Source organism: Aquisphaera insulae (genome assembly GCF_011064615.1).
GTDB classification, from domain to species: domain Bacteria; phylum Planctomycetota; class Planctomycetia; order Isosphaerales; family Isosphaeraceae; genus Aquisphaera; species Aquisphaera insulae.
This window is the reverse complement of the sequence record NZ_JAALJH010000026.1, coordinates 1-57671: the sequence shown is the minus strand read 5'-3', so window position 1 is coordinate 57671 and position 57671 is coordinate 1. Positions and strand designations below refer to the sequence as shown.

The following is a 57671-nucleotide window of genomic DNA, read 5'->3' as shown; positions in this document are numbered from 1 at the left end:
GATCCTCTTCTATCGGCGGCTGACCCAGCTCCTGGCCGAGTACGAGCTCGAGCGGACGCCGGCCGAGACCCAGGGGGAGTTCGCCCTCCGCGCCTCTCGATTCCTCGCCGGCCTGGGCGCGGGGGCGCAGGCCATGGCGGCGGTCCCCGGGCGGATCGTCGAGGCCTTCTACCGGGTCCGATTCGGCAGCCGCGAGCTGACCCCCGAGACCCTCACGGAGCTCGAGGGCCAGCTCGACCTGCTCGAGGAGCGGATGCGGCAGTCCGACCGTTCCGCCGGGGCGTAGGCCACGTTGGAGGCCACGCCGCCGGGGCGAGCCCGGGAATCCTGATTCCGTTTCCGTCTTTCAGAAGGGTGTTCGTGGCATGCGAGTGGGACTGGTCGGATTCGCGGGCAGCGGCAAGAGCACGCTCTTTCAACTCCTCACCGGCGCGGTGCCCGACCCGGGCAAGGTGCATTCGGGGCAGGTTGGCGTCGCCGTGCTCAACGACCCGCGGCTGGAGTTCCTGGCCTCGCTCCACAGCCCGAAGAAGATCACCCCGGCCACGGTCGAGTTCCTGGACACGCCCGGCCTGATGCCGGGGAGCCACGGGGACAACCCCCAGCGGCTCGCCCTCATCCGCGAAGGAGACGCGCTGCTGATCGTGCTCAACGGGTTCTCCGGGACCGACCCCGCCGCCGAGCTCGCCGCCTTCCGCGAGGAGATGCTGTTCGCCGACATGAGCGTCGTGACCAACCGCGCGGAGCGGCTGGAGGCGAGCGTCAAGAAGCACCGGCCGGACTGGGAGGTCCAGGAGAAGGAGCTGGCCACCGTGCGGCGGATCCTGGCGGCCCTGGAATCGGGCGAGACGGTCGCCTCCCTGGGGCTCTCCGACGAGGAGAAGAAGCCGCTGCGGTCGTTCGGCCTGCTCACCGACAAGCCCCAGGTCCTGGTCCTGAACGCCCCCCAGGGCGAGGGCGTCCCGGATGCCCTGAAGGCCCAGGCCCCGGACGCCCTGGCGCTCGACGCCAAGCTCGAGCTCGAGCTCGTCCAGCTCGACCCCGCCGAGCGGGAGGTCTTCATGGCCGATCTCGGCGTGACCGAGCTCGGCCGGGCTCGGATCATCCGCGCCGCCTACGATGCGGTGGGGATCATCACGTTCTTCACCGCCGGCGAGCCGGAGGTCCGGGGCTGGAACCTCGAACGCGGCGGGACCGCCGTGGAGGCCGCCGGCAAGATCCACACCGACCTGGCGAAGGGCTTCGTCCGCGCCGAGGTCACCGCCTACGACGAGCTCGTGGCGGCCGGTTCCCTGAAGGAGGCCAAGGCCCGCAAGCTCCAGCGGCTCGAAGGCAAGGAGTACATCGTCAAGGACGGGGACGTCGTCTATTTCCGGAGCGCGCTCTGAGCCCGCGATCCGATCCGGCGAGCCCTTCCCGCCCCGATCAAAGGTCCGGGGTCCGCAGCACGGAACCCGCCTTGAGCGGGCTGCTCCGGTGCGGCAACAGGTCACGATTGGCCCGCCAGAGGACCTCGGCGTGGTCCGTCGAGCCGTAGATCCGCACCGCGACATCGTCGAGCGACTCCCCCTCGGCCGCCGTCGTGAACGCCTGCCGCGGGCCGGTCCCCGACGTCGTCGACCTCGGACCATCGGGCGCGGGCTTCGTCTCGGGCGCGGGCTTCGTCTCGGGCGCGGGCTTCGTCTCGGGCGCGGGCCTCGTCTCGGGCGCGGGCTTCGTCTCGGGGGCGGGCTTCGTCTCGGGCGCGGGCTTCGTTTCGGCCGAGCTGGATACGTCCGAGGCCGGACCTGGTGCCGGTGAAGGATCGGCGTGTTCCGGCGCGACGGACGGAGCCGGGGCGGGGGCAGGCTGGGCGCTCGGCGGCGGCGGCTCGGGGCGAGCCGGGGGCACGGGCTCCGGCTGGGGCTGTTGCGGCCCGTCGATCACGGCAGGGGCCTTCGAATCGGGCCCCGACGACGACGACTGAGTTGCCGGCATCTCACCGGCGGGCCCCGGTCCAGGAGCCTCCACCGGAGGAATGGCCGGGCCGATCGGCGCCGGCTCCCCGCTCGGAGCCGTCGGACGAATCTCGGGGGCGGGGGGCGGAGAGGCGATCGGAGAGACCGGCCTCGCCGCATGGGCCTGCCGCGGCACGGGTTGTTCCTCGGCCTTCTCGCGCTCGTAGAGGAGCACCGAGAAGAAGCCGACGATCAGGACGCTCAGGATCATGCTGGGGATGACCTGACGATTCATGGCGCTTGGCTCGTGGTGGATTCCGCGGTGCGGCTCGTGGAGGCAAGGCTGGGACGAAGGGCATCGGCCACGGGGCTTGCGCCCGGGCGTGCGGACTACCGGTCGTCCTCCACTAGCATCGGCGGGTTGGACGGCGAACTTGAGCGAAGCGCGCGAATTCGCGCCGGGAGCCTTCCACGTGGCTCCGCCCCCGGCCGGGCCGGCCGGCGCGAGGGGCGGAGCCCCGGGGCCTCGGTCAGCGAATCTTGCGAAGGGTCATCAACTGACCGACGTTATCGGACGCGACCATGGCATCCTCGCTGATCGACTGGATCCGCGAGACGACCCCGTGGCCGAGCATGTTGCGATCGTTGGTGGACTGGACCGACGCGGACACGACTCCGCGCCCGTAGCTCCAGATGCCGCTGGACGTCACGACGTCCGGCTCGAACAGCCTCCTCTTGGCGTAGGTGCGGGTGGCCGTGAACGATCCATCGGGGCGGAAGACCATGACGAGATTGCCCTTGCGGTCGGTCATGGACCAGGAGCCGATGAGCATCCCGCGGATCTCCTGCTCGATCCTCGCCTTCTCGTCGATGACCGGTTTGGGGGCGGGCTGGGGGGCGGGCTGAGGCGCCGGGGTGACGGTCGTCTGGCGGGCGCGGACCATCACTCGCGGCTCCGGCTTCGATTCCGGTTCGGAGGCCGCGGATGCGGAGTCCTCCCGCTCGCCGACCATCTTCAGCTTGTAGAGGATCTGGCCGGAACCGTCGGGGGCATCGAACGAGGTGGGCCGGGCATGCTCCTCGACCTTCGCGAGGCAGATGAGGAGGCGGTCCCCCTCGAACTTGTAGATCCCCTTGAGGAGGGTGTCGAACTGGGTGGTGATGTCGATCTGGCTGGGGGATGGGGCCGGGTTGATCCGGTAGGCCCAGAGCCGCTTGGTGTCGCTCTGCGGGGAGACCGACGAGATGCCCCGGACGCCGATCCGGATGACGCCGCCGTCGGCGATCTTCTCGCGGATGAGATCGGCCGAGAGGCTCTGGCCGTCGTCGACGATGGCCTGGACGCGCCACGTGCCGGCGAGGAGCTGGCGATCGCGATCGAGCTCGCTCTGGGTCGGCTTGCGCTCGTCGTTGAGCAGCCGGAAGGCCGCCGAGAACTTGGCCTGCCGGGCCTTCGAGGGGGCGGGAGTATCCGGCTGCAGATCCTCGTTCCTGGCGGGGGCCGCGGGCGATTTCTCCGCCGATGGCGTCGCGGGGGAGGGCCCGTCGGCCACTTGCAGCCGCATGAGCGTCACGAAGTTGCCGCCGGGAGAGACGAAGTCGACCGGCCTGGGCCGGCCTTCCCTCGTGTTATAGCAGACGACCAGGTCGTCTCCCTCGAATTTGTAGATGCCCGTCAGCATGCGATCGTCGGGGGTGATCAGGTCGATGGTGCGGGGGAAGCGGGTGGGATCCACGGTGAACGGGCTCGACTTGACCTCGCCGTTCTCCGGATTGACATGGCTGACCAGACGGTCGGAGACCTCGATCGTCGCGTTCCGGGCGATCTTGCGGCGGATAAGTTCCGGTCCGATCGGGTCGCCGTTGTCCGTCAGGGCGACGATCCGCCATGTCCCGATCAGCATCTGGTGGGCGGAGCGTACTTCGCTCTCCGTCGCCCGCCGGTCTCCGTCGCCGGCGAGCCCCATCCCAAGCACGACGATCCCTGTCAACCACATCGCTCCACCCTCCCGGAGGCAGCACAGATCGAACGTAAAGTCACCTCATCGGACGCTCCCGTTCCGATTCACAGAGCCTTATTCCAGATCGGCATGGAAATGGCAAGGCCAAGCCGCGCCGGATCCTCGCTGAAAGAGCAAGGTGGTCTCCCGCGGGCCTCATGCCGGGGTCTGGGCCTCCAAGAGAAGGGGAATTCCGGCGGCCTCGCCGAAGAAAGGGAGAACCTTGGAGTAGCGGGTTACGAAGATAAGGAGTATTGGGTGGAGGACCGTCCGAAGCCGGCCCCCCCCTGGTTACTTCAATCGGGCTCCCCGGCGGGCTTGTCCCAATCTCGGTCGACGACTAAGATTAGGATGAAGGATCGCCTCGTCCCTCGCGCCGCTCGTCACCTCAAATCAGGAAGCGAACCCTATGCCACGACTCGCATTGCGTCCTCTGGCCCTGATCGCCGCGCTGGCACTCATGGCGGTCGTCGTCGGCGCGCAGGCGCCGGTCCCGACGGACGACGACAAGGAGACCGCAAAAAAAGTCGTCGACCTGCTCGAGCAGGGTCACATGGCCCGGCCGGTCATCGATGATGACATCGCGGTGAAGTGGTGCAACAACTTCCTCAAGGATCTCGACCCCCAGAAGTTCTACTTCCTGAAGGCGGACATCGAGGAGTTCAAGAAGGACGCCAAGGACCTGGACGACCAGATCCGCGAGGGGAATTTCGACTTCGCCAAGCGCGTCTTCGAGCGCTTCCTCAAGCGGAACGACGAGCGCTACCAGACCGTGCTGGAGCTGATCGAGAAGAAGCCCGATTTCGGCGTCGAGGAGTTCCTCAACGACGACCCGGACAAGATCGACTACCCGGTGGACAAGGCCGAGGCCGACGAGCGCTGGCGGAAGAAGATCAAGCTGGACATGCTCCAGCTTCGCGCCGACAAGACCGACGACGCGGAGATCGCCCACAAGCTCAAGGTGCGCTATCACGACCGCAACCGGGTGTTCCACCAGTACGACTCCAATGAGCTGCTGGAGGTCTACCTCTCGAGCCTGACCCGGACCTTCGACCCGCACACCTCGTACCTCAGCGCCAAGAACCTGGAGGACATGCTCAACCAGCAGCTCCACCTCTCGCTGGAGGGGATCGGGGCCTCGCTCCGGTCCGAGGACGGGTACGCGGTCGTCTCCGAGATCGTGCCGGGCATGGCGGCGGACAAGGACGGGCGGCTCCAGCCCGAGGACAAGATCGTCGCCATCCAGAAGGACAACGGCGAGGAGATCGACCTGGTCGAGAAGAAGCTGAGCGACGTGGTCCGCTTCATCCGCGGGCCCCGCGGCACCAAGGTCAAGCTGGTCGTCGTCCCGAATGAAACCAAGGAGCGGAAGGTCTACGAGATCACCCGCGAGAAGGTCGACCTCAAGGAGCAGCACGCCAAGTCGAAGATCCTGCCGATCAAGGCCAACGGCAAGGAGCTGAAGCTCGGCATCATCAACCTGCCCGCCTTCTACGGCAATACGCTGGCGATCCTCCGCGGAGAGCCGAACGCCGTCAGCGCCACGGCCGACTGCCGCAAGATCCTCAATAGCTTCAAGGAACAGGGCGTCGACTGCGTCGTCATGGACCTCCGGGACAACGGCGGCGGCCTGCTGGAAGAGGCCAAGACCCTCTCCGGGCTGTTCATCGACACCGGCCCGGTCGTCCAAGTCAAGGAGATCTTCGGCGTCAAGCCGATCGGCGACGACGACGAGGGGACGGCCTGGGACGGGCCGTTCGTCCTGCTCATCAACAAGTTCTCGGCGAGCGCCTCGGAGATCTTCGCGGGCGTGATCAAGGACTACGACCGCGGCCTGATCATCGGCGACACCAGCACCTTCGGCAAGGGCACGGTCCAGAGCATCGTCCAGATCGGCGACGAGGGTCGCCGCAACCCGCGGGCCAACCACGGCGCGCTCAAGCTCACCATCCAGCAGTTCTACCGGGCCAACGGCGAGAGCACCCAGATCAACGGCGTCTCGCCCCACGTCCACATCCCGTCGGTCCGCGACGTCATGGACTTCGGCGAGGGCAAGATGGACAACGCCATCCGCTTCGACAAGGTCGCCGACCTGCCCCACGACAGCTTCAACAAGACCTCGCCGGAGCTCGTCAGCCTGCTCAACGAGCGGTCCGCCCAGCGCCGCAAGGACGACCCCAAGTTCCAGAAGCAGGACGAGCGGATCAAGCAGTACCTGGAGCGGAAGGCCCGCCACTCCATCGCCCTGAAAGAGGCCCAGTTCAAGGCCGAGTACGCCCCCGAGGACGACGATCCCCAGCACGCGGAGGAAGTGAAGGCGAAGAAGGAGATGAAGAAGAAGAAGTTCGTCGAGCGCGAGATCTGGAACTCGGACTTCTACAACGATGAGGTCGTCCGGGTCATCGGCGACTACCTGACCCTCGGCTCGAAGGTCCTCGCTTCGCTCCCCGTGAAGGCCGCCGCGGCCCACGAATGAGGCTCCGATCCCTCCCGACAATCCCACAGGTCGAACCCCCGAGAGGCCGGACAATCGTCCGGCCTCTTCTTTTTTTGCCTTGCAATCGGACCGGCGACACCCTACGTTGCATGGGTCTGCATGTCTCAAGCGCATCAAAGGTGCGTCGTTCGCGTATCCCGCGGGAGCCTGCTCCGTCCGCCGAGCGGGTGAGCCGCGTCCCGCGCGGCCTCCGGGCGGAGCGGGCTCCAACCGAATCTGCCCCGACGACGCCGAAGCCGAGAATCTGTCCGCCGCTCCGCCCTGAGGCGATATCCCTGATCGGGAACACCGACGAACGGCTTTCTGCTTCCGGGTGCCCGGCGTCACAAGACCGACAGCCCGCCGATCGCCCCGAGAGGATCACCATGGCATCCCCAGATGCTCGCAAGCGTGCCCGACGGGCTCGCCCGAGCCGGTCAGGTTGGCGCCGGTCTCGTCCGGGGGCGATCACGGTCCCGGACCTGGAACGCCTCGAATCGCGGTCGCTGCTCTCGAACCTCCCCCCCGGGACCACGACCGTCGATCCCCCCATCGACGGCGGGCGGCTTGCGGCCGAGACGTGGACCCCGCGGGCCCAGTGGGAATGGACCGGTCAGGCCGGCGGCCTGCCGTTCTGGAGGCTCGCCCCCGGAACCTACCTGGTCGTGCCCGAGTCGACCGCCCCGCACCAGTCGCCGGAGCAGGCGCAGTGGTTCCCGGACGTCCCGCTCGCGGGCGTGGTGGGCTGGCTGGGCAAGTCGGATGGCGAGGATTTCTATCGGCTGACGCTCCAGCACGGGGCCGATCGCCTGGACTTCGGCCTGGTCGGGACCACTCTGGATTCGGCGATTCCCATGCGTCTGAATCTCCTCGATGAGTCGGGGCAACTCCTTGGCTCGTGGTCGACGGGCCCACAAGGTTCGACGCTGCACGCAACCATGAAGGACATCCCCCCCGGTACGACTCTCTACCTTGGCGTGGCGTCGGACGGATCGGTCGGGAATGCCGCCGGGGGTTACAAGCTCTGGGTCAGCAACCCCCTCCGGGTTGCGTCGCCGCCGTCAAACAACCTCTCGATCGCGCTCGGGGCGGCCTCGAGCGTGGCCCCGCTCTTGCCGGGGCTGGCCGTCCCGCTGGCCGCATTGAGTGCGCTCGTTCCGCCACCGTCGGCGACCGGGCCTGTGGTGGCGAGGGCCCTCGAGGCCTCGGCGGGCTCGATGGACATCCGCCTGGCTCCCCTTTCCTCGGGTGTGGTCGCGACGGGCAATGAGGGCCTTGCCTCCTCGCCGGTCCCGATGACCGGTGAAGGTCCCTGGCCCGTGGCCTCGGCGGCCGCGGTATCGGTCTCCCCGCCCCGATCCGAGCCGGGCCCGGGCACGCAACTCGCCCTCGACGCGGAGGCGATTCCGGGCTGGACCGAGGCGGCCGGGACGCTCCCGGAACGCGTCGTCCCGGCCGGCGATTCCGGCGGCTTCCCGCTCCTGGGCGCCGTCAAGCTCGGCGTGAGAGGGATCACGGGCCGCGGTCTCGCTCCCGTCGATCTCGCGCTGGCGGACCCGGCGGACCCGATGGAACGATCGACTCTCTCCAATCCGGCCGAGAGCGAAGTTCGTCGGTCCCGGCCGGGCGGCCAGTCGGGGGCGCCGACGATCTCGGCCTTCTCCTCCTTCGGCCTTGCCACGGCCTGGTCCCTGAATGCCTTGCTGTCGCAGCCCGCCGCCGGATTCGATTGCTTCAAATCCTACTTCGATGCGCGGTCCCGCGAGCGGGGCGACGAGGCCGGCGTGACGTCCGCTCTCCAGGCCGCCACTACCCGCCTGGCGAGCACCATCAGGCGGCTCCGCCGTTCCGGCCTCCTCAGCACGCAGCGGGCATAGTCGCGGACGACCTCGGCCAGCAGCGTCGGATGATCGCCCGCCCAGTCGGCCGCGCGGTCGAGGTCCGCCGCGGCCTCGTCCACTCGCCCCAGCTCGAGCCGCGCCGCGGCCCGGCCCAGGTAGGTTCGCGGATCCTCCGGATCCTCGTCGACCGCCTCGGACCAGGCACGGTCCGATTCCTCGAGTCGAGCGAGTCGGCGCAGCGCCTCCGCCCGGGTCCGCCTCGCCCCGCCCCGCGCCCCGAGGGCAAGGGCGCGGTCCGCGTCGTGGAGAGCCGCCGACGCGCGGCCGCTGTCCAGCTCGAGGAGGGCTCGCATGGTCAGGAACCGCGAGTCGCCGGGAAGCTCGGCCAGGCCCTTCTCGACATCCTCCATCGCCGCGGCCCGCCGGCCCGCCCGGAGCCGGACCCGGCTGCGAACGAGGTGGGATTCGGGCGAGTCCGGCAGGAGACCGACGGCCAGGTCGGCCTCGGCGACCGCGGCGGGATCATCAAGGCGGCTCAGGATCACGGCCCGCGCCCGCCGAATCGGCGCCGGAGAGACGGTCGGCGACCCGCGTTCGGCCAGGGCCGCGAGCGATTCCAGGGCCGCCCTCAGGTCGGTCGCGAGCGGGCGTCCCGAGGTCGGCATGATCCCGAGTTCGTCCGGATCCTGGAGCCAGGTGAGCTCGCCTCCGCGTCCCGCGGCCAGCAGGCTGCGGATCCAGAGTCGCTCGCGCGCGGGGGTTGGGCTCCTGCGGAAGGCCGACGAGGCATCCTCCTCGGCCGCCACGACCTTGCCCAGCGCGATCCGGGCCACGGCCCGACGCGCCAGGAGCTCCGCGGTCCGATCCGGGTCGAGCGTCAGCAGCACCGTCAGGTCGGCCTCGGCCAGACCGGCCTCGCCGGTCCGGATCGCGAGCAGGGCGCGGCTGAGTCGAGCCGGGACGTCCCGAGGATCCTCGTTCAGGAGGGCCTCATACTCGGACCTCGCCAGCGGCAGGTTCCCCGCATCGGCGTCGATCTTGGCCCGGTTCAGGCGTGCCGCGCGGGCGAGGCTGCCCCCCGGATCGGCCGCGATGACCTCCGCATAGGCAGTCCGGGCGCCGGCCTCGTCTCCCAGCGATTGCAGGACCAGGCCGAGCTCCAGCCTCGCGTCCACCATCCGTGCTCCCCGGTGATCGGCGAGCACGATTCGCAAGTCCTCGAGGGCCGTCCGCGAATCGCCCCGGAGGTGGTTCATCAGGGCGAGGTCGTAGCGGGCCCAGGGCGAATCCGGCCGGAGTGCGACGGCGGCCTGATAATGCGCGAGGGCGCGATCGTTCTGGCCGAGCCGGCCCCGATAGTTGCCCAGGTAGAATTGCGACCAGTAGTCGCCGGGGTCCCGTCGGATGGACCGCTCCAGCCAGGCCGCCGCGCCCTCGAGGTCCCCCTCGAGGTCGCAGAGGAGGGCCCACTGGAATTCTCCCCCAGGCGGCCCGTCGCGAGGCCGAGCCGGCGGCTCTGCCGGCCCCCGGAGCTTCCGCTCGCAGGACTCCCGGAGGGCGATCCACGGCGCGGCGGGCTCGGCGAAGGGGGCGGCGCGATCGACGATCTCGATCGCACGCCTCAGGCCCTCCGGGTGGCCGCCGCCATCGCGGGCGAGCGACCAGGCCCAGATGTAGAGGAGGTCATTGGCCTCGCGTCGCAGCCGCGCTCGCCGGTCCGCGTCGAGCAGCCCGACCTCGGGACGGCTCGTCCAGTCGGAGTCGGACAGGACGGAGAACGCGTCGAGCGCGGACCGGACGGCGGCGAAGGACCCGGGGGCCTCGCCCGTGATCCCGAGGAGGGCCAGCCGCCACGCCTCTCCGGACTCGAACAGGCGATCGGCCTTCCTCCGGGCGTCGGCCGCCGCCGCCGCCAGCTCGCGTTCGGTCCGGATCTCCGCGACGCGTGCCGTCGTCGAGGGATCTTCCTCCGCGAGCCGGGCGGCCGAGTCGAACCGGCCGATCGCCAGGTCGAGGTCGCCGCGACGGGCCAGGTCACGCCCCTCCTGGCGGAGGCGGCCCACCTCGGCCTCCATCCGCCAGGATCGCCAACGCGCCCTGAGCGTCCGATCGCCGAGGAATCCGAGCGCGGCGGCCGCCACGAGGGCGACGGCGAGATGGTAGCGACGGCGCCGCAGGCTGCCGGCGAGTCGGCCCGGCAGGGGCTCGCGCGCGAAGCGGAGCGGGAGATCGTCGGCCACGGCCCGAAGGTCGACGGCAAGGTCCGCCGCGCTGGCATACCGCCGCGCAGGGTCGAGCATCAGGCACTTGCGCACGACCGCCTCGAGCGCCGCGGGTATCTCGGCATCTCGATCCCGCGGCACGGGGATGCCCTCGAGCCGGACCTGCGAGACGTGGCTCACCGCCTCGCGGAGCGTGGCCGTGGACGGCGGCAGCGAGAACGGGGTCGGCTGTCGGGCCAGGCAATCCAGGAGCACCATCCCCAGGGAGTAGATGTCCGAGCGGTGGTCCCCCTCGTGGCCCCCGGTGCCGTCGAGGATGGCCAGCCGCTCCGGCGACATGTAGGCGAGCGTCCCACCCAGGCCCTCCCCCTCCGCCGCGCCCGCCGGCAGCCGCTCCTGGGCCAGGTTGAAGTCCAGCAGCATGGGCAGGCCGTCCGCGGTGACGAGCACGTTCGAGGGCTTGATGTCGTGATGGAGGACGCCCCGGTCGTGGGCATGCTGGAGCGCCTCCGCGAGCCGGGCGACCCACGACGCGACCGTCCGGGCGTAGGTCCTGCGCTCGAGCGGGCGGCGGACCGCCGCGCGGGCCGCCTCGTCCGCCCCCGACGGCTCCAGCCGATCCAGGAGCCCGTGCAGGTCGCGGCCCGAACGCACGCCGCCGATCGCCGGATCGGCCAGGATCCGGAGCAGCGTCGTCCGGCCGAGGAACGGCATGCAGAGCAGATGCAGGCCGGTCTCCCGGTCGCTCCGATACGAGTAGACCGGGACGATGTGGGTGTGCTGGAGGCGGGCCAGCGTCTGCGGCTCTCGGGAACCGCATCGCGTCACCTTGAGCGCGACGGGCCGGTCCGCGAGGTGCTTCTCCTCGGCCAGGTAGACCCGGCCGAAGGCGCCGCGACCGAGCTCCTGCACGAGCCGGTAGCCGCCGATCGTCTCGCCGGCCTCGGGGAAGGAAGGGGCGGTCGGGCCGAGGCCATGGGCCGCGAAGATCGAGCTGTTGCCGACGAGCCGGTGGACCTCCATCACGTCCAGGAACGGGGCCGAGACCTCCGGGAACCGCGCCACGAACTCGTCGGCCGTCGGCGACTCGCCGGCATCCTCGCGGAGGCAGAACTCCTCGTACATCAGCGTGACCAGCGAGTCCTCGTCCAGGTCCGCGATCCGAGTTCGATACCATTCCGGCGGACGATGCTCGGGCGTCCTCCAGCGGAGGCTCATGTCCGTCCTCAGGAGCGCCAGGCGGACCTCACGCTGATCCGGCGGGACGCTCGCGAGGTAGGCGCAGAGATCCGGGCGCGCCGACCGCGACGCGCCCCACTCGTCGCGAAACCGGCGGACCACGCCGGGCATCCCCGCGGAGGAATCGCCGGACCCGTCGGGGCGGAAGTGGACGGTGCTCATGTCCATGGCGTCAGTCAGCCCTCGTCCCGCAGCCGATGCCGCAGCTCCTCGAGGATCCGCTGCACGGTCCGCTCACTCATGCCCAGCCGCTTGCCGATCTCCGCGCAGGTGTATCCGGCCGCCTTCAGCTCGATCACCTCGCGTCGCTGGACCGGCAGGTGATCCCGGAGCTTCTCGAGCGTCTCCTTCGCCCGCGCCGTCTGGCTCGGGGTCTCCGGGTCGACGAGGGCCGGGTCGTCGAGGCCGACCTGATCCACGTTCCGTTCGCGGCGAATGTCCTGCTTCAGGGTCGCGGCGTGACGGTACTCGTCGACGACCTTGTTCCGGGCCGCCCAGGCCAGGAAGGCGATCAGGTTCTGCTCCCCCACGATATCATTCTCGCCGGCACGGATCCGCCGGAAGAAGCTCTTCCACACGCTCTGGAGGAAGTCCATCGAATCGAAGCGGAGCCGCAGGAGGCGGGGCAGCTTCCGGCGGACCACCATGCGGACCTTCGACTCGTATCGAGCCAGCAGCTCGCGGGCGGCATCTTCGTCCCCGAGGCGGATGCGATTCAGGAGGCTCCGGATGTCCCTGGAACCTCCCCCGGCCTGAAAGTCCATCGGAGCGACGGTCATGAATTGGCTCTCCGGGTTCTCCCCCGAAACGAGATCACCGTCCGTGTCCGACCCGGACAGGATTTTTGGATCCGACCCCAGAAAAAAACGCCGATCTGCCGCCTCGACCGCTCCGGTCGCCAGCCAACCGGGGCACCACGAGGCGTTTCGATGGGCCCTCGATCTCCGGAGGGTGCGATCGTCGCGGCTTCTCAGCCCTGCTCGCCCTGACCGCGGACTCCCCGGACGAGGAAGCCGGTGTAAGAGCAGAAGAAACGGCCCTCGGCGCCGGCGGCACGAAGTCCGTCCGACCATCGCATCGCGTCCTCACGACGGATACGCCCGGACTCGGCCAGGCGTTCGACGGTCGCGAAGAAGCAGTAGAGCCTGTCGGCCACGGCCAGGTCGCGAAGCACCAGGGTCCTGGGAAAGGCCTCCACGTCGCCGAGGCCCGCCTGCAAGCAGTACGAGACGAGCTGGCGGCCGATCCAGCCCGAGGGGAAGCGGTCGCACCACGCGTTGAGGACCGTGCGGGTCAGGGGGCGGTCGGCCGAATCGACGGTCAGGGTTTCCCAGTCGTTGTCATACGCGACCAGCACGCCGCCGGGCCGAAGGACGCGGGCCATCTCGCGGATTGCGGGCGCCGGATCGGCGACATGCTGGAGCACGCGATCGACGCGGCAGGCGTCGAAGGACATGTCGTCGAAGGGCAGACTGGCCGCGTCGGCCACCTCGAACGAGAGTCCGTCGACCTCGCCATGCCGCCCCCGTGCCGCCTCCACCATCGCCCGGCTGCCGTCGACGCCGACCAGCGTCCCGCCCGGCGCCACCAGCCTTGCCATCGCCGCGGCGTCCTCGCCCAGGCCGCAGCCGACATCGAGGATCCGCCGTCCCGGCGCGGCACCGAGCAGGCCGTAGCTCTGCCGCTTGCACTCGGCGAAGAACGGGATCGAGTTCACCAGCTCCAGGCAGCCGGTGAACACCTCGAGATCCGCGGCCCGGTCCACGTCCCGAAAGCCCGAGGCAAGGTCGTCGCTCATCGTCGCGGCTCCATGATTCGCCCCGGTGCCCGCGGCCTGCGCCGCCATCTCGACCACTATCCGAGATTTCCGCGCGATCCGCTACCGCGGCGGGAACCGCGGCCCGTCGCCCATCGACGACCCAGAGATCTTGCCGGCGAGAAGCGTCCGGACCATCACGGCCGGCGTCGACGTCGGCCCGTTCGCAGCGATCCGAGCCGGGTCGATCCCGCACGACATCCTCGCATCACCCGGACGGAGGCGACATCCCGAGGCCGGCCGCCTTCTTCGTTCGGCGAATCGAGGGAATTCCGCGGTGCCATGAGCCGGGAATGGGTGACTTACCTGGAAGCCTGCGGGCCAGACGTCTCCCGATCGGACGACCCATACCCCGATCGTTGACGGCCCGAGAGGCCCGTCGCATACTTGCGGGGCTCGAACGAATCGCCTCCGCGTCGTCCCAGGTCCTGGAGGTTCGCATGACCAGCCGTCGAGAGTTCCTGAGAGGTTCCGCGGCCTGCGGCGCAGGCCTGCTCGCCGGCGGCGGGCACGGGTTCGCGGGGGCGCTCCCGGCCGATGGCGGCGCGAAGCTGGAGTTGCTGGTGCTCGGCGGCACGGGCTTCATCGGGCCTCATCTCGTGAGGCACGCGGTGGCACGCGGCCATCGCGTCACCATCTTCACCAGGGGCCGTCACGACGCCGAGCTCCCGGCCGGCGTGGTCCGGCTCAAAGGCGATCGGAAGGGGGACCTGAAGTCCCTGGAGGGCAAGTCGTGGGATGCGGTGGTCGATGACTCCGCGACCAATCCCGACTGGGTGCGACTCTCGACGGACCTGCTCAAGGGCAAGGTCGGCCGCTATCTGTTCACGTCCTCGACCGGAGTCCATTACCCCTACCTGGCACGCGGGCTGGACGAGACGGCGGAGGTTCGGCTGCGGGCCGACGATCCGAAGGATCTCTCCGCGACCTATGGGGCCGACAAGGCGAATTGCGAGCGCATCGTCCGGTCGGCGTTCGGTGCCGGCGGGGTGATCGTGCGGCCGACCTACATCGTCGGGCCGGGCGACACGTCCGACCGGTTTCCGTACTGGCCCCAGCGGCTCGTTCGGGGGGGCGAGACCCTCGCGCCCGGGCGGCGGGACGACCCCGTGCAGTTCATCGACGTTCGCGACCTCGCCGAGTTCATGGTGCACCTGCTGGAAGCGGGGGGCGAGGGCATCTACAACGTCGCGGGCCCTCAGGCCGTCCTGACCATGCCCGAGTTCCTGGAGCAGGCCCGGGCGGCCTTGCACTCCGATGCGCAGTTCATCCGGATCGATGACTACGACTTCCTGACGGCACACAAGATCGAGGAGGCCATCCCCTGGGCGATGCTCAGGGGCAACGACGACGGGATGATGTCGATCCGCCACGCGCGCGCCGAGTCCGCGGGCCTGACATATCGCCCTCTCGCCGACACCGTACGCGACACCCGGGCGTGGTGGGACACGGAACCCGAGGCCCGCCGGAAGGCCCCGAAGTTCGCGATCTCTCCGCAGCAGGAGGCCAAGGCCCTCGCCGCCTGGAAGGCGCGGAAGGGATAGCGAGCATCACGCCGGGGCGAACCAGGACTTCCTGTCGCGCCGAGAGTTTGGATCGCCTTCGAATCCTCGATCCGCCGCCCTATTTCGCCTTCTCCTCTCGGATCCGGATCGCAAGGTCCTCCGCGACGTTCGGCGATTCCAGCCGCGAGCCATGGCCTCCCGCCTTCACGTCAAGCTCGTCGGACCGGATCGTCGCGCCGTCGCGAGGATCAAGCCACTCCACGCGATAGCGGCCTGCGGGCAGGTCCAGCGTCAGCGTGAGCTTCCCGCCGCCGGCCGCGTAGATGAGGTACTCGCCGCGGTGGCGGTTGGAGATCGCGGAGACCTCGCCGCGCTGGCCCGCCGGCTCCACGGACCTGACGAGTGCCGAATCCGGGGCCAGGTCCGCGAGTCCCAGGCCCTCGACGGTCGATTTCAGGAAGCCGACCTGCTCGCGGAATCGGCGGCTGCCGCCGCCGGGCGTCGGGTCCTCGACCCGGGCGGAGCCGTCTTCGTGGTCGACCGTGAACGAGTAGTCGAGATGGCTGAAGGCACCGCCACCCGCCACCAGGAATTCCCAGGCCTGGCGGCGGTAGACGCGGTCCTCGGTCCCCTTGAAGCCGGTCTCGTCGAAGGCGATCGGCCTCCGCAGGCCCGCGTTCAGGGCCACGGCTTCCGGCGGCGACGCGTAATGGAAGTTGAAGATCGAGACCGCGGGATGGGGATTCTCGACCTTCGCCTTGCCGTTGGCGATGTTCTGGGCGATCAGGTGCTTGAACGGGAGGTCCTTCTCGACGGCCACGATCTCGTCCGCGACCCGGCGCTGCCATTCGAGCGTGACGCCGCCGAAGTAGGGCTCGTTGCAGATCTCGAAGTAGACGTTGTCGAACCCGTTCAGCTCGGCCACGGCCTTGCGGACGAAGGCGAGCTGACACTTCAGGAGATCGGGATGCTTGAGCGTGAAGACGTCCTCGCGCGGGCATTTGCCCACGCCGTTCACGTTGTTCCGCGCGTTCATCGGGCTGACCGCCCAGAGCTCGTCCTCGTAGAGCGGGCAGAACAGGACATACTCGACCACGATCCCGCGCCTGCCGGCCTCGGCGACGAAGTCCCTGAGCCGATCGAAGTACCGCCCCTCGAACCTGTCCAGGTCGAACTTCTCTCCGCGGAGCGGCCACGGGCAGGCGAACCGCCCGGGGGCGGGGGCCAGGGTGTTGGCCCGGATCCGGAACGAGCCGGGGACCTCGCGATAGGTGCCGGAGAACGTCCGCGTCAGGTTCAGGCCGCACCGCTTCAGCTCGTCGAGGTAGATGCGGTAGTCAAGGTCCAGGTTGAGGACCGCACCATAGTGCTCGCCCGAGGTGGCGAGCACCGCCGGCTGCCCGCGGAAGAGGAAGTAGCGGGGGTTCTCCGCGAGCACCGCGAGCGGGGCGTGCTCCGGGCCATTCGCGGGCGGCCGATTCGGGGCACAGGCCGCCGCGAACGTGATCACGACCAGGGAGAGGATCGACATCGGGCCGGCTCCTTGAGGCCGCCGGCGCTCACTTCCCGGCGGGTGCGGGTGCGGGTTGAATCGACCTGACGAAGGCGATGAGGTCGGCGAGGTCCTGGGCCGTGAGCCCCTTCTCCAGGCCCTCCGGCATGAGCGAGACCCCGGCGGACGAAATCGCGTCGATCTGATCGCGCGGGACGACCTCGGTGACCCCCTCGGCGCGCTTCAAGGTCAGGGCGGCGGCCGACTCGTTGGCGATGATGCCGGTGACGACCCGGCCGTCGGTCGTGGCCACATTGTAATTCATGTAGGCCGGCGAAACCTCCCGGTTGGGGTCGAGGATGTGCAGCAGCAGGTCGTCCGGTGCGCGGCCCGCCACGGTCGCCAGGTCGGGGCCGACCGCGATCCCCTGCCCGCCCACCTGGTGGCAGGTGGCGCAGACCTTCTTGTGGACGTCCTTGCCCCGATCGGCCCGGCCGGAGAGCGTGGCGGCCTCGCGGAAGGCCTCGATCGTCTTCTTGCGGTCGGCGTTGCCGGCCGACTTCTCGCCCAGGACCCTGACCGCTCGCGCCCGCAGGTCCGCATCCGCGTGCTTCCGCAACTGGTCGAGCCGGGCGGGATCGATCTCGGCCGACGGTAGGTGCTTCGTCTCGAAAGCAGAAAGCAGCGCCTCGAGCCGATCGCGGCGGGCGAACAGGATCTCCACGGCCTCGCGGCGGACCGCGGGGCTCATCGTCTTCCATTGGTCGAGGATCTTCGGGCCGACCGATTTCTCATCGAGGCCTCCGAGCGCCTGGAGGGCCGCGAGCTGGACGGCCGAGGGCTGGCGAGCATCGAGCAGGACCGGGAGCACGTCGAGGGCCGCGGAGGCTCCGAGAGTGCCCAGGCAAAGGGCGGCCGCCGCCCTCCGGTCTTCAGGTGCGTCCGACAGGACGACCTTCTTCGCCCATTCTCGGATCGGCCCGACCTGGGCCGGCCAGTCGCCGCCGAGCGCGGCCGAGAGGCTCGTCCCGGCACGCCGGGCCCCGCGACCGACCGCGGCGAGCACAGCGATCGACCGATCGACCTCGTGGGGATCCGAGGAGAGCGCCTGGACCAGTCGGCGAAGCTCATGGCCGTCGTGCCGGACGCCCATGAGGACGGCCAGTTCTTCCAGCCATCCGCGCCCCATGGGGCTGGCCAGGAACCCCTCCTCGGAGCCCAGTTGCTGGAGGAACGCGGGCGAGCGTTCGGCGATCGAGCTGATCACGGCCGATCGCACCCAGGGATCTGCCGCATCCCGGACAGCAATCACCGCCAGCGCCCGGATGGCCCAGTCGGAGTCGTTATCGGTGCCCAGGGATAGCGCCGCCTGGAGGCGTACACTGATCTCGGCGTCTCGACCGAACTTCTCGAGCAAATCCTGGCGATCTTTGAGCGGTGAAATGCCACGAGCGAGCCGCGCGGCTTGCTCGCGGATTCCCGGCTCGGGATCGCTCTCCGAGCTGAAAAGATCACCTCGAGACAGTTCACCCAGCGCGTGAAGGGTCCAGAGGGCGTGCAGCCGACCGAGCGCCGAGGGCCTCTCGGCCACGAGTTTCGCCAACGGCCTCATACTCGCCGGGTCCTTCCGCTCCACGAGCAGCCGCTGGGCGGTCTCTCGCCACCAGGCATCCGGGTCGGCGAGCAGGCCGACGAGCTCCTCGATGGTTGCCTTGCTCAGGCGGGGCCGACGGTGTGGGCGCTTGGCCTCGCCGTGGACGAGCTCATAGAGGCGGCCGCGGTCCTTGCCGCTGGTCAGGTCGAGGTGCTTCTTGATCGGCTCGGGGATCGACCTGGGGTGCTCGATCGTCTCGCGGTACATGTCGATGATCAGGAGCGTCCCGTCGGGCGTGTTGGCGAAGTTCACGGGCCGGAACCAGTTGTCGGTGGAGGCGAGGAACTCCACGCCCTGGTCGGCGCGGTCGGCCCGATAGATCGGACCGGCCGGCTTCAGCGTCTTGCGATGCACGAGGTTGCCGCCGACGTCGCCCACGAAGGCGTTGCCGCGGTATTCCTCCGGGTAGGCCGTGCCGCGATAGATGGTCACGCCCGACGCCGACGTGAAGAAGCCGGTGGCGAACAGCTCGGTCGGCGCCAGTTGCTTCCGCATCTCCGGATCGGCGGCCCGCTGGCGAGTGCGGACGATCCGCCAGGGCTCCGCCGGGCTGATCCGGAAGACCGGACCCGCGGCGCCGTCGGAGGCGATGTCGGTCGTCACCGCCGGCGGGACGAACGAGGGGTTGCGGGCCAAGTCGTCCGCCGGCAGGATCACCTGGCGGATGTGGTTGCTGTTGCTGCACGTGAAGCGATGGCCCCAGTCATCGAGCGTCAGGCCGAACTGGCCGCCGCCGGAGGTCGCCTGGAAGGCCGAGCCGTCGGGCCGGAACCGGAAGTCCTGCCCGCGGACCGAGACCGGCTTCGCGTCCGGCCGGCTGAGGTTCCGGATCTCGCCGCCGTTGATCGTGGACGCCCCGTAGATCCAGCCGTCCGGACCCCAGAGCAGGCCGTTGAGCAGGCCCTGGACGTTGTCGGTGCCGAAGCCCGTGAACATCACCTTCCTCACGTCGGCCACGCCGTCGCCGTCCGTGTCCTTCGCATAGACGATGTCGGGCGCGACCGTGACGAAGACGCCGCCGTCATAGGGCAAGATCCCGGTCGGCCAGTTGAGGCCGTCCAGGAAGACCTTGCTGGATTCGTACTTGCCGTCGCCGTCCCGATCCTCGAGCCGGACCACCCGGCCGGTGGGGGCCGGCTCCGGGTACGGATATCCGCGCATCTCGACGACGTAGAGCCGCCCGTCCTCGTCGTAGCAGACGCTCACCGGGCTGGAAACGAGCGGCTCCGCGGCGACCAGCTCGAGGTGGAAGCCGGCGTGGATGCGGAAGGTCTCGAGCGCCCGCGGCACCTCGTGCGGGGGGATCCGCGGCAGCTCGCGGCCGAGGTCCTCCTGCGCGTGGGCCGTCGCGGCCAGGACGAGACAGAGCAAGGTGACGAAAGTTCCCGCGGATCGCTTCATTGCGATAATCCCTAATCCCGGCCCATCGCGGCCCGATCGATGGCCGCCCGGTCAGCCCTGGATGGCATTCGTGCGGCCGAGGGCGATGTCGAAGTCGCCGACGGCCGGGACGAGCATGGCCGCCAGGGCGAACCCGTAAACGCCGACGCTGAACAGGAAGGCCGCGAGGAAGTCCCCGTTGAGCAGGCTGATGATGCAGTAGAACGACCAGAACGGCGTCAGCAGCGACACGAGGGCAATCGCCCGCGACGGGTTCCTCGCGCCCAGCGAGCCGAAGAGGGCCACGCTGCCGACCCCGATGAAGATCATGAAGCTGAGGATCTGGCGGCCGAAGACCTGGTCGCTGAGGATGATCAGGCCGGAGCAGATGAGGATGCCCGTCATCAGGAAGAACATCGTCCCCAGGCTGTTGGCGATGGCCACGCGGCTGCTCGTGAAGCTGATGGCCGAGTGCAGCCCGAGCATCGCCGCGAAGTGGCAGAGCAGCAGGTAGTCGATCGTGAAGAAGATCAGGTTCTCGCCCGAGACCTTGCCGGTCCACCAGAGATAGCCGCAGAAGAGCAAGGGGAGCGCGACCATCTCCTTGCTGTTGTAGAGGATGCCGAAGAGTTTGCCGTAGATGAAGTCGCCCGGCGAGAGCTCGGTGACCAGCAGCAGGTCGAGCGCCCCGGTGTCGCGCTCGCTCGTCAGCGCGGTCACCCCCTGGGCGTTGATCATGATCAGGCTGAGGATCGCCAGGCCGACCGGGATCAGGGCCAGCGAGGAGCCCATCGGGTTGGCCATCCCCCGGCCCAGGCTCAGGAAGAAGCCCACGCCGAGGGCGAAGAGGAGGGCGTAGCAGCCCTTGATGATCAATGGCTTGGTGCCGTAGGCGCGGGTCATCAGCTCGCGCCAGAGGATCGGATTGGCCCAGGGGCTCCGATAGGGTCTCTGGGCCGCGGCGACGCGGCGATGCGTCCGCCGCGGGACGTGCAGGCCGGTCGTCGGGCCGGCGGACGGGCCGAACGGGGCCTCCCCCGAGGTCCCCCGCGTTGATCCCTTCGCCGCCGGGCCGCGGTCCGTGCCCGAGCTTGCACCTCCCGAGAAGGCCGCCACGTCGGCCCCCACGCCGACGGCCACGGGCTCCCCCTCGGCGGGCGCCTCGAGGGCGACGATCTCCTCGATGAGGTCCTCGGCCTCGTCCCCCTGCTCTCGGGGCTCGTTGTGGCCGGGATTCCACTTCCGGAGCATGTAGGTGCCGAAGGCGACGATCAGGGCCGCGAAGGTCAGGCGGACGCCGATGTAGACCAGGCTGGACGCCCGGACCACGCCGGTCCCCGCGGTCGTCGCCGGATAGAGCACGGCGATCATCGCGCGATACGGGTTGAGGACCTCGCCGAGCGGCACGCCGAGCACCCGGAGCGTCGGGAAGGCGACCGACAGCAGCTCCACACCGGTCACGGAGAACACGACCATCAGGATCGTCAGCGAGATCGACTGGAAGGTCCGGTCGCGCCAGAGGGCGATCAGCAGCCCCATCGCGCCGCCGGCCACGCCGGAGGCCGCCGTCACCAGGAAGAGGTTGATCACCTGGCCGAACGAGATCCCGCCGAGCAGCGCGCAGAGCGAGAGCAGGCCGACGCTGGCGGCGAGGATGATGAGGATGTTCAGGAGCCCGGCGACGAGCTTGCCGACGACGATCTCGGTGTCGCTGAGGCTCGTCATGAGCAGCAGGTTGAAGGTCCGCCGGTCCTTCTCGTACGAGACGGCCGCCGCCGTGAAGAGGGGGGCGAAGAAGAGCATCAGCGTGAGCTGGAGCATCGCGAACATGAAGTAGAGGTAGCCGCCGAAGCGGGCGAGCACCCCCACCTCGCGGACGTCCTGCCAGCCGATGATGACCTGCCAGGCCGTCCAGAGGAGGACGAACAGGACGCACGAAAACGAGGCCCGCCAGAGGTAATATCGCAACGATCGGGGCGTGGCCACCACTTCCCGGGCGATGATCGGTCCGCCAAACAAGTTCGTTCTCCGTGCGTCGTCAATCGGGGGGCGGTGGGGGGACGGCTCTGAATTCAAGGTGATCGATCGAGGCCCGCAGCATGCCATGCCTGCTACGTTCGAGCCCCGTGACGGGTTCGCTTCGCCGCCCCGTCGTTGAGCCGCGGTCTGGGCGGATCCGTCGTGACGGGTGGGCCGGGAGGCCTCGCCCCGCCCGATAGGTCGGAGGGATCCAGCTTAGCAGAACAGGAAGACTCGGACCAAGGGGAGTTGGCGTCAGGACTTGTTACCGCGGACGTGACCCCGAAAATCTTCCAGGTCCGCGCAAGCTACGGCGAGCCGGTGAAGTTGGTCCAGGCGATTGCCATCGTCGATCTTCGTCAGTTCGGGACGGATTGACCGGGCTCGAGGCCCGAAACGTGCGACCAGTGCACTGAGGATCATTCGGACGGCAACATCGTGGCTGGCCTTTCGTGCGGCCTCCTCAGACCACTCGGCCTTCAATTTCCGCAGGATCGGCGAGTCGATCATGGCTTCTCGTCCCCCAAGCAGTTGGAAGAGCCCCTCATCATCATATCGCAGGCTCGCCAGAACCTGCGAGACGGCCAGCAGATTCTCCCTCAGGCCGCCCGAGGTCTCGCGATCGATTCGCTCCCGGCAGCGACGGAAGATCGGAGCCGGCGGACCGTCGAGCCGGCAGAGCGGTATCCACGGGATCAGGCCGACGTCGCCGGACTCCAGCAACGGCTCCGCCGGGATCGTCCAGAGTTCCACGGTCCGCCAGCGAACCTTCAGGCTCGTCGTGCCGCGGCGGCTCCTGAGCGTCGCCTCGCTGGCGGCACGCCGAGCACCCCGCGGGCTCAGCACCAGGACCAGGACTTCCGGCACCACGTCCCGGTCCAGGTAGACGAGGCAGGCATCCCGTACCGCCTGGTCCTGGATCCTCGGCTCCGGATAGGTCGCCAGTTCCAGGATGTACAGGTCCGGATGTTCGATCCCTGTGAGCCACGCCTCGACCAGGCCGTCGGGGTATCGACGAGGCTGAACCAACTCCGCCTGCAAGGCCCGCCAGCGGGCCACATCGCCCATGCCGAACAAGCGAAGGATCGATCCGGCGTAGTGCTGGATCAGCCACTTGCTGCTCTTGTCGTACTCATGCATCACTTCGCCTCGCCGCATCGCAAGGATCGAGGACCGAACCTGGTCCTCTCGATCGACAGGCCGGCCGAAGGCACTTCAGCCCAGGCCATCGAGTCGCCGCCGGCACCACCTAATAAACAGCCTCCACCAACGTTATAGTAACGGCTTACCCATCTCGTCACCGCGTGTCGGCGGGGCGGCCAGGACGGAGCGAGGCAGCGATGAAGACCTTGTTGCTCGTGGCTCTCTGCGTATCGGCGTCCCTGTCGGCCCTGCTCGGCAGCGTGATGGGGTTCTTCGAAGCCCCGAGGCCGCCGGACCGGAACGCGCTCCGGAAGCTCTTCCAGGAGGGCAATTACAAGGAGTGCTACGACGGCTTCCGCGCGCTGGCGCTGGACCCGAAGGACGATCCGGGGCTCGTCGACCAGGACCTCGGGATGGCGTTGCAGTGCCTCGCCCAGCTCAATCGAGCCGACGAGGTCGATGACTTCCGCGACGCCGTGATCGCGGCACACAACGGGAACTGGCGGCTGCTCCAGGCGGCGGGCCTCAGCTACCTCGGCGGCGGCGGGCAGCCGTTCGGCTTCATCGTCGGGGGCAAGTTCCACCGCGGGCCGCACCGGGGCGGCGGCCGGATGGTCAACGCCCTGGAACGCGATCGAGCCCGGGCGATCCAGCTCCTGGCCCGGTCCGCGGAGCTCGCCCGGACCGATCCCGACCGGCCCGCGGCCGGGCGCTGCTTCGCCGCCCTGGCCACGGCGCTGCTCCATTCGAGGTTCAACGGCGAGTCCTGGAAGCTCCAGAGCCTCACGCCGCTCGACTCCCTGCCGGACTACGAGGAGTTCCGCTACCGCGGCTGGGGACAACCCGGCACGTCCTCCGCTCCGGTCGATGCCGACGGCTCCCCCGTCTTCTACCGCGTCCCGGCCGGCTTCAAGGAGGCGAAGAACGACGGCGAGCGGTGGCGGTGGGCGCTTGCCCAGTCGGTCGAGCTGGACGCGAGCCAGCTCAATTCGGCCCGGATCACCCTCGCCGACTTCCTGCTCGGCCAGTTCGGCACCCAGACGCTCTCCGGGGGCGGCTTCCCCGCCCCCTTCGGGGCACGCCAGGACGACGAGGTCGACATCGCCGGGCTCGAGACGCTCAAGGATGAGGAGACGATGGCCCGGCTCGCGACCGGGATCAAGAGGTTCTCGCTCCCGGACGAGTTCAACCCGATCAAGGTCTACCAGGCCATCGCCGCCGACCCGCGTTCCGGCCAGGGCCAGGAGGCGCTCGGCCGGCTCGTCGGGATTTTCGAGAATCGCCGCCAGTTCGCCCGCGCGGCCGACTACCTCAAGCAGAGCATCGCCCAGTATGGCGACCCCGGAGGGGGCAAGGCCCAGCAACTCGATCAGATCCTGGGCGCCTGGGGCTCGTTCGAGCCCACCATGACCCAGCCGGCCGGCAAGGGGGCGACTCTCAGCTACGTCTTCCGGAACGGCCGACGCGTCCGCCTCGAGGCGTATGAGGTCAACATCGGCAAGCTCCTGGCGGACGTGAAGGAGTACATCGCCTCGCGACCGCCCCAGCTCGACTGGCAGCGGATGGACGTCAGCGACATCGGCAATCGCCTCATCGGCCGGAATCAGCAGCAATACCTGGGCCGCAACGTCGCCGGCTGGGACCTCGACCTGGAGCCCCGCGAGGGCCATCGCGACCGCCGCGTCGAGGTGACCACGCCGCTCCAGAAGGCCGGCGCCTACCTCGTCTCGGCGAAGATGGACGGGGGCAACACCTGCTTCATCATCGCCTGGCTGGACGACACGGCGATCGTCAAGAAGTCGCTCGAGCAGAAGGCGTACTACTTCATCGCCGACGCCCGCGGCGGCCATCCCGTCGCCGGCGCGGACGTGAAGTTCTTCGGCTGGCGATCGGTCCAGGAGCCGGGCAAGAACCGGTTCCGCACCGAGACGAAGTCCCTCGCGGTGAAGGCCGACGGGCAGGGCCAGGTGATCGTGCCGACATCCGAGTTCGGCGACCAGCAGGGGATGTACCAGTGGGTCACGACCGCGACGACGACGGAGGGCCGCCTCGCCTACCTGGGCTTCAGCAACATCTGGGGGGCCCAGGGGTACGACGCCGAGTACAACCAGGTCCGGACCTACGCCATCACCGACCGGCCGGTCTATCGCCCCGGCCAGCCCGTCCGATTCAAGTTCTGGATCGCCCACGCCCGCTATGATCAGCCCGAGGCCTCGGACTTCGCCGGCAAGACCTTCAGCGTCGTCGTCCAAAATCCGAAGGGAGAGAAGCTCTACGAGAAGAACCTCCCCACGGATGCCTACGGCGGCCTGGACGGCTCCCTCGAGCTCCCCTCCGATGCGCCCCTTGGCATCTACCAGGTGCTGATCCCGAACATGGGAGGGGGCACCTTCCGCGTCGAGGAATACAAGAAGCCCGAGTTCGAGGTGAACGTGGAGGCCCCCACCAAACCCGTGATGCTGGGCGAGAAGGTCACCGCCAGGATCGAGGCGAAATACTACTTCGGCGGGCCCGTCGCCGAGGGGAAGGTCAAGTACAAGGTCAGCCGCACGACGGCCTCGGCCCGGTGGTTCCCCGTCGCCCGCTGGGACTGGCTCTTCGGATCCGGCTACTGGTGGTTCGCCGCCGATTCGACCTGGTATCCCGGCTGGTCGCGGTGGGGCGTCTTCCGGCCCGCGCCGTGGTGGCTGAACCAACCGCCCGCCCCCCCGGAGGTCGTGGCCGAGGGCGAGGTCCCGATCAAGCCCGACGGCACGTACTCGATCGAGATCGACACCGGCCTGGCGAAGGCCGCCCACCCCGACCAGGACCACCGGTACGAGATCACCGCGTCGGTCACCGACCGGTCGCGGCGGACGATCGACGGCTCCGGCACCGTGCTGGTCGCGCGGGAGCCCTTCCGCGTGACGACCTGGGTCGACCGCGGCCACTACCGCGCCGGGGACTCGATCGAGGCGGACCTGAAGGCCCAGACGCTCGACAACAAGCCGGTCGCCGGCAAGGGGACGCTCAAGCTCCTGAAGGTTGCCTATGACGCCGAGAGCAAGCCGATCGAGACGCCCGTCGAGAGCTGGCCGATCGCGCTCGACGCCCGGGGCGAGTTCCACCAGGCCGTGAAGGCCGCCGCGCCGGGGCAGTACCGCTTCAGCGCGGTCGTGGACGACGGCCAGGGGCATGTCGTCGAGGGGGGCTATCTCTTCTCGATCCTGGGCCAGGGCTTCGACGGGGCCTCGTTCCGCTTCAACGACCTGGAGATCATCCCCGACCGCAAGGAATACCGGGCGGGCGAGTCCGTCAAGCTTCTGATCAACGCGAACCAGGTCGATTCGACGGTCCTCCTCTTCGTCCGGCCGACGAACAGCGTCTACCTGCCGCCGAAGGTGATCAAGGTCCGCGGCAAGAGCACGGTGGAGGACATCGGCGTCGTCCCCCGCGACATGCCCAACTTCTTCCTCGAGGCCCTCACGGTCGTCGGCGGCAAGGTCCACTCCGAGGCCCGCGAGATCGCCGTCCCGCCCGAGTCGCGGGTCGCCGACGTCACCGTCGAGCCCTCCCAGCCGACCTACAAGCCCGGCCAGAAAGCGAAGGTGAAGGTCAAGCTCGCCGGACCCGACGGCCGGCCATTCGTGGGCTCGACCGTGCTCACGGTCTACGACAAGGCCGTCGAGTACATCTCCGGCGGTTCGAACGTCCCGGAGATCAAGGAGACGTTCTGGAAGTGGCGGCGGGAGTTCTACCCGCAGACCGAGTCGTCGCTCGATCGCTCGTTCGGCAACCTGAACCGGCCGGGAGAGGTCGGCATGCAGCCGATCGGGCAATTCGGTGGGGCCACCGAATGGCAACTTGGATTCCGGTTTTCGATGCCTTCCGGCAGGGCGATGCGCGGTGCCGGCATGATGGGCGGCATGGGCGGCGCGATGGAGAAGGCGGAGATGCCGATGCCCATGGCGGCGCCGGCCGCGGCGGCTCCCATGGCGGAACTGGCGACGTCTAGCATCAAGGAGACACGCGATCGGTTGGCGGACACAGGCTCGCTCGTCGGTTCCGCCCCTGTCCCTGCGACGGCCGGCGCGGAGCCCGTCGTCCGGACCAACTTCGCCGACACCGCCTTCTGGGCCGCGGCCGTCACGCCCGACGCCAACGGCGTCGCCGAGGTCGAGTTCAACCTGCCCGAGAGCCTGACGACCTGGAAGGTGAAGTCCTGGACGATGGGACCCGGCACGAAGGTCGGCCAGGGCGAGGCCGAGGTCATCACGACCAAGGACCTCCTCGTCCGCCTCCAGGCCCCCCGGTTCTTCGTCCAGAAGGACGAGGTGGTCCTCTCCGCCAACGTCCACAACAAGCTCAAGTCCGGCAAGTCGGTCCAGGTGGTGCTCGAGACCGAGGGCTCGGTGCTCAAGCCCCTCGACGAATCCTCCCGAACCGTGGACATCCCCGCGGGGGGCGAGAAGCGGATCGACTGGCGGGTCCAGGTCGCCCACGAGGGCCAGGCCGTCATCCGCATGAAGGCGATCTCCGACGAGGAATCGGACGCCGCCCAGATGACCTTCCCGGCGTACGTCCACGGCATGCTCAAGATGGAAGCCCTCGCCGGCTCGATCCGACCCGACCAGGACGCCGCCGAGGTCACGCTCAACGTCCCGGCGGACCGCCGCCCGGATCAGACCCGCCTGGAGGTCCGCTACTCGCCGACGCTCGCCGGTGCGCTCGTGGACGCGCTGCCGTACCTGGCCGATTACCCCTACGGCTGCACCGAGCAGACCCTGAACCGGTTCCTGCCCACGGTGATCACCCAGCGGATCCTGATCGACATGGGCGTGGACCTGAAGGCCATCCGCGACAAGCGGACCAACCTGAACGCCCAGCAGCTCGGCGACGCGAAGGAGCGTGCGGCCCAGTGGAAGGGGTACGAGCACAACGCCGTCTACGACGTCGACGAGGTCCGCAAGATGGCCACCGACGGCCTCCAGCGGCTGACCGACATGCAGCTCTCCGACGGCGGCTGGGGCTGGTTCAGCGGGTTCGGCGAATACTCCTCGCCCCATACCACGGCGCTGGTCGTCCACGGCCTCCAGGTCGCTCGCGGCAACGACCTCGCGGTCCCGCCGGATGTCCTCAACCGGGGCGTCGCCTGGCTCCAGAAGCACCAGGCCGAGCAGGTCACGCTGCTCCAGAACGGCATCAGCGAGGTGCGGCCCTACAAGAAGGTGGCGGACGACACCGACGCCCTGGTCTTCGGCGTCCTGACCGACGCCGGCCACCGCGACGACGCCATGCTCGGGTTCCTCGACCGCGACCGCGTCCGGCTCTCGCTCTACGCCCGCGGCCTGTTCGGCCTGGCGCTCGAGAAGCTCGGCGAGAAGGACAAGCTGGCGGCCGTCCTCAAGAACTTCCGCCAGTACGTCGTCGAGGATGCCGAGAACCAGACCGCCTACCTGAAGCTCCCCAACGAGGGCTACTGGTGGTGGTGGTACGGCTCCGAGATCGAGACCCAGGCGTTCTTCCTCAAGCTCCTGGCGAGGACCGACCCGAAGGGGGAGCTCGCCCCCAGGCTGGTGAAGTACCTGCTCAACAACCGACAGCACGGCCACTACTGGAAGTCCACCCGCGATACGTCGTACTGCATCGAGGCCATGGCCGATTACCTGAAGGCCAGCGGCGAGGACAGGCCCGACATGACGGTGACGATCGCCGTCGACGGCCAGCCCCGCAAGGAGGTGAAGATCAACGCCTCCAACCTCTTCGCCTTCGACAACGCCCTGGTCCTGGAAGGCAAGCAGCTCGACTCCGGAGCCCACAAGCTCCGCCTCGCCCGCGCGGGGACCGGCCCCCTCTACTTCAACGCCTACCTGACGAACTTCACGCTCGAGGATCCGATCGCCCGCGCCGGCCTCGAGGTGAAGGTCGATCGCAGGGTCTACCGACTGATCCCCGAAGAAAAGTCCATCGACGTCGCCGGCGGGCGCGGCCAGGCAGTCTCGCAGAAGGTCGAGAAGTACCGCCGCGAGCCGGTCGCCGACGGCGCCACGCTGAAGAGCGGCGAGCTCGTGGAGGTCGAGCTCGAGATCGAGAGCAAGAACGACTACGAGTACCTGCTGTTCGAGGATTACAAGGCCGCGGGCTTCGAGCCGGTGGAGGTCCGCAGCGGCTACAACGGCAACGACCTGGGCGCGTACGTCGAGTTCCGCGACGACCGCGTCGCCTTCTTCACCCGGACGCTCGCCCGCGGCAAGCACAGCGTCGCCTATCGCCTCCGCGCCGAGATCCCGGGCCAATTCCACGCCCTGCCGGCCCGAGCCCAGGCGATGTACGCGCCGGAGCTGAAGGGCAACTCGGACGAGATTCGATTGCAGATCAAGGACCAGGAGAACTGACCGGAGAGCGATACGCGCGGATCGACCGACGTTCCTTCCGCGTACGGCCGCGTTGGGGTCAGTCCCCCTTCAGGCCCTCGCCCAGGTAGGCCAACTTCCCCTCGCGAAGGACCTGCTCCGGTGTGAGGCTTGCGAACATGCTCAGGCTGCGGGCGACGATGCCCGTCCAGCCCGTCTGGTGGCTGGCGCCAAGCCCGGCGCCGTTGTCGCCGTGGAAGAACTCGTAGAAGAGGATGTAATCCCGCCAGTGGGGATCTTCCTGGAAGGTCGCCGCGCCCCCGAAGACCGGCCGGCGGTCGTTCTCGTCCTTCAGGAAGATCCGGGCGAGCCTCGCGGAGATCTCCTCGGCCACCTGGTAGAGCGTCTTGAGGTTGCCGGATCCGGTCGGGCACTCGACCCGGAAGTCGTCGCCGTAATACAGGTAGTACTGGAGCAAGGCCCGGACGATCAGGGCATTCACCGGGAACCAGATGGGGCCTCGCCAGTTGGAGTTGCCCCCGAACATGCCGTTGTCGGACTCCGCCGGCAGGTAGGCGACGCGGTACTCGTCGTGCCCGGCTCGGTCCACGTACGGGTGATCGGCGTGGTATCGAGAGAGCGACCGGATGCCGAACTCGGAGAGGAACTCGCCCTCATCCAGGAGCCGGCCCAGCACGCGGCGGAGCTTCGGCTCGTCCAGCACGGAGCCCAGGCGGCGGCCGGCGACGCCGGGGATCGTCGGGTCGTGGATCGCCGAGTAGAGCGTGGGACGGGTGCGCTGGAACCACCGCAGCCGCTCGCCGAGCTCGGGCGTGCGGTCGATGTCCTCGGCCTCGAAGACGGTCGCGGCGCAGAGCGGGAGCAGGCCCACCATCGAGCGGACCTTGAGGCGGCGGGCCTGGCCGTCGGGGAGCCTTAGGACGTCGTAGAAGAAGCCGTCCTCCTCGTCCCACATCCCGGTATCATTGCCGAGGTGGGCCATCGCCGAGCCGATCCAGAGGAAATGCTCGCCGAACTTGAGCGCGAGCTCCCCATAGGCCGGGTCCTCGGCCGAGAGCTCGACGGCCATCTCGAGCATGTTCTGGCAGAAGAGCGCCATCCACGCCGTGCCGTCGGCCTGCTCGAGGTAGCCGCCCGTGGGCAGCGGCCGGCTGCGGTCGAAGACGCCGATGTTGTCGAGCCCGAGGAAACCCCCCTCGAAGACGTTCCGGCCGGAAAGGTCCTTGCGATTGACCCACCAGGTGAAGTTCAGCAGCAGCTTCTGGAAGCAGCTCTTGAGCCAGCCGATATCCCCCCTGCCCGTCCGCGCCTTCTCCAGGCGGTAGGTGAAGATCGTGGCCCAGGCGTGGACCGGCGGATTCACGTCGCCGAAGTTCCATTCGTAGGCCGGGATCTGGCCGTTGGGGTGCATGTAGCGCTCGCGGAGCATCAGCTTGAGCTGATCCTTGGCGAAGCCCTCGTCCACGATGGCCAGCGGCAGGACGTGGAAGGCGAGGTCCCAGGCCGCGTACCACGGGTACTCCCACTTGTCCGGCATCGAGATGATGTCGGCGTTGTGCATGTGGTGCCAGTGCTCGTTGCGAGGGGCCCGCTTCCCCCCCGGCGAGTACGGGTCGCATCCGCGCTCCTGGAGCCACGTATCCACGTCGAAGTGATAGAACTGCTTGGTCCAGAGCATCCCCGCGAGCGCCTGCCGCATCACGTTGGCGCCGTCCTCGCCGGTCGTCGGCGGGATGATCGCGGCGTAGTAGTCGTCGGCGTCCCGCTCGCGAGCGGCGAAAACCGCGTCGAAGTCCGGGCCGAAGTGGCCTCGCTCGTCCGCGAAGCGGGTCGTCGCGGCGGAGAACCGCAGGCGGATCACCCGCGAGCCACCGGCGGGGATCGCCGCCGCATACAGGGCCGCCGCCTTGGTCCCGGTCCGGGCGGGGTTCACGGCGTCCGCGTGGCCGTGGACGACGAGCTGATGGAAGGCGTCCTTGACGTAGGGGGTCCGATTCGGGGTCCCCGCCAGGCGTTCGGTGTTGGTCTCGTTCTCCGTGAACGCGAGCGAGTCGGCCGCCTCGGCGTGGAGCAGGTACTCGCCCAGGATCGGGTCGGTCGCGGCGATGGCGGCGGGCGAATCGCCGGTCCGTCGCAAGGCCGGGCGAACGGCATCGGGCGACCGGGTCCAGACGTCGTGGAACCAGAGGGTCGGCAGGACGTGGAGCGGGGCGGGATCCGGCCCGCGATTGTGGGCCGTGATCCGGATCAAGATGTCGTCCGGCGCGGCCTTGGCGTACTCGACGAAGAGGTCGAAGTAGCGATCCTCGGCGAAGATCCCGGTGTCGATCAGCTCGTATTCGTGGTCGTGGAAGCCCCGGGCGGCGTTGGTCGCGACCAGATCATCATAGGGGAAGGCGGCCTGCGGGTACTTGTACAGGAATTTCATGTACGAATGCGTCGGCGTGCTGTCCAGGTAGTAGTAGTACTCCTTGACGTCCTCGCCGTGGTTCCCCTCGCCGTTGGTCAACCCGAAGAGCCGCTCCTTGAGGATCGGGTCCTTGCCGTTCCAGAAGGCCAGGGCGAAGCAGAGCCGCTGCGAGTCGTCGCAGAGGCCCGCGATCCCGTCCTCGCCCCAGCGGTAGGCGCGGAACGTGGCGTGGTCGTGGGTGAAGTCCGCCCAGGCGTTGCCATGGTCGCTGTAGTCTTCGCGGACGGTCCCCCATTGCCGCTCGCTCAGGTAGGGCCCCCAGCGCTTCCATGGGACGGACTTCTCGCGTTCGTCGCGGAGCCTTTCCTGCTCGATCGTCATGGGCAAGGGCCGTGGTTTCGAGTGGTCTTGGTGGGGATCCGGGGGCAAGCCCCTCGGCCGATCTTCATGATACTCGACGCCGGAGGCGGGATCGATCGGGCGGCCGACTCGCGCACTCCGAGGTTCTCCCGGTTCCCGGATTGACCGGATCGGCCGCTCGCGCTATGATCCCGGCCCACGTCGGGCCTTTGCCCCATGTCTACCAATTTCGAACGTTCGTCGGGAGGTCCCATGAACGGAATCGCGATCACGATGCTTGCTGCGCTGATGGGGCTGGGCGACGGTCCGTCGAAGATCCCTCCGCCGAGGCCCGCCGCCGCTGCCGGCCAGGCGGCCGCGCCGAAGGCCATCGAGTTCGAGATCCGCGAGTTCACCCTGGCGAGCCCGGACTGGCGGGGCAAGCTGATGGCCCGCATGACTCCGGTAGGACGGCAGGAAGCAACCGCAGCCTGGACGTTGGACCCGGCCAGCTACAAGGCGTGGATGTCGGAGATGATCTCGGAAACGCGTACAAATGTCCTTCAGGGCCCCAAGATGCTGGGCCGGATTGGTGAGCCGGCCCGGATGACCAACGAGGAGGTCCGCAAGTACGTCGGCTCGCTCAAGCGGGTGGCCGACGGGGAGCCCGGCTCGGCCACGCAGCTCGCCTTTCAGCCGCAGGTGGAGGAAGCCCACGACGGGATCCGCGTGAACATCCTCTCCAGCCAGGTCCGGGATGGGAAGGTCGACGCCCAGGTGACCGTCGAGGAGAATCGCATCATCGGCTTCTTCTCGACGAAGTACAGGGAGTCGGTCGTGCCCAAGCCGGGCGAGGATCCGGGCGTCGTGCGCACCTCGTTCGTCGAGCGGATCATGCCGAAGAACGGCCCGCAGCCCACCCCGATCGCCGCGATGATCGAGATCCCGGACGTCGACAGCCGGCGGATCGAGGGCCACTGGACGATTCCCGCCGACGGGGCCCTGCTCGTCAGCATGGGCCCGCGGCCCTCCCACGACAAGGCGCTCCGGAAGGGCTATGCCGAACGTCTCGTCGCCATCACCGCCCGGCCCACGACCGAGGAGCCCGAGGCCCCGTCGTCGTTCCCGGAAGGTGCGAGGGATCGCGTCAAGACCGTCATCCCCCCCAGGGCTGCCGGAGCGGTCGCCAACCCCCGCTGACGGCGGCTCGTCGCGGATCCTCCAAGTCGAGTCATTGGATTGGCGATGCGGAGACGTCGCGAGCGCGTCGTTCAGTCCAGGAGCCGGAAGAGTGGGTCGAGCCAGTTCCGGAGGATGTCGCCGAAATCGAAGGAGATCGCGGCGAGCAGGCCGAGGAGCGGGACGATGTACGTCAACACGTTGGACGCGATCATCCCGTCGAACGAGAAACGATTGGGCCTCGTGTTCGAGAGCCGGCTGATGATCTCGTCGCGATTGAGCCCCACGAGGAGATAGAGTATCGCCAGCGCGATCGCCAGGAGCAGCCCTCCCACGACCAGGAGCAGCTTCTGCTGCGAGACGAACGGGTAGGACGTGACCGTGAGCAGCAGGCAGATCCCCCCCGTCACCAGGCAGCCGGCGAGGTTCCAGAGCTGGGCGAGCCCCGGGGTCGTCCACTGGACGATGCGAATCGCCGCCAGGTCCTCGGCCTTCCGGGCCCAGGCGCCGACCCTGGCCCGGTCGTCCTTGCTGAGGTCTCGAAGCCTGGGGGCGTCCTGCCAGTGGTCCGAGGCGGAGCCTTCCTCATCCGGCCTCGATGAGCTGCTCCCCTCCCGCCGGGCCTGAGAGGACGCGTAGATCGGTATGCCCTCCCAGAGCTCCAGGAGCGTGTGCCTCAGGCGCTTCGAGGAATCCGAAGGCAGCGGCCCCCCTTCCCCGGCCTCGTCCGTCCCACCCGCGCTGAAGCGGGCCAGTGAGGCTCGCAGGTCGGGATCATCCTCCTCCGACTTGAGGGCGATGATGGCCCTGTGTTCGAGGATCTTCCGCTCCTTGACCGACCATGGGCTGGCGTCATAGATCCAGCGGGCGACCCGCGGCGGCTGCCGATCGAACGACTGGTCCAGGGGCAGGCCCGCGAAGATCCTGAGGGTCTCCTTGACGTCGTGCCAGAGGCCGATCAGGTAGAGGAGGCCGAAGGTGAGGAGGAAATAGGCGATCAGCAGGCCGATCATGAAGACGGCGTTATACAGGGGAGATTCGAGCGTCTGACCGATCCCATTCATCGCCATGTTCCTGAAGATGACCGGGCAGATGCCGAGGAGATAGAAGAGGGCGACGAATCCCGACGCAACCCGATGGTTCAGCACGACTGCCTTCGGGTCCCTCAGGAGGGCCTCGACCCGGGCCTGCGATGCGTCCGCGTCGGACCAGATGGAACCGAAGGATATCCGATCGGTCGAGCCGCCCCGGCCCGTTGGACGGGGATTGTCATCCGCGCCCCGATCGATCGATTCCCAGAGATGGGAGGTGATGTATCGTCGGTATGACGAGGCGAATATCCACGTGAGGAGCGAAGCGGACAGGAAGAGCGAGGGGAAGACGGGCGTCAGGCCGCTCGGGAGGAGCATGGTCCTCTCGAATGCCAGATACCAGGTGGAGAGGGTGTCCGTCGCGGAGGGGCCGAGCGTCCAGGCGCCCAGGGACAGCAGGCCGACGGCGGCCACGACGCCGAGGACCGGGGCGGATCTCCATGGCGGGATCGCGGATTGGGGCGGCGCATGCAGCAACTTGATGTGCAAGGACCGACTCCCGAGGACTCCCAGGAGGTAGCCGAGCGACAGGACCGGCAGGATGAGCGAATAGGCGGCCAGCCAGGGCCAAGCCGCGTGCAGGATCGCGCGTCCCTCCGGCCCGGGGTAGGTCCGGCGGAAGAGGTAGACGGTCCTCAACAGGGCCGAGGAGTTCGTCCAGGCAAAGAGGAGCAAAATGACATGTCCCACCGCCAGCCACCGCAGCGAGGGATAGAGCAGCCTGCCGCTGCCCGCGTCGCGAGCCGTGCTCTTCGGGCGCCTGTCGAGGTCGCGTCTGCTCCCCAGCGAGTCCTCCTTGATCGCTTCGTTCGTCGCCCAGTTCAGCACGATCGACGCGAGAAACGTCGCCACGACCACGATCGACCAGCCGTTGTAATAGAGCGGCGTGAGCTTATCCGCCCGGATCGTCGACCCGGGTGACTGAACGGGAATCGCCGCGGACTCCGGCTTGAAGAGCGGATCGTCATCAGCGAGGGGATCGGACTCCGCCTGGGATTCCATCTGAATCGGCGTGAGGCCGCGCTGTCCGACGGCACAGATCCAGATCGGTGGTCGGGAGGGCCCGACACCGGCCGTCGGGAACGGCGCCCGATACTCGATGTACCGCGGCGGATGGTCTCCGGTGAGGCCGAGGTCGGAGAGGTGGGCGGTCATGGCGTTGTACATGCCATAGGCCGAATCGTTGACGAATGACTGTCGCGTCCGATTGTCGGTGACGGGGGCGGTCCACCACTGGTTGCGCATCGCCAGGGGATAGGTCGTCGCGACGAGCATCCCGCGGAGGAACGACGTGGACTGCGGTCGCGCATAGAGCAAATCGGCCTGATCCGCGAACAGCTTCGCCTCGGGGCAGAATTCCCGCGTGAGCCGGGCCAGGAAGACGACGTCGCGCGGGTCGGTCGCGATGATGCCCACCGCCAGGGGGTCACGGCGAGCCACGTCGGTCAGCGCCTCGATCAGGGACATCTCCTCGTTCCCGGCGGTCGTGCCGGGCGTCATGGGGGGCGGGACGTCGCGGATGCCGCCGCTCTCGTCCTCCGGGACCGACAGGCGTGCCGCCCCCCGGATCGTCCCGCTCGCCGCGTCGTGCATGAGCCCCAGCCTGTTGTAGGACCCGCGGATGCTCGCGACATGCATCGGGAAGCAATACTGGACGATCTCGGGTTCGCCGCCGTCGCCGGCGGTCCTGAAACCCTTGAAGGACTGGCCGTAGCCCGTGTTCGACTCGACGAGCAAGACGATCGGGCGCCTGGTCGCTCGGTCGAAAAATGAGGAGTGTTTCTGCAAGTATGTAATGATGGCATTGGTTTGAGATTTGGCCGAATGGAGCGTCGAGGAGAAGTCGCTGTTCGGGACACTCCGCCGGAATTGCCCCCGATCCACGCCCATGGTGTTCCCGCTGATCACGCGGAAGTGCGGCTTCTCCTTCCCCTCCGGCGAAGTATGTCTCGCGAGGACATCCTCCAGCGAGGTCTGGGATCCCGAGAAGACCGGGCCCAGGATCTGGATATTGCCGCGGGTGGGTCGCGCCCCCGCCTCGGGGGGGGCCGGGAATTTATCGCGGAGGAACTCGACCGCCTTCAGCGCCTGTTCAAGGGACTTGCGGTCGACTCCGGCCGTCGGGGTCTCCGTGCAGAGGAGGACGACGAGCAGGTCCACGTTCACGGGGCCGTCGCCGCTCACGGGGCCGTCGCCTGGCGGATCTGAGGAGGTCGTGGCCCCGGGGCGACGACGAAACAACAGGGTTCCGAATTCACCGACGCCCCGAGCGCTCATCGGATCGGCCGGATTTGTCGTGGACTGATGATCCTTGGATGGCTTCGGCGACCTGGGTTCGCCCCACGGGAAGTGGTATCGGTCGAGGACGAATCCCTCGGCCTCCGCGGCTCGCTGCATGGGGGCAAGCAATTCGTCGAACCGGAAGCTATTCGTCGAGTGCATGGGCGAGGCGATCGTGGCGATCATCGCCCGGAATCCGTAGTTTCGCCCCGGAGTCCCGGGTGTCGATATCGCCTCCAGGATTTCCATCGAGCGTTCCAGGCCGGTCGTGAGCCCTGATCCCTTCGGCTCGTCCGCCACGGAACCGTTGGAGAGATAGTCGATCAGTGGACCGAGCGGTCGGCCCCCGGTGTCGCGGGAGACGGCAACCTCGTCGTCGGGTTGGTCGGCGCCTTCCCCGGCCTGGCTCTTCTGGGCTGGTGGATTCGCGCCCCCGGTGTGTGACTTCTGCGATCCGGAACTCCCGGAGTAGACCCCGAGGACCGCGAGGATCACCAGCCACACGGGCGTCAAGGAGAGTGGTTTCGGGCCCGATCCGTCGCTCATGATTGCCACCGCGTTGTTGAGGTCACCATGCCGGGTCAGCGGCTTGTCGATCCCATTCGCAAATGACGGTCGGACGAAGGTCGATGGGTGTGCGGGGACCTGAAATGAAGGTCGTGACCCAGGAACGCGGGCTTCCTTGATCGGCCACTTGCCTCCATCGATCTCTCCACTGCCTCGATCGTGGTTGCCTGCATCTGGATTTGGAGGCGAGTTATTTAAAGCATGGAACGTTGGCCAGGTCCAGAAAGAAAGGGCATTTTGACAACATTGGGAGGCGAATTGCTTGATCTCGCACTTCCATGATCAAGTTCGATCGTTCTAGACCGCAGCCCAAAATCATCACGAGCGGTCGGATCTCCAGGATCGCACCTCCCTCGTTACAGGCGTTGAATTCGCGCGGGTCGTATTCCGATTTGCGGAATACTCTGGGGGCATGGCCACGTCGGACCCGATCCCAGGATCGAGCGGAAGGACTCCGGATTGAGAGAGGTTCGAGGGGGGGGGGCCGCATGGACTCGACGGACGCCGAGGTTCTCGATCCGCCTCGGAAACGGTGGGCGAGCATCCTCCCGGCCTTCGCCTTCGCGGCGATCTGCCTGTGGCCGCATGCCGAGCGGATGATCCACCCCAGCCTCTTCAGCGACGACGTCATCCGGATCGCGCAGCTCCGGACGAGCCGCTTCGGGGACGTCATCCTCCGCCCGTTCAACGAGCACTTCGCGCCGGTCTTCCAGCTCGTGACCTGGAGCACCTGGCAGCTCTGCGGGCAGCGACCGACGGTTGCGCGGTGGGGATTCACGGCGGCCTCGCTGCTGCCGTTTGTGATCGCGCTGGGAGTGCTCTTCTTGCTGGTCCGTCGCGAGGCTCGGTCCCTGGCGGCGGCCCTGGCGGCGACGGCCGCGTTCAGCCTGTCCGCCGTCCACGCGGAGGCGGCCTGGTGGTATTCGGCCAGCAGCTTCACCTGGGCGCTGGTCGGGACGATCGTGGCGTGGCTCGCGGCCGCGACGGCGATCGATCGCGAGCGGGCGGGATTGCCGTCGCGGGCGAGTTGGTGGCTCGCGGTCGCGGCGGCGGTGTCGGCCCCCGCCTTCTCGGCGATCGGCCTCCTGGCCGGGCCGACGGCGGCGATTCGCGTGGGGCTAGATACCCGGATCGCCGGCCGTCGGAAGTCCCATTCGATCCTGCCGGTCGCCGGCACGCTGGCCTATCTCGCGGGGGCAAGCCTGCTCCGCTATCACGCGGTCGTCACCGAGAGCGTCCACCAGAACGCGGATGTCGTCGGCGGTCTGCTCGCGGCGCTGCGAGCCCCGGGGGACGTCCTGCTGCCGGGGCTGTTCGGCCTGGGGAACATTGACGGCTTGATGAGGGGCGGCCTGGATCTGGCCGTTTCGGCCGGCCTCCTCGCGTCGCTCGTCGTTGTCATGGCCCGGAGCGAGGGCTCAATCCGGGCGGCGATCACGGCGGGGCTGGCCCTGATCGTCGGCGGGTACGCGCTGACGTACTGCGTCCGCAATCAGTACGGCGCGCACTGGCTGCTGGAGGTCCAGCGCTACCATCTCTTCCCGCAGCTCGGGCTGGTCGTGATCCTGGGCCTGATGGCCCGTCGACCGCTCTCCCGGATGGAGGAGCGACCCGTCGCGGCCCTGGCCTTCGGCACGGTCTTCGCCGGCTTGCTCCTGGCCCTGCACCTACCACGGATGCGCGAGATCGAGAGGAACCTGAGCTTCCCCGACCAGCCGCGCTCGCTCGCCGCGCTCGAGGACATGGAGCAGCTCAGCCGCCATCGTCGGATCGGCCGGGACGACCTCCTCGCGGCCTTGCCGCCGGTCCGTCCGCGGTGGTATCCCCACGAGGGGAGCATTCTGGAGATGCTGCCGCGGACCCGTCGATCCGGCATGCCGCCGGACCAGGTCGTTCGGATCCTCAGGGATTCCCTGGCGACCAGGGACCTGGAATCGCTCCTGGGCGGGATGGATGCGTCGGCACTCCTCCTCTCATCGGACGGGCCAACCGGCAAGCAGGCGATCGCGCGTGGCGATCTCGTCGACAGCGTCGGCGCCCGCCCCGACGGCCCCGGGCGGTGGCGCGGGTCGGCAAACCGCATGCTCCTGGAGTTCGATCTCGGCCGGTCAATCGACGGCAGGCCGCTCTTCCTGCACATGCCGGGGCTCGAACGGGCGGAGAAGGCGGAGCTCTGGTGGGCCGGCGATCGCGACGCGTGGACGGAAGCCCGCAGCGCCTCCTGGAAGGGAACCTCGCCCGGGGCCACCGTGCTCCCCCTGGATCGGCTGCCCCACTGGTCGGCGGAGCATTCGCGACGGGTCCGCCTCGTCGTCCGGTCGGACCGGCCGATCGCCGTGGAGGCGCCGCGGCTCTTGCGGTGAGCTTGCAGACCGAGCCTGAATCCCGCTAGAATGGCATTTAAGTTCATTCATAAGTCTAAGTTGAGTCCAGGGATGCGAGCCTATCTCGACCTCCTCCGCGATGTTCGCCGGCACGGCGTGCGAAAGCCGACCCGGGCGGTGCTCCGTTCGACGGGCGAGAAGATCGACGCGCTCAGCGTCTTCGGCCGGCAGATCCGCTTCGACCTGGCCGACGGCTTCCCGCTGGTCACGACCAAGAAGGTCGCCTTCGGCGCCATCGCGCATGAGCTGATCTGGTTCCTCCGCGGCTCCACCAACATCGCCTACCTGAAGGAGCACGGGGTCAAGATCTGGGACGAGTGGGCCGACGAGGACGGCGAGCTCGGCCCGGTTTATGGCAAGCAGTGGCGATCGTGGTGCGGGCCGGGGTGCGAGCCCATCGACCAGATCGCCAACGTCGTCGCGGGCATCCGGGCCGTGATCGCGGATCCGACCGCGTCGGTCGGCCGCCGCCTGGTCGTCTCGGCCTGGAACCCGGCCGAGATCGAGGACATGGCCCTGCCGCCGTGCCACACGATGTTCCAGTTCAGCGTGACCGAGGGCCGGCTCTCTTGCCAGCTCTATCAGCGGTCGGCCGACCTGTTCCTGGGCGTGCCGTTCAACATCGCCAGCTATGCGCTGCTCACCCATCTGGTCGCCAGGGTGACGGGGCTGGAGGCCGGCGACTTCATCCACACGTTCGGCGATGCCCATATATACACGAATCACCTGGACCAGGTCGACGAGCAGCTCGCTCGCGAGCCGCTGCCGTTGCCGCGGATCGAGATCGACCCGGGGCTCCGCGACCTCGAATCGGTGTCGCGGGAGCAGATCCGCCTGGTCGGCTATCGGTCGCATCCGGCGCTTCGGGGAGAGGTCGCCGTCTAGTCACTCGAACGGAATCGGGGCGGGGCATGACGCTGTCGATCGTGGTCGCGATGAGCCGGACCGGCCTGATCGGCCGCGCGGGGGCCCTGCCCTGGCACCTCTCGCGCGACCTGAGGAACTTCAGGAAGATCACCATGGGCAGGCCGATCATCATGGGCCGCCGGACTCATGCGTCGATCGGCCGCGCCCTGCCGGGGCGGGCCAACATCGTCCTGACTCGGCATCCGGACCAGGTGGCGGCGGGATGTGTCGCGGCCGGTAACGTCGACGAGGCCCTGGACCTGGCCCGCGTCGCGGCGGGCCAGGATGGTGAGGCCATGATCGTCGGCGGGGCCGAGGTCTATCGCGAGTTCCTGCCGCGGGTTGCGAAGGTCTACCTGACCGTGGTCGAGGGGGATTTCACGGGCGACGTCTCCTTCCCCGAGCCGCTGCTCGACGTCGATCGCTGGGAGGTCCTCTATCGGGAAGAGTGGCCGGCCGACGCCGCGAATCCGCACGCCGCGACCTACAGGATCCTTGCACGCGTGGCCCCTCGCTGATAAGAGGGCGAGATCGCCGTCGAAGCCGCCTCAGGACGATGAGGAAACCCCATGATCCGCCTCCAGGAATCCGCACCCTTCGCGCTGTTGACTGTCCTTGGCTTCCTGGCCGGAGTCGCCGCCGCCTCGGCCGGCGACGTCACGCCGATCGTCGAGGTTGAGGAGAACGTCTACACGTACACCGATGCCCGCAACGGGGCCGGGCCGATGTGGTGCGCCGGCTCGACGACGCTGGTCCGCTCCGGCGACAGGCTCTTCGCCAGCGGGCTCGAGACGATCCCCGGCGCGGAGCCGCTGAACAACTGCCGCTGGGTGCTCTTTACGCGCGACGCAGGCGGCTGGAGGCGCGTCCGGGCCGATGACGAGGGTCGCACCCGCGAGCCGTCGCCGATGGCCGCCTTCGCGGACGGTCGCGTCTTCCTCTCCGTGAATCCGACCCTGAACCAGGGTTCGAAATCCGGCGCCGGCCCGGCGCGGCCGGATGTGCTCCAGTTCCAGGCCGGAGAGCCCGACGGCCCGCCGAAATCGCTGGCGCCGGCCTGGAAGGGCTCGCCGGCCTTCACCGAGCACTCCTATCGGAGCTTCGTCGCGGACGGGCCGGGGGCGGAGCTCCTGCTGCTTCAGAACATCGACTACGCCCACGCCGAATGGACCTTCCGCGACCACGACGGCGCGTGGAGCGCCAGCGGACAACTCCGGTGGCCCACGATGGAGGGCGGAAAGAAACCGACACCCCTCCGCCTCTGCTACCCGAACGTGGCCCTGCGCAACCGCTCGGCCTTCTTCTTCGGCGTGGGGGACATCTTCGAGCCGAACGACGCCTGGCGAGCCTACAAACGCGAGCTGACCGGGAGGGAATGGGACTACGTCTTCTGCCGGCTCTTCTATTCGTGGACGCCCGACATCGCGTCCGCACCGTTCGCGGGCTGGGTCGAGATCGCCAACCGCGACGCGACCCGCGGCCACGTCTGGCCGTGCGACCTCTGGGTCGCGCCGGGGGGCGACGTCCACCTGCTCTGGACCGAGCGCGCGATCGACGAACGGCTGCGGGCGAAGTTCTTCCCCGAGGCGAAGCAGAGTGAATCGCTGAACCATGGCGTGGTTCGCGACGGCAAGCTCATCCTCCGCCAGGCCGTCGCCGAGGAGCCCGGCGAGGCCGCGGGCGTCTCCGGTTCCGGCCATCGGTTCCACGTCACCCCCGACGACCGCCTCTTCGTGGTCCACCGGATCAATGCAGCCGGGCCGGACGGTCGTCGGACGCTCGAGAATCGAATCGTCGAGATCCTGCCCGGCGGGAAGCTCGGAAGGCCCGCGAAGATCCCGCTGGGACGTCCCTTCACGAACTTCTTCACGGCCACGCCGCGGGCAGGCTCGCCGCCGTCGTGGACGCTCGACATGCTGGGCGAGCGGGCGGGCGTCCCGAACGCGATCGGCTACGCGCGAGTGAGGCTGGGCGCGCCGGATGGCAAGGCGGGCTGATAGACGCAGTCCGGCTCCGCCGCGTAGGGGTTGCCCGTGACGTTGAAGGCCCGGGCCCGGCTGCCGCCGCAGAGGTTGCGGTAATCGCAATAGCCGCACTTGCCGTCGAAGGTGTCCGGCTGCCGGAGCCGCTGGAAGATCGGGGCGTTCTGGTAGACGTCCACCACGTTGTTGAACGGGAACATCCCGCAGACGAGCGGCATGAAGCCGCTGGGATGGACGAGCCCGGTGTGGCTGACGAACATGACCCCCTTGCCGTCGTTCACCCCGGTCGTCAGGAACTGGGGCGACGAGCCGCCGTGACCGCCGCGACCGTGCGGATGCCCCCCCATCGCCGGCGCCTCGCCCGCTCCGTCCCGTCGGGCCTTCACCCGCTGCTGGGCGACGAACCGCCGGTAATGCATCCCCTCCGTCGTCTTGATCCCGTACGGCTGCTTCCGCGACTGGGCATAAAGCCGGGCGAACGCACGCTCGTACTGCTCGCCGGTCAGGCGGAGGTCCGCGGTGGCCCGGCCGACCGGGACGATCAGGAAGACCGACCAGAGGACGATCCCGTGCTGTGCGAGCATGTCGGCGATGGCTTCGATCTGATCGAGGTTCGCCGGGTTCAGAGTCGTGTTGACCTGGACCGGGATGCCGAGCGCTCTGGCATCCCGCATGATCCGCTGCGTCTGCTCGAAGCTTCCGGCCACCCCGCGCATCGCGTCGTGCGTCGCCGCATCCGCGCCGTCGATGCTCACGGCCATCCGGGCGATCCCGGCCTCCTTCAGCCGGGCGATCGCCTCGGCGGTCACCAGGGGCGTCGGCGACGGGGTGATTGCCGTCTCCATCCCCGTGTCCGCCGAGTAGCGGACCAGCTCGAAGATGTCGGCCCGCTTGAGCGGGTCGCCGCCGGTCAGCACCAGCATCGGCTGCACCGGGAAGCTCGCGAGCTGATCGATGAGCCGCTTCGAGAGGTCCGTCGTCAACTCGTTCGGATCCGACTGCGGCTGGGCGCACGCCCGGCAGTGGCGGCAGACGAGGTCGCACGCCCGTGTCAGCTCGTAGAAGACGATCATCGGACTGATCGCGAAATCCCGCTCCGCGAACTTCCCCATCCCTCGCCCATGCAAGATCGCCGCACTCGGGCCGCTCATCGTCTTCACCCCGCCTTTGAGGATGCCACGGCCGTCCTTGACGACAGTGGACATGAATGTCCAGAATAAGAGAGGCGCCCACGCGTGTCAACGGTCCGAAGGGCTGGAACGGCGAGTGGCGAGATCGGAGTGAGAATTGGAAGTGGCATTGGATCAAGGGGTTGCGTCGGAGGATCGGTCTCGATCCGGGGCCGTGGTGGCGGTCATCGGCGGGGGAATCACGGGCCTTGCCGCGGCGCATCGGCTGAGGGAGCTGGCACCCGACGTCGAGGTTCGCGTCCTGGAGTCGGCTGCGCGCCCGGGGGGCGTGCTCGGCACGATACGGGATCGCGGCTTCCTGATCGAGGAGAGCGCGGATAGCTTCCTGACCGCCCTGCCGGATGCGCTCAGCCTTTGCCGCCGGGTGGGCCTCGAGGATGCCCTGATCCCGACCGATCCGGCGCACCGGCGGGCGTTCGTGGTCAGCCGCGGGCGGCTGGTGCCGATCCCCGACGGCCTGATGGTGATGGCCCCGTCCCGGCTCTGGCCGATGGTCACGACCCCGATCCTGAGCCCCTGGGCCAAGCTGCGGATGGGGATGGATGTCCTGATTCGACGATCGGACGCGGCCGATGAGAGCCTGGCGTCCTTCGCCCGCCGACGGTTCGGCCAGGGCGCCTACGAGCGCCTGATCCAGCCTCTGGTCGGCGGCATGTACACGGGCGATCCGGAGCTCCTGAGCGTCGAGGCGACGATGCCGAGGTTCCGCGAGATGGAGCGGACTCACGGCAGCCTGATCCGGGCCGCGATCCGAGAACGGGCCGGCCGCACCAAGGGGGCCGCGGGGAGCGGCGCTCGCTACGGGATGTTCGCCGGGCTTCGCGACGGGATGGCGAGCCTGGTCGAGGCGGTTGTCCGCCGCCTGCCGCCAGGCTCGGTGCGCTGCGGGGCCGCGGTCGAGGGCATCCGGCGGATGTCCGACGGCTGGTGGATCGACATCGCGGGGGAGGATAGCCTTCGGGCGGCCGCCCTGATCGTGGCGACGCCGGCCCGCGAGGCCGCCCGGCTCCTGTCCGCGATCGACGCGTCCCTCGGCTCCGACCTCGGTCGGATCCGCTCGACGTCCTGCGCGGTCGTCTCGCTGGGATACCGGCGCGATCAGGTCGCCCACCGACTGGACGGCTTCGGTTTCGTCGTCCCCGAAGTTGAGAAGCTCCAGGTCCTCTCCGGCAGCTTCTCGAGCGTGAAGTTCGCGGGCCGCTCCCCGGACGGCATGGTCCTGCTGCGGGCCTTCCTGGGCGGTGCTTTCCGGGCGTCGATCCTCGAGCGGGACGATCCCGAGCTCCTCGCGGTCGCGGCGGAAGAGCTGGGCCGGCTGCTCGGCATTCGGGGCGAGCCGATCCTGGGCCAGGTCCGTCGCTGGCCGGAAGTCATGCCGCAATACGAGCTGGGCCACACCGACCTCGTCCGCTCGATCGAGGCGCGGCTCGAGGCCCTGCCGGGGATGGCCCTGGCCGGCAATGCCTACCACGGCGTGGGCGTCCCGCAATGCATCAAGTCGGGCGAGGCCGCCGCGGAGCGACTGGCTGCGACGCTGGGCGAAGTCGGATCGAACCGGAGGTGAAACTCGCCGCGGCGTGCGAGAAATGGGTCGTGCGAGGTCCGCACGCCGCGGCGTTTCGACGCGGAGACATGGGGCGAGGCCATCGGGTCACGCGGCCCTGACCAGCGGGATCAGGACCTGGCTCGCCCACGCGCCGAGGGTTGTGTTCGTCGTGGTTTCGGGAGTCCGCGGCTCGCCCAGTCGGGACCAGCCGAGGACGCCAATCGCCTCGCACATCTGCACGTAGCTGTCCGCGAAGTCCTGCGAGAGGCCCGCGGCCAGCGCCTGGCGGCGATATGCATCGGCGGAGATCTGGACGTTCTTCAGGCGGCGGCCGAGGATCGCCCCGAGCGCTCCGACGGCCGCGTCCAGTGAAAGGTCGGCCGGGCCATGCAGGGCCTGGACCGAGCGGCCCGACCAGCGGGGGTCGAGGAGCCGGCGGGCGGCCGCGTCCGCGATGTCGCACGCGGCGATCATCGGGAATCGCAGACTCCCGGGGTAGAGCCACGGGAGCTCTCCTTCACCCCGCAACGAGCCGATCTGGCCGAGGAAGTTCTCCATGAAGAAGCCGGGCCGGAAGTGGGTCACGTCCGCACCCGTTTCATCGAGCGCCCGCTCGACCTGGTTCAGCCCCGAGATCGGCCCGAGCCCATCGGCCCAGCCCGCCCCGACGCTGGACAGGTTGACGACCCGCGGGATGCGGTTGACCCGCACCGCCCGCAGCACCGACTCGGCGAGCCGTCCATACCAGGCCCGTACATTCGCCGCCGTCGGGTTGGAAGGCGATACCCAGAAAAGGACGTCCGTCCCCTCAGTCGCGCGGATCATCGCCCCCGCGTCCTCCGAACAGGCCCGGCGGACGATCTCCGATTCGTGCAGATACCGGGGTAGCCGCTCCGGCCGCCTCGCGAGGATCGTCAGCGCCCGGCCCGACGAGGCCAGCCGCTCGAGCAGATGTCGGCCGACATTGCCCGTCGGCGCGGTAACCGTGATCATGTCTTCAAAGGCTCCGGGGAAAGGTCTTCGGGGGTGAGCAAGGGCCGGCCGGACTCAACCGGCCGGACAACCCGCCCCGGCCGGCCACGGGGCCGATCCCCGAGACGGCTCCGATCCGCAGACGTGATCCCCCTCTCCGGCCCCGCGGCAATGGGACGACGCACAGCAACCCGGACGGCCCGCGTAGAGGAGCGTCAGGTTCCGCCTGGCTCGACTCCACAGCCTCGCTTCGTGAAAGTCGTCCTCTCGCGCGGTCATCCGCGCGGGACCGTTCGTCGAAGTGTCCGGATTGGCGTTCATTCAAGGACTTCCTGCTGGATTGACCTCTGTCTCGCGGCGATCTCGTGGACCACTCCCTGACACGCCACCGGCCGCTTGCGTTCGCGGCCCAGGACCCGCCACTCGCAGGTCCCTCGTGGCAATGTATATTATTCCTATCGGCAGAATATGGATTAGTCAAGAGCCTTCTCGGCAAGGACATCGAAAATCGGCGTCAGAGGACTACGGTCAAGAGAATGCCCTATAAATACGATAGGATTAGTATAAATTGTCTCGGGGAGAGTCGTTCCGTCTCTGAGCGGGGGGAAGAAATGGGGACTGAAGTGGCCCAGAAGGGGGAGGAGTCGCGACGGCCGAAACTGCCCGCCCTTTCCGGCGTGCGGATCTTTGCCGCCGTGCACATCTATCTCTTCCACGTCAAGCAGGCGCACGATGCGGGGCTGCTCACCTTCGGAGTGCTCGAGGCTCTGCCGGGGCCGCTGGCGCGCTTGATGGGGAGGGGGTACATCTCGACGGGCTTCTTCTTCGAGCTCTCCGGGTTCTTGATGGCGTATGCCTATCTCGACCCGGGGGGGCGACTTCGGTGCCCGGCGAAACAGTTCTGGAAGGGGCGATTCGCCAGGCTCTATCCGCTCTATTTCCTGTCCCTGATCCTGCTGGTGCCGGCGCCGGCCCTCCTGCCATTCACGGCGAAGCACCCGACGCCTCTGGAGCTTGCCGGAGGGGTCAGCGCGAGCCTTGCCCTGGTCCAGGCGTGGTTCCCGCCGTTCGCGCTCTGGTGGAATGCGCCGGCCTGGGCACTTTCCGCGTTTGCCGCGTTCTATGCGATCTTCCCCCTCGCGGGCCGACTGACGACCGGGATGGACCGATCCAGGCTCCTGGCCCTGGCTCTGGTGCTGGGGTTCCTCTCGTGGCTCCCTCCGGCGCTTTACCTGGTCCTGAACCCCTATGGAGATGGTTGGACGGTCCGATCGATCGACCTGGGCGGGACCTGGCTGACGGTCCTTCGATTCCACCCCCTGAGCTGGCTGCCGCAGTTCCTCGCCGGGGTGGCGCTCGGGCGCTGGTTCGGGCTGGGGGTCGATCGGGGCGAGATCACGGTTCGGACGCCGGCCGCCGGCGCGGCGACGTTTTCCGCCGGGGACCTCGTGGCGGTCGGGATCCTCGGCTTCCTGGCACTCACGCCGGCGATCCCTTACGTCCCGCTGCGGCACGGTTTGCTCGCCCCGGCCCTGCTGCTGGTCATCACGGACCTGGCGCGGGGCCGAGGGCTCCTGGCGCGCGGGCTTTCGGCCCCCATCTTCGCCCGGGCCTCCGAGGCGAGCTTCCCGCTCTTCGCCCTCCAGATGCCGGCCGGGCTCTGGTTCTGCGTCGGCTTCCTGTCCTCCTCGAAGGGGACGACGGGGCAGTTGCTTGGGATGATCGCCTGGACGCTCGGGGCATCCGCGCTATGGGCAGAGCTTGTCGGTCGCCGCGGCGGATCGCGCAGAGCGAAGGCGTCTGGAGCAGGCCGGATCGGGCCCAGGTCCGAGGGGGCGCAGGCGACCCCTCCACGCCCGATCGATGCGGCCGGGTCGTCCGTCGGTTCGCCAGGATGGCGTCGTGGCTTGAAAGTCCGTAATATCGATCAAGAATGATTTTGACGGCCTTGAGCGTTCGAGGGCCGTGGCGAGTGCGAGTCGCCCCGGGGCGCTTCCCGCGGGGCCGGCGGCGCAGGTCTGTCTCTTCCCATCCCACCGCAAGAGTCGCCCCATGACCGTCTCGGCAAAGTGTTATTACGCCCTCCGGGCGCTCTATGCGCTGGCGGAGCATGCGGATTCGACCCCCCTTAAGGCCAGCGAGATCGCCGAGCGGCAGCACATCCCGATCAAGTTCCTGGAGGCGATCCTGAGCCAGTTGAAGGGGGGCGGGTATGTGAACAGCCGGCGCGGCGTCGAGGGGGGCTATTTCCTGGCCAAGGCGCCCGACCGGCTGAAGATCGGCGAGGTGATCCGGTTCATCGACGGCCCGATCGCGCCGGTGGATTGCGTGAGCGTCTCTCGCCCGAAGGAGTGCGAGTACCCCGGCCACTGCCCCTTCTTTGGATTCTGGGGCCGCGTCCGCCAGGCCATCTCCGACGTGGTCGACCAGACCACCTTCTCCGACCTGATGAAGGAAAACGAGGGGCGCCGCAACGTCTACGTCCCGGACTGGATGATCTGACGAGCCCGGGATCGAGGCGGTAACGGCTTGACCTCGGCCGCCGGGACGGGGAGCATCGGTTATCCCGCCAAGCTCTCCTCCCTGATCCCGAGGCGTACCTGCCATGCCTGCCCGCCTTTCCACTCTCGTGATGTTCGCCTGCGCCTTCGGCTGGTCGATCGGCGTCGCGACCGCCGCCCCCCCGCGCGGGGAAGAGGCGCCCCTGGTCGCCTGCACGCTCTCGGCGAAGGCCGACGCGGCCTCGTACGATGAGGCCATGGCGACGGCCTCGATCCAGGGGATCGTGAACCGCAGGGGGCCGAAGCTCTACGTGCTGTCGGCCGCCAATCCGAGGCCGAAATACTGGCTCGACCTGTTCCGGAAGGACGGCGGGTGGCTGGCCGGGCGCCGCCTCGAAGAGGCAAGCGGCCTGGACGCGCTGGTGAAGTTGGCCGGGGATGACCTCCGCGGGGCCGTGATCTGGGATCCGAACGTGCCGGCGACCGTGAACGTCGCGACCACGATCGCGGGGGTCGAGGACGCCGTCGTCCTGAGCCCGGAGCTGGCGGCGGCGAACCTGTCGCGCTGGAAGCTGAAGGTCATCCGCGACCTCCGCGGGATGTTCGACGGCAAGGAGACGGGGAGCCGCAAGAACGACGCCTACCGCTGGGCGATCCGCGAGTACCTCGCACCCGGGAAGTGCTCGAATCATCGCCTCTTCCTGGACGAGGACGCGGCCGTGACGCGTGCCGCCGGGAAGATCGGCGACGTGGTCACGCGCGACTGGGCCGTGGCCAACCGGGCATTCGTCCTCGATCTTTCCCCGTGGGGCGACGAGCCCCCGGCCGACGACACGTCCCAGACACTCGGCACGGACCTGGAAACCTACCGGATGATCCTCGAGACCGTCTTCCGGAACGCCGGCGGCAAGGAGCTGACGGAGCTCTCGGGCTTCTTCGCGTTCCACAAGTACAGCAACGTCCCGGGCCATCCGAGCGCACACGACCCGGTGCCGACCGAGTGGGAGACCGTCTGGCTGATCTCGCCCTACAATGGCTACCAGAACACGGTCACCGGCGACTGCTTCAACCAGTCGTTGCACAGCCAGGCCCCGCGGAAGCCGCTCCGCCAGCAGCCGGCGGCGAGCGGGAAGCCGCTCTCGCTCTCGAACACGTCGTACCTCGCGTTCTTCATGGCCGATTACGACTCGACGATGCCCCTCTACGAGATCCTCCCCCCGCGCTGGGATGCGCCCGAACGCGGCAAGCTGCCGCTGGCCTGGGGGATCAATCCCAACCTCCTGGAGACCTACCCCGACATCATCGCCCACTACTACGCCACGGCCACGCCCAACGACACGTTCACGAGCGACGCGAGCGCCGCGGGCTACATGAACCCGAACCGCATCCGGCCCGACCAGTTGCCGTTGTTCGTCGAGCACAACCGCCGCCTCTTCCGCGAGGCCGGCATGACGATCGCGCCGATGGTCCTGGACTGGGATCAACCGTCGCCCGCCGTCAAGGACGCCTTCCGCGAGTTCTCCCCCGACGGCTTCGCGACGATCGTCATGGACCTCCACGGCAAGGGAGGCAAGCCGCCGGCGCCGCAACTGTGGAAGGGGATGCCGGTGACCGAGCTGATCAGCGAGCCCTGGGACTTCACCCAGTCCGCCGGCGCCGCCGACATGATCCACGCACGCCTCGCCAAACGCCCCGCCGGCGCCCCGGCCTTCTTCCTCAACCGCGTCGTCTGGGTCACCCCCGCCGACGTGATCCGCTGCGTCGAGGAATTGCGAAAGCGGCACCCCGAGGACCGGTTCGAGCTCGTCGACATCCGCACGTTCTTCCGGCTCTTCCGGGAGGATCAGCAGCGGCGGGGACATTGATTGGAGAAGAAGAGGCCCTACCACGGATGGCACGGAAGTCACGGATCAAGAGGACACCGGAACCGGACGGGAGACTCGCGATCGGGAGCGGATCGGTTAAAAGTGGTAGGGAGACTTGGGAGGAAGCGAGTTGGTCACGACGGTGGCCTTCTGGAAGAACTCCTGGCAGGCGGCGTTGGTCGCGCCGTAGTAGAATTGCGTCCCGAAGGCCACGGCGATCGTCTTCGCGTGTTTCATGGACTCGGTCAGATCGCCCTTGAGGTTGGCCTTGGCCGACGCGGTGTCCGGGTCGTCCTTGGCAAACCAGTTGTCGGACGGGAAGTCCTTGCTGACGAGACTGCGGGTCAGGTCGGCCTGGTTGTCGCGGACGACCTGGATGCCCTGAGTGGTCATCTTCAAGTAGACGTGGAAGTTGTAGGCGCTCTCCAACCCGAACCGAAACGTGACGTGAAACTCGTCGAGTTCATGGTTCCCGTTATCCCCCCAATCGATCGTCACGTGGGGATATCCGGGTTTTTTGATGTTCCCGTCGCGACACCAGTAGGCGTTCTGCGTCTTCAGGACGCGCTGATACTCTCCGCTGTAGGGCTCGCACGCGATGTACATCTTGGTGGCCAGGTCCTTGATCAGCATCTCGGGTTCTCCGTCGACGGACAGACCGGGGCGCCGCTCGGTTGAGGTGAGCTTCCGGGGTTGATGGGGACTGACACGAGGCGATGCGGAAGGGCCCCGGAGGCAGAACGTGCTCGTCGCCGGTCTCTGCCGGCGGATCAGTCATACCCCGCGCTGGCGAGCCTGTCCTGTCGATGCCTTGAAAAGCGTGAATTGACGTGCGGGTATTCTTGCTCTTTTCATGGCGAAAGGCAATCCCCTCAAGCAGGGGCTTTTCGCCTCGCGGGGCGGTCGAACTGCAACCCGCGTGACATCCTTGATCGCTCGCGATGAGAACAACGGTTCCCGAGCCGCCGACTTCCTATCTGGAGGGGCCTGCCCCTTCCCTCGTCTTCGAGCGTTGCGCAGGCTTCGGGTAACTTGATCGTGGAGAGAAAACGGCAGTTCGCCAGAAACACGGGTTTCGTACGAACCGTTCGTGATGGATTGGCGACTGGGTGGCGTTCAGGCAGTCTGCGGGGCGGCGGGATGGACGAGGCGGACGATGGAGTCGAGCAAGCCGGAGACGGGGGTAGGTCCGCGTCAGCGTGTTCACGACGCTCGTCCGGGCCTCAAGGCGCACTCGATTGAGTTGGACGACCTCAAGGGGAGTTTCTGCCGAATTGCAGCAGGAGAATGGCCGCCACGGCCAGTGCGACCCCGACCCACTGCGCAGGGGTCAGGACGGATTCAAGGACGATCGCATCCCAGAGAAGGTCGATGATCAGGTGGATCACCACGAACAGGACGATGGCAGGGCCGAATGACAAAGTACTGAGACGAAACATGATTGCCATCAGCACGAGGCAGGAGATCCATATCAGAAATCCGGCCGAAAGTGCCCACCCGTTCGGCCGCTTGGCCCACTGGAAGAGGAGTATGTCGCCGACGGCACCGAGGACGGCACTACCTACCAGCAGTGAGTACCAAACCAGGATCGAGAGGCCCCAGGCTGTGGATCTCATCACTGAGGAGAGCCCGCCGGACGACAGTATGTCTCAGGTCCACCCTTGCGGCGGACATCCAAGGTGACGCAATGGAATCCGCCGCCGAGCGTCCGTGCGTGCCTCAGCCGCAATGGGACGATCTCGATCCCGCGTCGTTCCAGCTCTTTCACGAGCGATTTCTGAACTGGGTCCACGATCGCCAGTTCGGGACGAACCATCAGGAAATTGATCCCAATCCATTTGGACGCATACGAGGTGCCCGTGAAGCCGATGTCCACGACATCCTTGAGGTACACGACGTCCCACCCATGGAACACGTCGGGGAGGTTGTGCGGCCCTACCCTCTCTCCGTTCACGACGACCAGCCCCGGCCGAACCGGGGTGATCGTGGTGTCGACGTGGGTGCCACCATAAATCCCGTCGTAGACGCGGACGCGGAAGTCCGGGCCGAGGATGGATTGCAGCCAATGTGCCCCCAGCCGGTTGCCCGAGACCGAGACCAGATAGAGGATGTCGCGGCCCAGCCGGAGCAGATTGGCCGCGTCGAAGATCGGTTCGGCCTCCGTCAGGGCGTGCGGATGCGAGCCGTCGAGGCAGTAGGTGTCGTCGGCCAATCGCGGCCGGGGAGCGGATACCCACCGGGCCCCGCCGCGGAGGTAATCCATGAGCAGAGGCTTGAACGGAAGCGTCTCGTACTGTCGGCATCGCAGCGTCATCGGCGCCTCGATGAGCCAGTCGCCGGCGACGACGAACAGGTCTCGTGGGCAATAACTGTATTGCCCGTCCGTTTCAAAATCGGGCGAACGATATGTTCGCGCATGGTCCCAGACATCGGGACGTCGGACGACCACGCCGAGTTTCAGGAACGTCTCGATCAGGATCTCGAGATCTTCTTCCGTTTCCGCGATCACATGGTCCGGATACGGGCCTGACGGGATTCGATCGATGCTGCCGTAGCTCCGGTATTCGACCGCGAAGAGGCCCCGATCCGGCCTGGCGATCCGGGCGTGAACGGCCCTCCCGACGACCACTTCTTCGAGGGGATCCCATTCGGTATAGGAGCGAACCCGCCCAAACGCCTCGCTCATCTGCTCTGCCCTCTGGTCGCGTTGACAAGGATGATGTGGTCGAAACCATCCTCAACCCAATCGGGAGCGGGGACGGCCTGGGCCGCAATGGATGAGGCGTCGAAGTTGTGCCGGACGAGTACTTCTCGAAAATCCTGCTCCCTCACCGGCGTGCAAGGGAACCAACGACCCAGGACGGCATACCGGTGAGCATCCCCGACAGCCGCGAAGTACACAGCCCCTCCGGGGCGCACGAGTCCCAGGACCCTGCTCATGACCATCCCCCATTCGTCCCGGTCCTTTGCCACGCATTCCGGGCAGAAGAAGGAGGTGACCAGGTCGTATCTCGCCGGCCATCCGAGGGGGTTGGGGCATCGGAGGTCGCAAGGGAGTAGCGCGGAAACCCGCGAGCGATAGAGGGCTTTCCTTCGCTCCAGTTCCGCGGTTGAGGCCCCCTCGCAGGTCAGCACGTCTCGAAATAGCGCATCCCAGTCGTGCGCATCCGGAGCCTCGTTGAGCCACTTGCGTACTTCGCCGAGGTTCGCAGGCAGATAGTCCGCCAGATCGATCTGAAGGGCGTACGGGGCGATTGCGAAGGTGTTGTGGATGGTCGGACCGCACCCCAGGTCCAGCGCGGTCGGGAACACGCGGCCGGTTCGCCTCAACCAGTCACAGAGGGATCGGAACAGCCGGGCATCATCGGCGGCGAGCTGCGGCCGCGAGTAATATTGCCTCAGGTAATCCCGCGGCTCGAAGGCCCGGTATGAGTCCTCAGCGTCCGGATCAGCCATCCCGCGAATCTCCTCCCGTTCCGACGAGAACGACCCGTGGCGGATCGAAGCCATTGAACGTCGTCGAGACCGATGTCGAGTATGCTCCCGCGAATCGAAACGCCAGGCGATCGCCCGTCCGCAGCTCGGGGAGGTTGAACTCACCGGGCAGGACGTCCAGGCTGTCGCACGTGGGCCCGGCGAGCCGGCATCGCTGGAAGGGCCTTTCCCCGTGGTCCGCCACGATCGGCATGGCGAAACCGCCAGCGGCGGGGAGCCATTCGAAGAGCCCTTGGTAGATTCCGGCGTCAAGGTACACCCAGCGCTCGCCGCCGCGAGTGGCGGTTCCGATCACCGAAGTGACGAGTGTTCCAGCGGTTGCAGCGATGGACCGACCAGGCTCGAAGGTGACGCGACAGCCCGCGGTGCCGCAACGCTGGATTGCGGCATCCCGGACGAGGCCTCCGATCGCGGCCAGTGGCGGGACCGAGGTGGTGTAAGGAACGGGCAAACCGCCTCCGAGGCTGATGATCTCGGGTGGAGCGCCAACCTCGGCGAGCCGCTCACAGACGGCCCGGCAGAGATTCAATGCGCCCAACCAGGTGGCGATCGCCTCGCATTGAGAGCCGACGTGCATGGTCACCCCTGCCGACTCTAGCCCGCTTCGGCGAGCGAGACGGGCCAGCTCAACCACTTCATCCGGCGCGCAGCCGAACTTCCCGCCGAGGCGGACTCGACTCCCATGTCCGTCCGTTTCGAGTCTTACGACGACCCGGCTTCTCGGTGCGATCGTCGCGAGCTTCTGGACCTCTTCGCGGCAATCGACGGCCATAACTGAGATTCCGCTGTCATGCAACAGGCGGACAAAAGCCGGGGACTTGATGGTGTGCAGGCATACGATGCGGTCGGACGGGATTCCGAGACCGAGCACGGCTCGCAACTCACTGGCCGACGCGACCTCGAACCCGACGCCTAATGTCGCGAGGCATGAGACGACTCGCTCGTCGGGATTACTCTTGAGTGCATACCAGATATCCACGTCCGGGAATGCGTTGCGGAGGAGCTCGACGTTTCGGCCGACGACTCGCAGATCCATCAAAAGCAGGGGCGTCTCCATGCCTCGGATTTCGGGAAAGATGCAGCCGCTTTCACCGGCCACGGGGCTCTCCTTCATTTCATTCTCCATCCTTCGCCCCTGTTCTAGTCCCGCAACAAGCCATGCCTCGAGTGCCCTGGCAGAAGACCCGTGTACGCCAGAGCGATGCGCACCAATGGCATGCAGGTGACAATCTGACTGACGTGCAATTATAGTCCTGTCAGTTTGAATCTGGTGAGATCAGGAGCTGGGTTTGGGGGGGTGGGGTCGAAAAGACCAACCATGCCCCCAAAGTTACAAATGTAGAATGGTCCTAACCCCTTTGGCCTTGATGACCCCTCTGGCCTTGACGAGGCCCGGCAGAGGACCAAGCATGACGTTGAGGAAGGCCGTCAGCCCGCATGGTGGCAGCTCGCCGCTGGTCATCCAGGATGCCGACCTCTCAGCCCGTCAGTTTCCGCCCACGATGAAGGATACGCACGGTACATTCCACAAGCCCGCGTGCTGGTGAGCGCCGGTCGGCATCCCCCCCAAAGAGTAGTGAGTGGGCTTCTCAATCGAAGGTGGCCCTGAGTGATGATCCCTCGTCATCCTCGAATCTGACCCTGCCCATGTTGCCCAGAGATCTGCGAGCAATCGCGATGTCCTTGCGTCAAGTTAAGCCCGTGGAAAGGAGAAAGATCTCGAAATCAGAAACCTTTCGCTGGAATCCTGCGGGTAGCCAATCCCGCCTGGCAGAGCCGGGCCAGCAGCCAGAAGCGAGTCTTGCGTGGCGATGGGGTAACCCATCCTGCGAAGCGTAGACAGCCAGGCCGAAGGTCGTGTGATTGAGCCCCGAAAACGAGAGATGTGAGGAGCCCTCGTCGTGGACATTGGCGGGGGCCGCGTCGGATGTCGCCGCACCTGGTCCCATCAGGCGCATCCGGTCCCGCCGGGGTCGAAGAGCACGGGCAACGGTCATCAGGGTTCCCCGGGAACTTGAGAGACCCCGACGTCTCCATCGAAGACTCCGGATCGGGAGACCGGATGACCAAACTCCCAGGCCCCCGGCGGGACGCCCACGACCGAGGGGAGCGAAATACGGGCGAAGCGATGGTATCGGGCTCGCGAAGGTAACGAAGCGGGCCGAGACGGGCGGCGGGGATTCGGAGCGCCTCATAGTACCGACGAGGCGGGGGAACCACACCGAAGGGACCCCGCGGAGGGAAGGGGGCGTCGGATCACGACACCGTTGGAGGGAAACATGGCGGGTGCATTGAAACCCGTGGACGTGTCCACGAAACGACAACGGATCGCGGAACTCGCTCGAAAGAGCCCCGAGATGGGGTTCACGTCCCTGGCTCATCACATCGATGTCGCCTGGCTTCACCAGGCGTACCAGCGGACCCGTAAGGACGGCGCCCCCGGCGTGGACGGACAGACCGGCGAGGACTATGCGGCGAACCTGATGGGCAACCTCAGGTTGCTGCTGGACCGAGCCAAGTCCGGCACGTACGTGGCGCCCCCGGTGCGACGGACCTACATCCCCAAGGCCGGTTCGGCTACCGAGACCAGGCCGCTGGGGATTCCGACCTTCGAAGACAAGGTGCTTCAACGGGCGGTGGTCATGGTTTTGGAAGCCATTTACGAGCAGGACTTCTTGGATTGCTCGTACGGCTTCCGACCGGGCCGGTCGGCGCACCAGGCCCTGGACGCCATCTGGCGTCAGGCGATGGACATGAGAGGGGGCTGGATCCTGGACGTGGACATCCGAAAATTCTTCGACACGATCGACCACGGCCATCTCCGGGAGTTCCTCAAGCGACGGGTGCGAGACGGTGTATTACTGCGACTGATCGGCAAATGGCTCAACGCGGGGGTCGTCGAGGACGGATGCGTTACGCATCCGGAATCGGGGTCGCCGCAAGGGGGTGTGGTGTCACCCTTGCTCGCGAACCTGTTCCTGCACTACGTGCTGGACGAATGGTTCGAGCGTGAGGTCAAGCCCCGCCTTCGCGGGAGGGCCTTCCTGGTTCGCTACGCCGACGACTTCGTCATGGGGTTCACCCATGGGTCTGACGCCAGGCGAGTCCTGGAAGTGCTCCCCAAGCGATTCGCCAAGTACGGACTGACGGTCCACCCGGATAAGACGCGATTGGTGCCGTTCGAGCGGCCCGACCGCGCCGCGCGAGAGGTCGGGTCGGGAGAGCAGGCCCCTGGGACGTTTGACTTCCTCGGGTTCACGCACTTCTGGTCGCGATCTCTGCGCGGGAACCCAGTAGTGAAGAGGAGGACCGCACGAAGTCGCCTCAGCCGGGGGCTGGCCGCGATCGCGGAATGGTGCCGGCAAAACCGACATCTACCGCTCGAGGAACAGCACCATACGCTGAGCCAGAAACTGCGCGGCCATTTCGCCTACTACGGGATCACGGGCAATTCAACCGCCCTGAGCTTGTTCCGGCGATTGGCCACACACATCTGGAGACGATGGCTCTCCCGGCAGCGTCGGGACGGGGCCATGACCTGGACGGATTTCGCTCGGCTCCTGGAGCGCTACCCGCTCCCGCCGCCGATCCCGATCCACTCCACGTACCGTCGAGCAGCGAGTTCATGATCTGAGGAGCCGTATGCACGAAAGTGCACGTACGGATCTGTGGGAGCCTCGGGGGAGCAATCCCCCGGGGCGACCCGGCCCGTCGCCTTCCCCTGACCACATTGGTGAAAAACCGCCAGGCTGACGAAGCCGACGCTGGCGAGGAGAAGAGCACTCGGCTCAGGGACGGCGGTCGAGTAGCTGATCTGAAGTACTGGTCTCAGAGGCTATCCGGCAACGTCTCGAATGACGTAAACTCTTCATCTCTCAGGAGGTCCG

34 protein-coding genes (1 of these 34 running past the window's edge) are annotated in these 57671 nt (G+C 67.8%); 16 read left to right on the top strand and 18 right to left on the bottom strand.

Going from position 1 to position 57671, the window contains the following annotated elements:
• Together G6O54_RS15865 and G6O54_RS15860 are read left to right on the top strand one after the other, a co-directional pair.
• Positions 1-286, top strand: partial view of a transglutaminase TgpA family protein gene (locus G6O54_RS15865; RefSeq protein ID WP_250846917.1) — the end only. 1982 nt of this gene lie to the left of the window's left edge; only the last 286 of its 2268 coding nucleotides appear in the window; the start codon falls outside the window, past its left edge; it ends in the stop codon at positions 284-286.
• Between the two features lie 79 nt (positions 287-365).
• Positions 366-1388 carry a DUF933 domain-containing protein gene (locus tag G6O54_RS15860; protein WP_165226626.1) on the top strand — a complete coding sequence of 341 codons (1023 nt, stop codon included), beginning with the start codon at positions 366-368 and terminating at the stop codon, positions 1386-1388.
• A gap of 37 nt (positions 1389-1425) precedes the next feature.
• Here the strand turns inward: G6O54_RS15860 and G6O54_RS15855 are convergent, their stop codons facing one another.
• The gene (locus tag G6O54_RS15855) at positions 1426-2232 is read right to left on the bottom strand and encodes a hypothetical protein (RefSeq protein ID WP_165226625.1); all 807 of its coding nucleotides are present in this window, start codon (positions 2230-2232) and stop codon (positions 1426-1428) included.
• 235 nt (positions 2233-2467) lie between these two features.
• The gene (locus tag G6O54_RS15850; protein ID WP_165226624.1) at positions 2468-3934 is read right to left on the bottom strand and encodes a TIGR03067 domain-containing protein; all 1467 of its coding nucleotides are present in this window, start codon (positions 3932-3934) and stop codon (positions 2468-2470) included.
• 412 nt (positions 3935-4346) lie between these two features.
• On the opposite strand from G6O54_RS15850, the gene G6O54_RS15845 reads away from it, so the two are divergent.
• Entirely contained in the window at positions 4347-6413 is a 2067-nt protein-coding gene (locus G6O54_RS15845) for a carboxy terminal-processing peptidase (protein ID WP_165226623.1), read from the top strand.
• Between the two features lie 1741 nt (positions 6414-8154).
• Here the strand turns inward: G6O54_RS15845 and G6O54_RS15840 are convergent.
• From G6O54_RS15840 to G6O54_RS15830, 3 genes are all read right to left on the bottom strand, one after another.
• Positions 8155-11883, bottom strand: a complete 3729-nt coding sequence (locus G6O54_RS15840) for a serine/threonine-protein kinase (RefSeq protein ID WP_165226622.1) — start codon at positions 11881-11883, stop codon at positions 8155-8157.
• Between the two features lie 8 nt (positions 11884-11891).
• A complete protein-coding gene (locus G6O54_RS15835) occupies positions 11892-12494 on the bottom strand; it encodes an RNA polymerase sigma factor (RefSeq protein WP_165226621.1) in 603 nt (200 codons plus the stop codon).
• A 191-nt stretch (positions 12495-12685) separates the two neighbouring features.
• Positions 12686-13513: a methyltransferase domain-containing protein gene (locus G6O54_RS15830; protein WP_165226620.1), complete on the bottom strand. Its 828-nt coding sequence runs from the start codon at positions 13511-13513 to the stop codon at positions 12686-12688.
• A 458-nt stretch (positions 13514-13971) separates the two neighbouring features.
• Between G6O54_RS15830 and G6O54_RS15825 the strand changes: the two genes are divergently transcribed.
• A complete protein-coding gene (locus tag G6O54_RS15825) occupies positions 13972-15075 on the top strand; it encodes an NAD-dependent epimerase/dehydratase family protein (RefSeq protein ID WP_165226619.1) in 1104 nt (367 codons plus the stop codon).
• A 79-nt stretch (positions 15076-15154) separates the two neighbouring features.
• Here G6O54_RS15825 and G6O54_RS15820 read toward each other — a convergent pair whose 3' ends face one another.
• The 4 genes from G6O54_RS15820 to G6O54_RS15805 all read right to left on the bottom strand — a co-directional run bounded on the left by G6O54_RS15820 (position 15155) and on the right by G6O54_RS15805 (position 22721).
• Positions 15155-16567: a hypothetical protein gene (locus tag G6O54_RS15820; protein WP_165226618.1), complete on the bottom strand. Its 1413-nt coding sequence runs from the start codon at positions 16565-16567 to the stop codon at positions 15155-15157.
• Positions 16568-16595: 28 nt separating this feature from the next.
• Positions 16596-19583, bottom strand: coding sequence for a PVC-type heme-binding CxxCH protein (locus G6O54_RS15815; RefSeq protein WP_165226617.1), 2988 nt, complete (start codon positions 19581-19583; stop codon positions 16596-16598).
• A gap of 51 nt (positions 19584-19634) precedes the next feature.
• Positions 19635-21581, bottom strand: coding sequence for an ABC transporter permease (locus tag G6O54_RS15810; RefSeq protein WP_165226616.1), 1947 nt, complete (start codon positions 21579-21581; stop codon positions 19635-19637).
• A gap of 255 nt (positions 21582-21836) precedes the next feature.
• A complete protein-coding gene (locus tag G6O54_RS15805) occupies positions 21837-22721 on the bottom strand; it encodes a hypothetical protein (protein ID WP_165226615.1) in 885 nt (294 codons plus the stop codon).
• 200 nt (positions 22722-22921) lie between these two features.
• Between G6O54_RS15805 and G6O54_RS15800 the strand changes: the two genes are divergently transcribed.
• Entirely contained in the window at positions 22922-29098 is a 6177-nt protein-coding gene (locus G6O54_RS15800; protein ID WP_165226614.1) for an alpha-2-macroglobulin family protein, read from the top strand.
• A 58-nt stretch (positions 29099-29156) separates the two neighbouring features.
• Here the strand turns inward: G6O54_RS15800 and G6O54_RS15795 are convergent, their stop codons facing one another.
• Entirely contained in the window at positions 29157-31868 is a 2712-nt protein-coding gene (locus tag G6O54_RS15795; RefSeq protein WP_165226660.1) for an MGH1-like glycoside hydrolase domain-containing protein, read from the bottom strand.
• Between the two features lie 231 nt (positions 31869-32099).
• Between G6O54_RS15795 and G6O54_RS15790 the strand changes: the two genes are divergently transcribed.
• Positions 32100-33026 (top strand): hypothetical protein, encoded by a 927-nt coding sequence (locus G6O54_RS15790; RefSeq protein WP_165226613.1) that lies wholly within the window; start codon positions 32100-32102, stop codon positions 33024-33026.
• Positions 33027-33097: 71 nt separating this feature from the next.
• Here the strand turns inward: G6O54_RS15790 and G6O54_RS15785 are convergent, their stop codons facing one another.
• The gene (locus G6O54_RS15785; protein WP_165226612.1) at positions 33098-36922 is read right to left on the bottom strand and encodes a hypothetical protein; all 3825 of its coding nucleotides are present in this window, start codon (positions 36920-36922) and stop codon (positions 33098-33100) included.
• A gap of 509 nt (positions 36923-37431) precedes the next feature.
• On the opposite strand from G6O54_RS15785, the gene G6O54_RS15780 reads away from it, so the two are divergent.
• The 4 genes from G6O54_RS15780 to G6O54_RS15765 all read left to right on the top strand — a co-directional run bounded on the left by G6O54_RS15780 (position 37432) and on the right by G6O54_RS15765 (position 42230).
• Entirely contained in the window at positions 37432-39306 is a 1875-nt protein-coding gene (locus tag G6O54_RS15780; RefSeq protein WP_165226611.1) for a hypothetical protein, read from the top strand.
• 72 nt (positions 39307-39378) lie between these two features.
• Positions 39379-40212: a thymidylate synthase gene (locus G6O54_RS15775; protein WP_165226610.1), complete on the top strand. Its 834-nt coding sequence runs from the start codon at positions 39379-39381 to the stop codon at positions 40210-40212.
• A gap of 26 nt (positions 40213-40238) precedes the next feature.
• Positions 40239-40751: a dihydrofolate reductase gene (locus G6O54_RS15770; RefSeq protein ID WP_165226609.1), complete on the top strand. Its 513-nt coding sequence runs from the start codon at positions 40239-40241 to the stop codon at positions 40749-40751.
• Positions 40752-40802: 51 nt separating this feature from the next.
• Positions 40803-42230, top strand: a complete 1428-nt coding sequence (locus G6O54_RS15765; RefSeq protein ID WP_165226608.1) for a hypothetical protein — start codon at positions 40803-40805, stop codon at positions 42228-42230.
• Here G6O54_RS15765 and G6O54_RS15760 read toward each other — a convergent pair.
• Positions 42185-43420, bottom strand: a complete 1236-nt coding sequence (locus tag G6O54_RS15760; protein WP_205678835.1) for a TIGR04053 family radical SAM/SPASM domain-containing protein — start codon at positions 43418-43420, stop codon at positions 42185-42187. The two genes, G6O54_RS15765 and G6O54_RS15760, sit on opposite strands and share 46 nt — an antisense overlap.
• Positions 43421-43508: 88 nt before the next feature.
• On the opposite strand from G6O54_RS15760, the gene hemG reads away from it, so the two are divergent.
• Complete coding sequence (hemG, locus tag G6O54_RS15755; protein WP_250846920.1) at positions 43509-44969, top strand: protoporphyrinogen oxidase; 1461 nt, start codon at positions 43509-43511, stop codon at positions 44967-44969.
• Positions 44970-45056: 87 nt separating this feature from the next.
• Here the strand turns inward: hemG and G6O54_RS15750 are convergent, their stop codons facing one another.
• Positions 45057-45944 carry an NAD(P)H-binding protein gene (locus G6O54_RS15750; protein WP_165226607.1) on the bottom strand — a complete coding sequence of 296 codons (888 nt, stop codon included), beginning with the start codon at positions 45942-45944 and terminating at the stop codon, positions 45057-45059.
• A gap of 590 nt (positions 45945-46534) precedes the next feature.
• Between G6O54_RS15750 and G6O54_RS15745 the strand changes: the two genes are divergently transcribed.
• From G6O54_RS15745 to G6O54_RS15735, 3 genes are all read left to right on the top strand, one after another.
• Positions 46535-47860 (top strand): acyltransferase family protein, encoded by a 1326-nt coding sequence (locus G6O54_RS15745; protein ID WP_165226606.1) that lies wholly within the window; start codon positions 46535-46537, stop codon positions 47858-47860.
• Positions 47861-47975: 115 nt separating this feature from the next.
• Positions 47976-48425: an RrF2 family transcriptional regulator gene (locus G6O54_RS15740; protein ID WP_165226605.1), complete on the top strand. Its 450-nt coding sequence runs from the start codon at positions 47976-47978 to the stop codon at positions 48423-48425.
• 103 nt (positions 48426-48528) lie between these two features.
• Positions 48529-50289, top strand: a complete 1761-nt coding sequence (locus G6O54_RS15735) for a GxGYxYP domain-containing protein (RefSeq protein WP_165226604.1) — start codon at positions 48529-48531, stop codon at positions 50287-50289.
• Between the two features lie 96 nt (positions 50290-50385).
• On the opposite strand, the gene G6O54_RS15730 is transcribed toward G6O54_RS15735, so the two are convergent.
• The 5 genes from G6O54_RS15730 to G6O54_RS15710 all read right to left on the bottom strand — a co-directional run bounded on the left by G6O54_RS15730 (position 50386) and on the right by G6O54_RS15710 (position 54898).
• Entirely contained in the window at positions 50386-50922 is a 537-nt protein-coding gene (locus G6O54_RS15730; protein WP_165226603.1) for a hypothetical protein, read from the bottom strand.
• A gap of 620 nt (positions 50923-51542) precedes the next feature.
• Entirely contained in the window at positions 51543-51905 is a 363-nt protein-coding gene (locus tag G6O54_RS15725) for a hypothetical protein (protein WP_165226602.1), read from the bottom strand.
• Complete coding sequence (locus G6O54_RS15720) at positions 51905-52975, bottom strand: inosamine-phosphate amidinotransferase 1 (protein WP_165226601.1); 1071 nt, start codon at positions 52973-52975, stop codon at positions 51905-51907. Before G6O54_RS15720 ends, G6O54_RS15725 begins: the two co-directional genes overlap by 1 nt.
• Entirely contained in the window at positions 52972-53745 is a 774-nt protein-coding gene (gene gntF, locus G6O54_RS15715) for a guanitoxin biosynthesis pre-guanitoxin forming N-methyltransferase GntF (RefSeq protein WP_165226600.1), read from the bottom strand. Before gntF ends, G6O54_RS15720 begins: the two co-directional genes overlap by 4 nt.
• Positions 53738-54898: a type III PLP-dependent enzyme gene (locus G6O54_RS15710; protein ID WP_165226599.1), complete on the bottom strand. Its 1161-nt coding sequence runs from the start codon at positions 54896-54898 to the stop codon at positions 53738-53740. Before G6O54_RS15710 ends, gntF begins: the two co-directional genes overlap by 8 nt.
• 295 nt (positions 54899-55193) lie before the next feature.
• Between G6O54_RS15710 and G6O54_RS15705 the strand changes: the two genes are divergently transcribed.
• Complete coding sequence (locus tag G6O54_RS15705) at positions 55194-55331, top strand: hypothetical protein (RefSeq protein WP_165226598.1); 138 nt, start codon at positions 55194-55196, stop codon at positions 55329-55331.
• A 732-nt stretch (positions 55332-56063) separates the two neighbouring features.
• Positions 56064-57413: a group II intron reverse transcriptase/maturase gene (gene ltrA, locus G6O54_RS15700; RefSeq protein WP_205678830.1), complete on the top strand. Its 1350-nt coding sequence runs from the start codon at positions 56064-56066 to the stop codon at positions 57411-57413.
• The last annotated feature ends 258 nt before the right edge of the window (positions 57414-57671 follow it).

What these genes read in the sequence shown, in the direction of transcription:
- G6O54_RS15705 (WP_165226598.1), top strand. Translation starts at nt 55,194, where the DNA reads ATGACGTTGAGGAAGGCCGTCAGCCCGCATGGTGGCAGCTCGCCGCTG.
- G6O54_RS15860 (WP_165226626.1), top strand. Translation starts at nt 366, where the DNA reads ATGCGAGTGGGACTGGTCGGATTCGCGGGCAGCGGCAAGAGCACGCTC.
- G6O54_RS15790 (WP_165226613.1), top strand. Translation starts at nt 32,100, where the DNA reads ATGAACGGAATCGCGATCACGATGCTTGCTGCGCTGATGGGGCTGGGC.
- G6O54_RS15725 (WP_165226602.1), bottom strand. Translation starts at nt 51,905, where the DNA reads ATGAGATCCACAGCCTGGGGCCTCTCGATCCTGGTTTGGTACTCACTG.
- G6O54_RS15780 (WP_165226611.1), top strand. Translation starts at nt 37,432, where the DNA reads ATGGACTCGACGGACGCCGAGGTTCTCGATCCGCCTCGGAAACGGTGG.
- G6O54_RS15770 (WP_165226609.1), top strand. Translation starts at nt 40,239, where the DNA reads ATGACGCTGTCGATCGTGGTCGCGATGAGCCGGACCGGCCTGATCGGC.
- G6O54_RS15835 (WP_165226621.1), bottom strand. Translation starts at nt 12,494, where the DNA reads ATGACCGTCGCTCCGATGGACTTTCAGGCCGGGGGAGGTTCCAGGGAC.
- G6O54_RS15805 (WP_165226615.1), bottom strand. Translation starts at nt 22,721, where the DNA reads ATGCATGAGTACGACAAGAGCAGCAAGTGGCTGATCCAGCACTACGCC.
- G6O54_RS15800 (WP_165226614.1), top strand. Translation starts at nt 22,922, where the DNA reads ATGAAGACCTTGTTGCTCGTGGCTCTCTGCGTATCGGCGTCCCTGTCG.
- G6O54_RS15825 (WP_165226619.1), top strand. Translation starts at nt 13,972, where the DNA reads ATGACCAGCCGTCGAGAGTTCCTGAGAGGTTCCGCGGCCTGCGGCGCA.
- G6O54_RS15730 (WP_165226603.1), bottom strand. Translation starts at nt 50,922, where the DNA reads ATGCTGATCAAGGACCTGGCCACCAAGATGTACATCGCGTGCGAGCCC.
- G6O54_RS15830 (WP_165226620.1), bottom strand. Translation starts at nt 13,513, where the DNA reads ATGAGCGACGACCTTGCCTCGGGCTTTCGGGACGTGGACCGGGCCGCG.
- G6O54_RS15710 (WP_165226599.1), bottom strand. Translation starts at nt 54,898, where the DNA reads ATGAAGGAGAGCCCCGTGGCCGGTGAAAGCGGCTGCATCTTTCCCGAA.
- G6O54_RS15785 (WP_165226612.1), bottom strand. Translation starts at nt 36,922, where the DNA reads ATGAGCGACGGATCGGGCCCGAAACCACTCTCCTTGACGCCCGTGTGG.
- G6O54_RS15795 (WP_165226660.1), bottom strand. Translation starts at nt 31,868, where the DNA reads ATGACGATCGAGCAGGAAAGGCTCCGCGACGAACGCGAGAAGTCCGTC.
- G6O54_RS15855 (WP_165226625.1), bottom strand. Translation starts at nt 2,232, where the DNA reads ATGAATCGTCAGGTCATCCCCAGCATGATCCTGAGCGTCCTGATCGTC.
- G6O54_RS15850 (WP_165226624.1), bottom strand. Translation starts at nt 3,934, where the DNA reads ATGTGGTTGACAGGGATCGTCGTGCTTGGGATGGGGCTCGCCGGCGAC.
- G6O54_RS15765 (WP_165226608.1), top strand. Translation starts at nt 40,803, where the DNA reads ATGATCCGCCTCCAGGAATCCGCACCCTTCGCGCTGTTGACTGTCCTT.
- G6O54_RS15815 (WP_165226617.1), bottom strand. Translation starts at nt 19,583, where the DNA reads ATGAAGCGATCCGCGGGAACTTTCGTCACCTTGCTCTGTCTCGTCCTG.
- G6O54_RS15720 (WP_165226601.1), bottom strand. Translation starts at nt 52,975, where the DNA reads ATGAGCGAGGCGTTTGGGCGGGTTCGCTCCTATACCGAATGGGATCCC.
- G6O54_RS15735 (WP_165226604.1), top strand. Translation starts at nt 48,529, where the DNA reads ATGCCTGCCCGCCTTTCCACTCTCGTGATGTTCGCCTGCGCCTTCGGC.
- G6O54_RS15845 (WP_165226623.1), top strand. Translation starts at nt 4,347, where the DNA reads ATGCCACGACTCGCATTGCGTCCTCTGGCCCTGATCGCCGCGCTGGCA.
- G6O54_RS15745 (WP_165226606.1), top strand. Translation starts at nt 46,535, where the DNA reads ATGGGGACTGAAGTGGCCCAGAAGGGGGAGGAGTCGCGACGGCCGAAA.
- G6O54_RS15750 (WP_165226607.1), bottom strand. Translation starts at nt 45,944, where the DNA reads ATGATCACGGTTACCGCGCCGACGGGCAATGTCGGCCGACATCTGCTC.
- G6O54_RS15740 (WP_165226605.1), top strand. Translation starts at nt 47,976, where the DNA reads ATGACCGTCTCGGCAAAGTGTTATTACGCCCTCCGGGCGCTCTATGCG.
- G6O54_RS15760 (WP_205678835.1), bottom strand. Translation starts at nt 43,420, where the DNA reads ATGTCCACTGTCGTCAAGGACGGCCGTGGCATCCTCAAAGGCGGGGTG.
- gntF (WP_165226600.1), bottom strand. Translation starts at nt 53,745, where the DNA reads ATGGCTGATCCGGACGCTGAGGACTCATACCGGGCCTTCGAGCCGCGG.
- G6O54_RS15820 (WP_165226618.1), bottom strand. Translation starts at nt 16,567, where the DNA reads ATGTCGATCCTCTCCCTGGTCGTGATCACGTTCGCGGCGGCCTGTGCC.
- G6O54_RS15775 (WP_165226610.1), top strand. Translation starts at nt 39,379, where the DNA reads ATGCGAGCCTATCTCGACCTCCTCCGCGATGTTCGCCGGCACGGCGTG.
- G6O54_RS15840 (WP_165226622.1), bottom strand. Translation starts at nt 11,883, where the DNA reads ATGGACATGAGCACCGTCCACTTCCGCCCCGACGGGTCCGGCGATTCC.
- ltrA (WP_205678830.1), top strand. Translation starts at nt 56,064, where the DNA reads ATGGCGGGTGCATTGAAACCCGTGGACGTGTCCACGAAACGACAACGG.